The sequence below is a fragment of the Stenotrophomonas rhizophila genome (assembly GCF_003751305.1).
GTDB lineage: Bacteria > Pseudomonadota > Gammaproteobacteria > Xanthomonadales > Xanthomonadaceae > Stenotrophomonas > Stenotrophomonas rhizophila_B.
On the sequence record NZ_RJKV01000002.1, the window covers coordinates 511,749 to 569,121 of the forward strand.

The window sequence follows — 57,373 nt, forward strand, 5'->3', positions numbered from 1 at the left end:
GGTCGCATGAAGTAGCCGCCTGGCTGCGTCGGCATCCGACCTTCCTGAAGCAGTTCCCGGACCTGGCATTGACCCTGGTGGTGCCGCGCGATGACGGCCCCACCGCGTCACTGGCGAGCTACCAGCTGGACGTGCTGCGCGACAAGAACCGTGAGCTGTCGCGACGGCTGGCCGATCTGGCCGCCAATGCACAGATCAACGAGCGCTTGGCGGTCCGCACGCACCAGCTGACCCTGGCGCTGATGAAACAGGACTCGGCGGCAGACACCCTGCGGGCCATGGCCGCCTCGCTGGAAGAAGATTTCGCCGGGGATCTGGTCCGCTTGATCGTGCTGCATCCCGTCGCCGGGCTGGAACAGGCGCCGTGGCTGCAGGTGATCGAAGAAAGCAGCCCGCTGCTCGGTGTGTTCCGCGATTGCCTCAAGGATGGCGAGCCGATCTGTGGCCGCCTGCAGGTGGAGAAGAACACCGTGCTGTACGCCGGGCGCGCCGAGGAAGTGCAGTCCAGCGCGCTGCTGCCGCTGCCAGGTGTTGGCCTGATCGCGGTCGGCAGCCATGATGGCAATCGGTTCTACCCGGGCATGGGCACGCTGTTCCTGCGCATGATGGGCGAATCGCTGGTCGTCGCGCTGCAGCGCTTCTCCTCGCCATAACGTTCCTTCGAGCGGAGTCGCCGTGAGTACCGCGCAGGACTTCCTGTCGCACCTTCAAGTGGAGCGCCGCATGTCGGCGCACACGCTGGATGCCTACCGTCGCGATCTCGATGCACTCGCGGCGTGGACGGACGGTCAGGGGGCGGTGATCGATACGCTGGACAGTGCGCAGCTGCGCCAGTTCATCGCTGCCGAACACCGCCGTGGGCTGTCGCCCACCTCGCTGCAGCGCCGGCTTTCGGCGTGCCGCAGTTTCTACGCGTGGCTGCTCAAACACCACCGCATCGCCGCCAATCCGGCCACGGGCCTGAAAGCGCCCAAGGCGCCGCGCAAACTGCCGCAGGTGCTCGATGCCGACGAAGCCGTGCAGCTGGTCGAACTGCCCACCGATGCGCCGCTCGGCCTTCGCGATCGCGCGCTGCTGGAGCTGTTCTATTCCTCCGGGCTGCGCCTGAGCGAACTGTGCGCGCTGATCTGGCGCGACCTGGATTTCGATACCGGGCTGGTCAACGTACTGGGCAAGGGCAACCGCGAGCGCCGCGTGCCGTTCGGTTCGCATGCGCGCACCGCACTGCAGGGCTGGCGGGCCGACAGCGGCGGCGCGGCAACCGCACCGGTATTTCCCGGGCGCAAGGGCGGGCCCATCACCCAGCGCGCCGTGCAGATCCGCATCCGCCAGCTGGCCCAGCGCCAGGGCCTGTTCAAACACGTGCACCCGCACATGCTGCGGCACAGCTTCGCCAGCCACATCCTGGAGTCCTCCGGTGACCTGCGCGGTGTGCAGGAGCTGCTCGGCCATGCCGATATCGCCACCACGCAGATCTATACCCACCTGGATTTCCAGCATCTGGCCAAGGTCTACGATGCCGCGCACCCGCGTGCCAAGCGCCGCAAGAGCGGCAACGAAAGCTGAATCGATCCGCTGCGGCATCCGGGCGCAGGGCAGGGCGGGTTGAAGCGTCGGGCAGAGACCCCACCTCAGTCTTTGTCACCCCGGAGGCTCCATGGACCCCAGTCAGAACCCCAACGTATTTCATGCCACCACCATCATCTCGGTGCGGCGCAACGGGCATGTCGCCGTCGCCGGCGATGGCCAGGTCACGCTCGGCCACACGGTGATGAAGGGCAACGCCCGCAAGGTGCGCCGTCTGGGTCGCGAGGGCCAGGTGCTGGCCGGTTTCGCCGGCGCTGCCGCCGATGCCTTCACCCTGTTCGAGCTGTTCGAGGCCAAGCTGGAAAAGCACGGCCAGCTGCAGCGTGCTGCAGTGGAACTGGCCAAGGATTGGCGCACCGAGCGCCGCCTGGGCAAGCTCGAAGCGCTGCTCGCCGTCGCCGACAAGGACACCTCGCTGATCATCAGCGGCACCGGTGATGTGATCGAACCGGAAGACGGGATCATCGCGATCGGTTCCGGTGGCTCCTACGCCCTGTCGGCCGCCCGCGCGCTGATGGCGCATACCGAACTGGACGCCCGCACGATTGCCACCGAGTCGATCAACATCGCCGGCGACATCTGCATCTACACCAATCGCAACGTGGTGGTCGAGGAGCTTTGACCCGAAGGGTCAACGCTCGGTAGCGCCACGCCATGCGTGGCTCCACATCAGCGTTACGTCGCTGCCAGGCAGGCCGGTGATACGACATTCCACCCCATATCCTCGTGAGCACACCCATGCCGCACAAGATTGAAGTTTCGTCCGCCACCATGACCCCGCGCGAGATCGTGCAGGAACTGGACCGGCACATCGTCGGCCAGCACGACGCCAAGCGCGCGGTCGCCATCGCGCTGCGCAACCGCTGGCGCCGCATGCAGCTGCCGGCCGAGCTGCGCAACGAAGTCATGCCCAAGAACATCCTGATGATCGGCCCGACCGGCGTCGGCAAGACCGAGATCGCGCGTCGCCTGGCCACGCTGGCCAATGCGCCGTTCGTCAAGGTGGAAGCCACCCGTTTCACCGAGGTCGGCTATGTCGGCAAGGACGTGGAGCAGATCATCCGCGACCTGGCCGACACCGCGGTCAAGCTGTATCGCGAGCAGGCCAAGGTCCGCGTGCGCACCCAGGCCGAAGAGCGCGCCGAAGACCGCATCCTGGATGCATTGCTGCCGCGCCGCAGCACCGGTATCGGCTTTGATGCCGAGGCCGCGCGCAACGAGCCGTCCGCGCAGGACAACGAGACCCGCATCAAGTTCCGCCGCATGCTGCGCAACGGTGAGCTGGACGAGCGCGAGATCGAATTGGAAGTGTCGGCCAACGTCAGCATGGACATCATGACCCCGCCGGGCATGGAGGAAATGGGGCAGCAGCTGCGCCAGATGTTCTCCAGCATGGGCGGTGCGAAGGCACAGAAGCGCACGCTGTCGATCAAGGCCGCGCGTCCGCTGTTGATCGAGGAAGAGGCCGGCAAGCTGGTCAACGAAGACGATATCCGCAGCGCGGCGATCGAGGCCTGCGAGCAGCATGGCATCGTGTTCATCGATGAGATCGACAAGGTCGCCAAGCGCGGTGACAACGTCGGTGGCGGCGATGTGTCGCGCGAGGGCGTTCAGCGCGATCTGCTGCCGCTGGTGGAAGGCTCCAACGTGTCCACCAAGTACGGCACGATCAAGACCGACCACATCCTGTTCATCGCCTCCGGTGCGTTCCACCTGGCCAAGCCCAGCGATCTGATCCCGGAGCTGCAGGGGCGTTTCCCGATCCGCGTGGAACTGGGCGCGCTGAGCAAGCAGGACTTCGTGCGCATCCTGACCGAGCCGAAGGCCGCGCTGACCAAACAGTACGAAGCGCTGCTGCAGACCGAAGGTGTCTCGATGAAGTTCACCGTCGATGCGGTGGACCGCCTGGCCGAGATCGCCTTCCAGGTGAACGAGCGTCAGGAAAACATCGGCGCGCGCCGCCTGCACACGGTGCTGGAGCGCCTGCTGGATACGCTGAGCTATGAAGCCCCGGACCGCGATGGTGAGACCATCAGCATCGATCAGGCCTACGTCGACGCGCACCTGGGTGAGCTGGTGCAGGATCCGGACTTGAGCCGCTACATCCTGTAACGGCACGCAACGATCGGGTGGTAGGAAGAGCGGCGGCACTTCGGTGTCGCCGTTTTTTTTGCTTCTTCTGTCAAAGGCTGTCTCCGTTTGGGACTGCCGCGAGCGTGAGGGCCCCGCAGCGACTGGCAGGCCCCTCGGCAAATGTCCCCCGGCCGCCGCCGTCAGGCGACGGCCTCCTCCTTGATTTTGCCCAGGGACCTGCCGGCCGCTACGGGGCTAAGCGTGCTGTCCGCGTGCGACAAAGCAGACCTTCCGGTGGACGCCAGAGCGCTGGACACGTGGGTCGCGACGCCCTTGTGGGCGAAATAAAGGAGGAGGCGGCGGCCGAAGGCCGACGCCGGGGGACATTCGCCGACAAGGGCGTCGTGGCCCAGCGCCCGACCAGCTCACCGAGCTTGCCCGCAAAGATTCAGGCGCGCCTGGCGCATGCCGCGACGGTGTCGCCGTTTTCTACCTCAGGCGTCGTCGTCGGTTGGCAGGGCGGTTGGCGGGGCGCCCGGGGTGAATACACCCGGCTGCACGAATGCGCTGAGGATCGCATCCAGCGTCTGCGCGCCATCGCGCTGGATCTCGAACAGCTCCGGTTCCAGCATCGCGCTATACAGCACTCCGGTCAGGCTGGTGCTCACGATGCGCGCCACCGTGTCCACGTCCACCCCCTCGCGCAGCTGCCCCAACTCCCGCGCGCGCTGGAACGCGGCCGCGAAGATGCCCAGCTCTTCGCGCGATGCCTCCAGCTGCAGCGCCTGCATTGCCTGGCTTTCCACAGACAGGTCGTTACGCAGCATGATCTCCATCATGTTGCGCAGACGCTCGTCCTCGGACAACTCCTGGAATGACACCAGCAGTGCCGAGCGCAGGTCCAGGATCGGTGTGGTGCGCTTGGCCGAGGTGGTGCGTCGCAGCCGCTCGATGAACGGCACGCGCTCGCGATCGATCATCGCGGTCAGCACTTCGGTCTTGTTCTTGAAGTGCCAGTACACCGCGCCGCGGGTGAATCCGGCGCGCGCGCCGATCATCGCCAGGCTGGTGCCGGCGACCCCGTATTCATGGAAACAGAGCTGAGCCGCGTCGAGGATGCCCTCGCGGGTGGCCTGCGCCTCTTCTTTGGTTTTTCTGGCCATTGCGCTGTGCAGTTGCTGGATGAAACCGGCCTGAATTGTACCGCTTTACAAACAAACATGCATGTATGTATATTTGCGCCCCACTGATCCTCAGCGAGGACTGCCTGTGAAAGCCGGCGGGTCTCGTTTCGGATATTTGTCGTCATTTGCTGCCTGTTTGTCGTCATTCTTCGCTTTTATCGGAAGTTGGGCTGCAGGCGCGCCCTTTTCCGTCTGCGAGCCCCTACCGCCATGTCCAGAACCCCGTACCGTCTTCTCGCGCTGTCCCTCGCGATCGCCCTGACCGTGTCCGCCTGTGGCGGCGGTGAGCAGGAGGGTCCGCAGGGCGGACCCGGCCAAGTGACCGTGGCCACCCTCAAGGCCGAGCAGGTCGGGCTGACCCGCGAGCTGCCGGGCCGCACCAATGCCTTCCTGGTCGCCGAAGTGCGCCCGCAGGTCAACGGCATCGTGGCCAAGCGGCTGTTCACCGAAGGCGGCCTGGTCACGGCCGGGCAGCCGCTGTATCAGCTTGATGACGCCAGCTATCGCGCCCAGGCCAACAGCGCCCGTGCCCAGCTGGCCCGCGCCGAAGCCACCGCCAATGCCGCCCGCCTGAGCGCCAAGCGCATCGGCGAGCTGGCCAAGGTCGAGGCGGTCAGCACCCAGGACAACGAAAACGCGATCGCTGCGCTGAAGCAGGCCGAAGCCGATGTCGGCGCCGCGCGTGCCTCGCTGGACGCCGCCAATGTGACGCTGGGTTATGCACGCATCACCGCGCCGATCAGCGGCCGCATCGGCAAGTCCTCGGTGACCCAGGGCGCGCTGGTCAGCGCCGGCCAGGCCGAAGCGCTGGCCACCGTGCAGCAGTTGAATCCGATCTATGTCGACCTGACCCAGTCCGCCAGTGAGCTGCTGCAGCTGCGCCGCGAACTGGCCAGCGGCCGCCTGCAGGACAACCAGACCCTGCCGGTGACGATCCTGCTCGATGACGGCACCGAGTTCGATCACAAGGGCACCCTGGAATTCTCCGAAGTCAGCGTGGATCCGACCACCGGCAGCTACGCGCTGCGGGTCAAGGTCGAGAACCCGGACCAGGTGCTGATGCCGGGCATGTACGTGCGCGCCCAGGTCGGCAGCGGTGTGCGCGACAACGCGATCCTGGTGCCGATGCAGGGCATCGCCCGCGATCCCAAGGGCGATACCAGCGCCATGGTGGTCGGCAAGGACGACAAGGTCGAAGTGCGGCAGGTCAAGGTCAGCCGTTCGCTCGGCGACAAGTGGCTGGTCGAAGACGGGCTGAAGGCGGGTGACAAGGTCATCGTCGAAGGCCTGCAGAAGATCCAGCCGGGCATGCCCGTGCAGGCCACCGAAATGGGCGCGGCCCCGGCCAAGCCGGCCGCCGCGCCGGCGGCTCCCGCCGCCCAGCAGTAACCGGAGAATTCCATGGCACGTTTCTTCATTGATCGCCCCATCTTCGCGTGGGTGATTGCGATCATCATCATGCTCGCCGGCGGCCTGGCGGTGCTCAAGCTGCCGGTGTCGATGTACCCGGAAGTGGCACCGCCGGCCGTCGAGATCAGCGCCAGCTACCCGGGTGCATCGGCCAAGGTGGTCGAGGACTCGGTGACGCAGATCATCGAGCAGAACATGAAAGGCCTGGATGGCCTGATCTACTTCTCGTCCAACAGCTCGGCCAACGGCCAGGCGACCATCACCCTCACCTTCGAGAGCGGGACCAACCCGGATATCGCGCAGGTGCAGGTGCAGAACAAGCTGCAGCTGGCCATGCCGCTGCTGCCGCAGGAAGTGCAGCGCCAGGGCATCAACGTCGCGAAGTCGAGCAGCGGCTTCCTGCAGGTGCTCGGCTTCGTCTCTGAAGACGGCAGCATGGATGCCAACGACATCTCCGATTACGTCGGCTCCAACATCGTCGATCCGCTGAGCCGCGTGCCAGGCGTGGGCAACATCCAGGTGTTCGGTGGCAAGTACGCCATGCGCATCTGGCTGGACCCCAACAAGCTGCACACCTACAAGCTGTCCACTGCCGAAGTGATCGCCGCGATCACCGCGCAGAACGCGCAGGTCGCCATCGGTCAGCTCGGCGGCGCGCCGTCGATCAAAGGCCAGCAGCTCAACGCGACCATCAACGCGCAGGACCGCCTGCAGACGCCGGAGCAGTTCCGCAACATCATCGTGCGCAGCGCGCAGGACGGTGCCGAACTGCGCCTCTCAGATGTTGCCCGCGTCGAGTTGGGTGCTGAGTCGTACGACTTCGTGACCCGTTACAACGGCAAGCCGTCGTCGGGTATCGCGATCACACTGGCGACCGGCGCCAATGCGCTGGACACCGCCAACGGCGTGCGTGCGGCGCTGGATGAGATGGAGCCGAACTTCCCGGCCGGCCTGAAGGCCGTGGTGCCGTATGACACCACGCCGTTCGTGCAGGTCTCGATCAAGGGCGTCATCAAGACCCTGATCGAAGCCATCGTGCTGGTGTTCCTGGTGATGTACCTGTTCCTGCAGAACTTCCGCGCGACCCTGATCCCCACGATCGCGGTGCCGGTGGTGCTGCTGGGCACGTTCGGCATCCTGGCCGCGCTGGGCTTCTCGGTGAACATGTTGACCATGTTCGCGATGGTGCTGGCGATCGGCCTGCTGGTCGATGACGCGATCGTGGTGGTGGAGAACGTCGAGCGGATCATGTCCGAAGAGGGCCTGTCACCGCTGGAAGCGACACGCAAATCGATGACCCAGATCACCGGCGCACTGGTCGGCATCGGCCTGGTGCTGTCGGCGGTGTTCGTGCCGATGGCCTTCATGAGCGGCGCCACCGGCGTCATCTACCGCCAGTTCTCGGCCACGATCGTCTCGGCGATGGCGCTGTCGGTGCTGGTCGCGATCGTACTGACCCCGGCGCTGTGCGCCACGATGCTCAAGCCGCTCAAGAAGGGCGAGCACCACGTGGCCCACAAGGGCTGGTCGGGGCGTTTCTTCAACGCGTTCAACCGCGGTTTCGACCGTTCCAGCAATGGCTATCAGCGTGGCGTGCGCGGCATTCTCGGCCGTCCGTGGCGTTTCATGGGCGTGTTCGCCGCGCTGGCGCTGGTGATGGGCCTGCTGTTCATGCGCCTGCCCAGCTCGTTCCTGCCCAATGAAGACCAGGGCATCCTGATGGCGCTGGTGCAGACCCCGGTCGGTGCCACCCAGGAACGCACCCTGGAATCGATCGACAAGCTTGAAAAGCACTTCATGGAGAACGAGGCCGACGCGATCGAGTCGATCTTCTCGGTGCAGGGCTTCAGCTTCGCCGGCATGGGCCAGAACGCGGGCATGGCCTTCGTCAAGCTCAAGGACTGGAAGGACCGCGATGCCGATCAGGGCGCAATGCCGGTCACCGGTCGCGCGATGGCGGCGCTGGGCGGAATCAAGGATGCCTTCATCTTTGCCTTCCCGCCGCCGGCGATGCCGGAGCTGGGCATCGGCTCGGGGTACACGTTCTTCCTGAAAGACACCAGTGGTGCCGGTCACCAGGCGCTGCTGGATGCACGCAACCAGCTGCTCGGCATGGCCGGGCAGAGCAAGCTGCTGGCCAACGTGCGTCCCAACGGCCAGGAAGACACCCCGCAGCTGCGCATCGATATCGACGTCGGCAAGGCCAGTGCGCTCGGCCTGTCGCTGGAGGCGGTCAACACCACGCTCGCCGCGGCCTGGGGCAGCAGCTACATCGATGACTTCATCGACCGTGGCCGGGTCAAGCGCGTGTATGTGCAGTCCGATGCGCCGTTCCGCATGAATCCGGAAGACTTCAACCTGTGGTCGGTGAAGAACACGGCCGGTGAGATGGTGCCGTTCTCGGCCTTCGCCAGCCAGCGCTGGGACTACGGTTCGCCGCGTCTGGAGCGCTACAACGGCGTGTCCGCGATGGAAATCCAGGGCGAGCCGGCGCAGGGCGTGGCCTCGGGCGATGCGATGAACGAAGTGGAGAAACTGGCCAAGCAGTTGCCGGCCGGTTTCGATATCGAGTGGACCGCGCTGTCCTACCAGGAACGCCAGGCGGGCTCGCAGACGCCGCTGCTGTACACCCTGTCGCTGCTGATCGTGTTCCTGTGCCTGGCCGCGCTGTATGAAAGCTGGAGCGTGCCGACCTCGGTGCTGCTGGTGGCGCCGCTGGGCATCCTCGGTGCGGTGCTGGCCAACACCATGCGTGGCATGGAGCGCGACATCTACTTCCAGGTGGCGATGCTGACCACGGTGGGTCTGACCAGTAAAAACGCGATCCTGATCGTGGAGTTCGCCAAGGAAAACCTGGAGAAGGGCGCCGGCCTGATCGAGGCGACGATGCACGCTGTGCGTGACCGTCTGCGCCCGATCATCATGACCTCGCTGGCCTTCGGCCTGGGCGTGCTGCCGCTGGCGATCGCCTCCGGTGCCGGTTCCGGCGCACAGCAGGCCATCGGTACCGGTGTGCTCGGCGGCATGCTGGTTGGCACGGTGCTGGGTGTGTTCTTCATCCCGCTGTTCTTCGTGGTGGTGCAGCGCGTGTTCAATCGCAAGAAGTACGGCAAGAACGCCGGAGGTTCCGATGCGTAAGCCCATGATGGCCAGCCTGGCGCTGGCGGTGAGCCTGGTGCTGTCCGGCTGCTCGACGCTGGAGCCGCGCAGCACCGAAGTCGCCCCGGCGATTCCCTCGCAGTGGCCGGTGGCGGCCACCGCAGGCGCGCAGGGCGCTGCACCGGCGGATGTCGCCGACATCGGCTGGCGCGATTTCTTCGTCGACCCGCGCCTGCAGGCGGTGATCACCCAGTCGCTGGAGAACAACCGCGACCTGCGCGTGGCCGTGCTCAATGTCGAGCGTGCCCGCGCGCAGTACCGGATCCAGCGCGCTGACCGCGTGCCGGCGATCGGTGTGCAGGGGCAGATGACCCGCAGTGGCGGCGATGCCCCGGTGACCGAGCAGTTCAGTGCCAACCTCGGCGTGGTCGAGTTCGAACTGGATCTGTTCGGCCGCGTGCGCAATCTCAGCCAGGCGGCCCTGCAGCAGTACTTCGCCGAAGCGGCCAATCGCCGCAGTGCGCAGCTGTCGCTGGTGGCCGAGGTCGCCAACGCGTGGCTGACCCTCGGCGCGGACAGCGAGCAGCTGCGGATCGCCCAAGCGACGCTGGCCACCTATGAAGATTCGCTGCGCCTGACCGAGGCCCGCCGTCAGCTCGGTGGCGCCTCCGCGCTGGAACTGAGCCAGACCCGCACCCTGGTGGAAACCGCGCGTACCGACGTGGCGCGCTTTGCCGGGCAGGTCGCGCAGGACCGCAATGCACTGGTGCTGCTGGCCGGTGGGCCGGTCGATGCCGCGCTGCTGCCGCAGGCCGAGGTGACCGACGTCGCCAGCGTTCGGCCGCTGCCGGCCGGCGTACCGGGCGATGTACTGCTGCGGCGGCCGGACGTGATGGCCGCCGAGCACGTGCTGCTCTCGGCCAACGCCAACATCGGCGCCGCGCGCGCGGCATTCTTCCCGTCGATCAGCCTGACCGGCAACATCGGGTCGGCTTCGTCGGAGCTGTCGGGTCTGTTTGACAGTGGCACGCGCGTGTGGAGTTTCATTCCCAAGCTCAATCTGCCGATCTTCCAGGGGGGCAAGCTGCGCGCCAATCTGGGCATGGCCACCGCCGATCGCGACATCGCGCTGGCGCAGTATGAGAGGGCGATCCAGTCCGGCTTCCGTGAGGCGGCCGATGCGCTGGCCCTCAACGAGAGCCTGGATGCGCAGCTGTCGTCGCAGCAGGCGTTGGTGGCGGCGGCGGAGCAGGCGCAGCGGTTGTCGCAGGCCCGTTATGACGCCGGCCTGGACAGCTTCCTGACCCTGCTGGATGCGCGACGCACGGCGTACACCGCACGGCAGTCGCTGGTCAGCACGCAGCTGGCCCAGCAGTCCAATCAGGTGGCGTTGTACAAGGTGCTCGGCGGCGGTTGGCACGAGCGCGGGTGAGGGATCACAGGTGCGGCCACGCGGCCGCACCTGTGCCCGTCATTGCGCAAGGGTCGCCGTCTTGGCGACACGATGTGTGAGGCTGTGCGGTTTCATCAGGCACGACCGGCGGGGGCTAGGGTGCCTGCATCATGGACAGGGCGCCGAGCAGGCGCTGTCCAGCGGGTGCGCGTCAGGCGCGTGCGTGCAGCCGCGGGCGCGATGCCTGGTCCTGGCGACCGGCGAGGTAGACGTGTTCCCAGCATTGATCGACGAACTGGCGTGCCTGGTCTTCGGACAGGCGCGGCATGATCTGCAGCGCGTAATGGGTCTGGAACATTTCATCGCGCTCCTCATCACTGGCGCGCGGTTGCGTGATCAGTGAATCGCAGGCGAATTTGATCCACGGCACGTAGTGGCCGAAGGAGCCCGTCCCGAGGTTGCCGTCGGCATGACGCTGGCGCCAGTGGCTCACTTCGGCGTCGACATCGATGACGGCAGGGATGGAGATCTGGGCGGAAGACATGGTCACTTCAATATGGGAAGAAGGGAATCTGGATGATGGCGTAGGGCGCGGTGCAAGCGGTGTCATGGCGATGTGGAGCCGGTGTGGCGACGTTCGCCACGGCTTTCGCCCAGCAGTTGCGCGTGGTGGACAACGCCGAGGCGTTCGGCCAGCGTTGCCAGCCGGTTGCAGACCACAACGCGATGGTCGGGATGGGACCGCGTCAACTCATCCTGGATGGCCTGGTAGGCATCCCAGAAAGGCGCGGCGTTGCGGTGGCGTGCGTAGTGCACCTGCAGTCTCTCCCACGCATCAATCAACGCAGGTTCGACGGAGGAGGTGCGGCGGGTTTGGGCATGCATGACGTCTCCTCGACGATGGTGCCCCCTGTGCAACCACCTTAAGACGTTCATGCAGCGCGGTTGTTAGTACCGCGTGTTCGCGGCGTCCGGCACCGGTCGACGACGCGTGACGGCACGTCGTGCAGATACCCACGGCACAGGGTGTTCAGGCCAGGATGACTCACTGAAGCATTCAGAACGCTGCCGCGCACGCGCAGGGTGTGTGGCGACTGCGCGGGCACCCGGAGGGGGCATCCGCGCGGAATCGTCGGCTGTTACTCGCCGATGTCTTCGTTCCAGACCTCGGGATGGGCGCTGATGAAGCCGCCGAGCAGATCGATGCATGCCTGACTCTGCATGTCGATCACCTTGACGCCGTTCTCGCGCAGCCACTCGATGCCGCCCTGGAAGGTGACCGACTCGCCCACCACCACCGTGCCGATGTTGAACTGGCGCACCAGCCCGCTGCAGTACCAGCACGGGGCCAGGGTGGTCACCATGATGGTGTCCTGGTAGCGGCGCTGGCGGCCGGCCTTGCGGAAGGCATCGGTCTCGCCGTGCACCGACGGATCGCCCTCCTGCACGCGACGATTGTGGCCGCAGCCGAGCAGGCGGCCGTCGTTGTGGTACAGCGCCGCGCCGATCGGGATGCCGCCCTCGGCCAGGCCCTGGCGGGCTTCGGCGATGGCGGTTTCGAGCAGGGCGGCGTAGTCGGGGGTGGTGATCATGCGCAATCCAGGAACGTGAAGGCCTCCATGATAGTAGGCAGCCTGCCGCAACGGCGCCGGCGGTGCGATAATCGTCCCATGAGCGAATCCCCCTACAAGACTGGCACCACCCATTTCGGCTTCCGCGATGTCGCTGCGAAGGACAAGCAGAAGCTGGTGGGCGAAGTGTTCACCTCGGTCGCGCGCAGCTACGACCTGATGAACGATCTGATGAGCCTGGGCATCCACCGGGCGTGGAAGCGCTACTACGTCGCCACGGCGCAGGTGAAGCCGGGCGACCGCGTGCTGGATCTGGCCGGCGGCACCGGCGATATCGCCGCGCTGATCAAGGAGCGGGTGGGTGACGAGGGTGAAGTGGTGCTGGGCGACATCAACGCCGGCATGCTCTCGGTCGGCCGTGACCGGCTGACCAACCGCGGCCTGGTCGCGGGCCTGAACTACGTGCAGTGCAACGCCGAGGCGCTGCCGTTCCCGGACGCGAGCTTCGATCTGGTCACGATCGCCTTCGGCCTGCGCAACGTCACCGATAAGGAGGCCGGCCTGCGCGAGATGCACCGCGTGCTCAAGGTGGGTGGGCAGGCGCGCGTGCTGGAGTTCTCCGAAGTCACCGCCGACTGGTTCAAGCCGATCTACGATTTCCACTCGTTCAAGATCCTGCCCAAGCTGGGTCAGCTGTTCGCACGTGATGGCGACAGCTACCAGTACCTGGCCGAGAGCATCCGCAAGCATCCGCCGCAGGAGCAGCTCAAGACCATGATGGCCGAGGCCGGCTTCGAGCGTTGCCACTACAAGAACCTGACCGGCGGCATCGTCTCGATCCACTCCGGCTATAAGCTCTGAGTGAGCGGCCCGGGGTCTGCGGGGACGCGGGCCCGCGGCCGGTCGGCGCACCGCGCGGGCCTGCCACGCGCGGCCGACTGAATGCGCAAACCGCCACACACGGCCTGCGCGGGGTCCGGGACAGGGGGTAAACTGGTCGTTTCACCCTGATCGGTCCCGTTCATGCGATCTCCGTTCCTGTTGATTCCCCTGGCCGTCGCCCTGGCGTCCGGCTGCTCCAAAGAACCGGCGGCTCCGACCGTCGATCCCACTGCCAACGCGCCGGCGAGCACTGCCATGAAAGCGGACAGCCGCAGCCACGATGAAAGCTCGTACGCCGAGCCGGACAAGGTGGTCGTCAAGGATCTCGCGCTGGATCTGAAGCTGGATTTCGACAGCAAGCAGATCGGTGGCACGGCGACCTACACCCTGGAGTGGAAGGACAAGGCCGCCAGGCAGCTGGTGCTGGACACCCGCGAGCTGACCGTGGAGAAGGTCGAGGCGATCGCCGCCGACGGCAAGACCGCGCCGCTGCCCTTCGTGCTGGCCCCGGCCGACAAGGTGTTCGGCAGCAAGCTGAGCATCGAGACGCCCGACCAGCCGGCCAAGGTCGTGATCACGTATCACACCGCACCGACCGCCTCGGGCCTGCAGTGGCTGGAGCCGTCGATGACGGAGGGCAAGCAGCTGCCCTTCATGTTCAGCCAGTCGCAGGCGATCCACGCCCGTTCCTGGGTGCCGCTGCAGGACACCCCGAGCGTGCGCTTCACCTACAGCGCGCACGTGGTCTCGCGCCCGGACGTGATGGTGCTGATGAGCGCCGACAACGATCCCAAGGCCGCGCGTGATGGTGATTACACCTTCAAGATGCCGCAGCCGATCCCGTCCTACCTGCTGGCCATCGCCGCTGGCGACCTGGTGTTCGAACCGATTTCCGGCCGCTCCGGCGTCTGGGCCGAACCGACCATGGTCGGCAAGGCCGCCAAGGAATTCGAAGACACCGAGAAGATGATCGGCACCGCCGAGAAGCTCTTCGGCGAATACCGCTGGGGCCGCTACGACATGCTGGTGCTGCCGCCGTCGTTCCCGTTCGGTGGCATGGAAAACCCGCGTCTGACGTTCGCCACCCCGACCGTGATCGTCGGCGACAAGTCGCTGGTCTCGCTGGTCGCCCACGAACTGGCGCACAGCTGGTCGGGCAACCTGGTGACCAACGCCAGCTGGAAGGACATCTGGCTCAACGAAGGCTTCACCACCTACGTGCAGGGCCGCATCACCGAGGCGCTGTACGGCCAGGAGATGGCCGAGATGGAGCGCGAGATCGACCAGAACGATCTGCTCGCCGAAGTGAAGGACATGAGCGCGGCCGACCAGGCCCTCGCCCTGCCGCCGCTGAGCGAGCGTGACCCGGACGAGGCACTGAGCCAGGTCGCCTACGTCAAGGGCGCATGGTTCCTGCAGTTCCTGGAACAGCGCTTCGGCCGCGAGACCTTCGATCCGTTCCTGCGCGGCTGGTTCGATGACCACGCCTTCCAGAGCGCGAACACCGACCAGTTCGTCGAATACCTGAAGAAGAATCTGCTGTCCAAGAAGCCGGGCGCCGTCAGCGACGCCGAGCTGAAGGCGTGGCTGGATGAGCCGGGTATTCCGGCCTTCGCGACGAAGGCCCGTTCGCGCAACTTCTCCATCGTCGATACCGCCCGCATCGCCTGGCAGGGCAGCAACACGCTGCCGACGGCGCAGATCACCGGCGAGTGGGGCACCCAGGAGTGGGTGCACTTCATCGACGGCTTGGGCAAGACCCTGCCGGTCGAGAAGCTGGCTGCGCTGGACAAGGCTTACCACTTCACCGGTACGGCCAACGGCGAGATCGCGATGCGCTGGTACCCTCTGACGATCCGCAGCGGCTACAGCGAAGCCAACGAAGCCGCCGGTGCGTTCATCGAGCGCGTCGGTCGCCGCAAGCTGATCATGCCGATCTACGCCGAACTGGTGAAGACGCCGGAAGGCCTGGCGTTCGCCAAGGCGGCCTTCGCCAAGGCCAAGCCGGGCTACCACCCGATCACCACCGGCTCGGTCCAGGACATGCTGGACAAGGCCGAGGCGGGCACGGCCAAGCCGTAATCGCCAGACGTATCGGTTGAACGAAAAACGGCGGGGAAACCCGCCGTTTTTTTTTATGCCCGCCTTTGTACCGCGAGCCGAGCACCCTAGGGGCCGACCAACGAGCCGCGGCGACTGGATAAGGCCTGCTTCTTTACATGGAAGCCTATGTCACACCGCGCGTACCGCCAGGAACATGTCCACGCAGTCGTGCATCACCTGCTGCTGCTGTGCCGGCGTGAGCGGTGGCTGGCCGAAGGTGATCTGCGGCCAGAACGCGAAGGCCTTGAGCATTGCCTGCAACTGGTGGGCCGCCTCGGCCGGCGGCATGTCCAGGCGCAGCCGGCCGTCGGCCTGGGCGGCGCGGATCCAGCCGGTCAGGCCTTCTTCCTTCTCGGCCAGCTTGTCCATCATCGCGCGAGCCCGTTCGGGCGCGTGCACCAGCTCGGCCATCGCCACCCGGGACAGATCGATGAAGCCGGGGTCCTCCAGCAGGTGCATCTTGCGCGCCGCGAACAGCAACAGTTGATCGCGCAGCGGCCGTGCCGGGTCGTAGGGCACGACAGCCAGCGCCTGGCTGGCCTCGAACAGTTGCCACAGGATGGCGGTGAACAGCTCGTCCTTGCTGGCGAAGTGGTTGTACACGGTGCGCTTGGAGACCTCGGCCGTGGCCGCGATGCGGTCCATGCTGGTGCCCGCGAAACCGAATTCCCGGAACTCGGCCACCGCCGCTTGGAGGATGGCCGCGCGCTTGCGGTCGGTCAGGCGGGTGGGGCGGTCGGAAGTGTTCATGGCATTATTTTACACCGTTCAGTTTACTTTTCAGAAAAGACAAGTACACTCGCCGGTGTACTTTATAGGGCAAGCCCCGATGACGCGTCGCCTGCCTCGATTCCTCCTCCTTCTGACGGTGTTGATCGCCATGTCCATTGGACTGTTGACCTGCGGTGCCCGCCCGGCTGCCGCCTATGACCAGTCGCCGCAGTTCGGCGACGGGCGCTTCCACAATCCCGTCGGCAAGAGCGCGCTGGGCTTCGTCGGCACGCTGGGCGTGATGTGGAAAATGCTGTTTGAAAAGCCCGCCGACGCCACTCCGCTGGCCCCGATTCCGGTACAGGCGCTGAGCCGCCAGGCCCTGCTCGACGCGCCCGACGACAGCCTGTGGCGATTGGGTCACTCGACGATGCTGATGAAGCTGGACGGCCATTTCTGGCTGACCGACCCGGTCTTCGCCGAACGTGCCTCGCCGATGTCGTTCATGGGGCCCAAGCGGTTCCACGCACCGCCGTTGAGCATCGACGAACTGCCGCCGATCACCGGCGTGATCATCTCCCATGACCACTACGATCACCTCGACCACGCTGCCATCCTCGCGCTCGCGCCCAAGGTGCAGCACTTCGTCACCGCGCTGGGCGTGGGCGACCGCTTGATCGGGTGGGGCGTGCCCGCCGCGAAGGTCGTGCAGCTGGACTGGTGGCAGGACACCCGCGTGGAGGGCGTGAAGATCGTCGCGACCCCGGCCCAGCACTTCTCCGGCCGCACCCTGGCCGACGGCAACCGCACGTTGTGGGCGTCGTGGGTGATCGACACCGGAAACACCCGGATCTTCTTCAGCGGCGACACCGGCTACTTCGACGGCTTTGCCCGCATCGGCGAGCGCTACGGCCCGTTCGACCTGACCATGATCGAGACCGGTGCCTACGATGCGCAGTGGCCGGATGTGCACATGCAGCCCGAACAGAGCCTGCAGGCACATCTGGACGTGCGTGGCACGGTAATGATGCCGATCCACAACGGCACCTTCGACCTCGCGTTGCATCCGTGGACAGAACCGTTCGAACGCATCACCGCGCTGGCGCAGGAACAGGGCGTGGCGCTGACTGCGCCGCATATGGGCGAACGTCTGGATATCCGGGCACCGGCACCGTCCACGCAGTGGTGGCGTGAGGTGCGCTGAGCCAGGGCGCAGCGATGGCGCAGTTGATCACGCCCGGCCTTGGCCGGGCGTTTTCGTTGCAGGGCAGACGGTCTGCCTGGGGGCTGAATCAACTGCCGTGGAAAAACCGTTTTCGTATTAGTTGCATGGCAATCGCGTGCGCGGTCACGACAATGGCGAGGACGCAGGACACCGGCTTCCGGCGCTCCGTCCACGAAGGCGGGCGCCGTGGTTCCTGCCGTGCCGCGTGAACGATCCAGCGGCCTGCCTGCCATGTCGCGGCGTTGGCGACACCTTACAAAGGACTCCCATGGATTCTCTCCGTGTCCGTCGTCACGTGCTTGGCGTGGCGATCCATCTTGCTCTCGGTGCCAGCGTGCTGTCTGGGCCGGTCTCTGCCAAGACCATCGTCATCCGCGATGAAGTGCTTGAAACCGTCCCGACCTACACCGGCGACAGTCTAGAAGTGTATGACTCGCGCATCGTCAGCAGCAGCGACACGCTGTTCAACGACACCGTTGTCGCGGTGGACGGCGGGGCGTTGCACATCGAACGCTCCACACTTGGGTCGCATGCCGATGGCATCTCGGCGCTGAATTTTCATGGTGGGGCAAACACCGGCCTCATCGTCGGCTCGGAGATCTTTACCCAAGGCACTGCGGCCGTGGCGGTGAATGTGGCCGGAACCCGCTTCCTGCCTTCCGGCGATGTGGCACCGACCGGCGCGCTGCGCCTGGTTGACACGCGGATCCGCACCGCAGGCATTGACGCGCACGGCGCGGCGATCGGGCCGAAGATGCAGCTGGGGCTCAATGCGTCCTCCATCGTGACCGGTGGCGCAGGTGCGGCGGGGGTCTGGATGTTCGGCGGCACGCTGCTGCTGGAGCGCGGCAGCACCATCGTCACCACCGGCGACAACGCCACCGGCATCCATGCGCAGGCGCAGAAATGGCGCGTCCCCCCGGGTGGGTTCTTTCCGCACGTGGCGCGTGTTGCGTTGGACGGATCGGATGTGCGGGTCACCGGCGAAGGCAGTGTCGGCATCCGCGCCGGGTACACGGGCCTGTACCCGGATGGCATCGGCAGCACGATCACGTTGACCGACAGCCGCATCCTGGCCGAGCGCGGGCATGGCGTGCAGTTTCTGGGCGGCGACGGCAATCTGCTGGACGTCACCGCGGGCAGCCAGGTGCAGGGCAGGGAGAGTGCCGTGCACGCGGCGACGGCGGGCAGCATCAACCGCGTGGTCGTTGATGACGGCACGCTGGTCGGTGAGCAGTCCGCCCTGTGGGTGCAGAACGGTGCATCGATGGAGGTGGAGGCGCGTGATGCGGTGATCGAGGGGCGCGCGTTCGCCGATGATCGTTCCCGGCTGGACATGCGCCTGAGCGGCACCGACTGGAACGCGCGCGGCGCATCGCAGGTGGATGATCTCACGCTGCACCGGGGCAGCCGTCTGTGGCTGGGCCGCGGCGCGGTCGGCGATCAGATGGTGGTGCGGGGCGATCTGGACATCGATGCCAGCACGTTCTTCTTCGACGCCGTGCTCGGTGATGACGGCACCCGTGCGGATCATCTGCACGTACAGGGCGACACGCACGGCAGCGGCGCAATCGTGGTCAACAATCTCGGGGGACGCGGCGCTTCCACGGTCGAAGGCATCGAGCTGATCCACGTAACGGGTCGGTCGGACGCCACGTTCCAGCTTCAGGGGCGTGCCGTGGCCGGCGCGTACGACTACTTCCTGTTCCAGGGCAGTGTGAGCGATTCTGGCGATGGCCACTGGTACCTGCGGTCGGACCTTGCGCCGGTGGTCGTGGATCCCTGTCAGACAGACCCGGCGCTGCCCGGCTGCGTCGAACCGGAGTTGCCCGGCGTGCCTGAATTGCCTGAGCCGCCTGAGCCGCCTGAGCCGCCTGAGCCGCCTGAGCCGCCTGAGCGTCCCCGCCCGCTACCGGAGGGAGAAACGGGAGGGGTGCTGGTACCTCCAAGCCCGCCCCCCGTGCTGCGCCCGGAGCCCGGCGCCTACCTGGGCAACCAGCGGGCGGCGATCGGCATGTTCGCGCTGCGCCGGGATGACCGTACCGCCGCGCAGGCAGAGGGCGGGGCGTGGGTCCGCGTCTCCGGCCGGCGCGCCGCGTTCGGCACCGCGGGCCTGCGCATCGATACGGCAGGGCACTCGCTGCTGCAGCTGGAGGCTCACGGCAACAGCTCCGTACTGCAGTTGGGTACGCAGGTGTTGGCGTGGGAAGGCATGGGCCATGCATCGCTCGGGGTGACGCTCGGCCAGGGGCGCGCCGATACCACGGTGGTGTCCACGCGGACCGGCTACAGCGCGCGCGGCGACGTGGCAGGCACGGCGATCGGGGTGTACGGCGGCTGGCAGCAGCAGGCCGACGATGCCGCCGGCGCCTATCTGGCCGGCGTCGTGCAGGCCGGGCGCTACCGCAACACCGTGCAGGGCGCGGGCCTGGAGAAGGAGCGCCATGACGCGGCCACCCGCACGGCGGCGCTGGAGATCGGCTACGCCTGGCGGCTGCGGATCGGCTCGAGCGCGCTGTACGTTCAACCGCAGGCGGAGGTGGTCTGGACCGGCTATCGCAGTGATGCGCTGGTCGAGCACAACGGTACCGTGATCGACAAGGTCGACCAGGGGCAGGTGGAGCGCCGGCTCGGGCTGCGTGTCTTCGGGCACGCGATCGGCACCGCGCAGGTCGTGCAGCCGTTTATCGAGGCCAACTGGCGGCGTGGCGGCACTCGCACGGCGCTGGTCTTCGATGGCCAGATGCTGCGAAGCGAGCTGCCGCGCGACCGGCACGAGCTGCGTTTGGGTGCCCAGGTGGGTTTTTCCGGGGGGTGGTCGGGCAGTGCCTCGCTGGGAGTGGAGCAGGGGCAGGGCGCCTATCGCACCGTCCAGGGTCAGCTCGCCCTTCGCCGCGGCTGGTGAACGGTGGCGGACCGGGGCCGGGCATTCCGGGCCTGTCCCGCGCAGGGAGGACGGCGTCGCGTGCTTGGCGATACAGTATCAGGCGCGCCTTCGGGCGCACCTGATCCCACTGGAGCACGCAATGAAACGACTGATCCTGGTAGCGGCCTGCGCCTTCGCGCTGGCGGCCTGCAGCAATCCCGAGGCCGAACGCCAGGCGCAGGAAGCCGCCGCGGCCGCCGCCAAGGCGCAGCAGGAAGAGAAGGCCGAAGGCGTGGCCAAGCAGTACGACATGGCCGTCGCCTCGCAGGATTGGGAGCGCGCGCGCATCCACGGGGGTTCGCTGCTGGATCAGTACAAAGACACCGACGTCGCTGCGCGGATCGAACCGGGCTACGCCGAGGTCAAGACCAAGGCCGAGGCCGCGCGCGAAACGCGGCGCCTGCAGGCACTGTGGCAATACAACAAGATTCCGATCGGCACCAAGGGCATCCAGGCCTCCGCGCAGATCTACAGCAAGGAGCGCGTGGATGTGGACGGCAGTGGCGCCAAGCCGGTGCAGCTGGTGTTCCGCGACCATCCCGAGTGGAAGCGCCACGCCTATCTGGTGCTGCAGGCCGGGGATTTCCGCTGCCCGAAGTGCCAGGTCAAGGTGACCGTCGACGATGGCAAGCCGGTCTCGATGGCCGCCTGGCGTCCGGATACCGATGAAGCCATCGCGATGTTCATCACCGACCAGAAGGCGCTGTGGAACCTGGCGCGCAAGGCCAAGGTGATCAGCATCGAGTTCCCGGTCAAGGCGGGCGGAACACGTACCGCAGTGTTCGAGACCGGTGGCGTGGACGCCAGCCAGATGCCGCAGTGGTGGCAGTGAGCGACCTGCCGGCGATCCGTCACTGGGTGTTCGACATGGACGGCACGCTGACCGTGGCCGTGCATGATTTCCAGCGCATCAAACGCGAACTTGCGATACCGCCTGATGACGACATCCTCAGCCACCTCGCCGCGTTGCCAGCCGAGGTGGCGGCGGCCAAGCACGACTGGCTGCTCGCGCACGAACGCGCACTCGCCGAGCAGGCGCAGGCCGCCCCCGGCGCAGTGGCCCTGGTACGCACCCTTCACGCCGCGGGCTGCCGGCTGGGCATCCTCACCCGCAATGCGCGCGAACTCGCCCAGGTGACGCTGCAGGCAATCGGTGTGGGGGACATGTTCGCCCCCGATGACATCATCGGCCGCGGCGAAGCCGAGCCCAAGCCATCACCGGCCGGGCTGGAGTACTTCGTTGCGCGCTGGCAGGCCGTCCCCGCCCAGATGGTGATGGTCGGCGACCATCGCTTCGACCTGGAATGCGGCCGTGCCGCCGGCACCCGCACCGTGCTGGTCAACACCCCGGACAACCCCTGGCCCGGCATGGCCTGCTGGCACCTGGCCAACTGCGGCGAGGTGCAGGCGGCATGGGAAGGCAAGCAGATGTCGGCCTGACCGCGCCGAACCTGAAAAGCAGCCAGGCATGGCCTGGCTCTACCCTTATCACCCCCGATTCCCCTCTGGTGGAAAGCCCCCTTGGTGTTCAAGGGGGCGCGCCGAAGGCGCGGGGATCAGGCGGAATGCGCGGGACGGTTGCGCCGGAGGCGCAGTCGTCTCAAGGGGGCGCGCCGAAGGCGCGTGGATCAGGTGGCATGCAATTGGGACCCGCGATTCGCTATGGCGAATCGTGGGCCGCGTTTGATCGCATTGCGATCAAACGGTCAGCGCGTAGCCGAATTGCTGCTTGAACTGCTCATTGAACTCATCGAACGTGAAGCGCTGGTTCTGGGTGCCCGGGTGCTCGACCTTCAGCGCGCCCATCAGGTTGCCCATGCGACCGATGGTCAGCCAGTCGTAGCCCTTCTCGATGCCGTAGATCAGGCCGGCGCGGAACGCATCGCCACAGCCGGTCGGATCGACCACGCGGCGCTCGTGCGCCGGCGGGATGTCATAGGTCTTTTCCGGCGTGTGGATGACCGCGCCCTTGGGGCCACGGGTGGTGATGTAGGCCTTGACCCGGCTCACGATCGCCTTTTCATCCCAGCCGGTGCGCTCCTGCAGCAGGTTGGACTCGTAGTCGTTGACGACGACGTAGTCGGCCTGCTCGATGAAGGTGCGCAGCTCCGGGCCGTTGAACAGCGGCATGGCCTGGCCCGGGTCGAAGATGAACGGCACGCCGGCGTCGAAGAATTCCTGCGAGTTCTGGATCATGCCTTCGCGCCCGTCCGGGCCGACCAGGCCCAGGGTCACGCCCGGCACGTCTTTCACGTGGTTCTCGTAGGACCGCATCATCGCGCCCGGGTGGAAGGCGGTGATCTGGTTGTTGTCATGATCGGTGGTGATGAACGCCTGCGGGGTGAACAGCTCATCGATCACCTTGACCCGGCTCAGGTCGATGCCCAGGCCCTGGAAGTACTCGCGGTACGGGCCGAAATCCGAACCCACCGTGCCCATCGGGATCGGTTCGCCACCCAGCAGGTACAGGTTGTAGGCGATGTTGCCGGCGCAACCGCCGAATTCACGACGCATCCGCGGCACCAGGAACGACACATTCAGGATGTGCACCTTGTCCGGCAGGATGTGATTCTTGAACTGGTCCGGGAACACCATGATGGTGTCGAAGGCAAGAGAACCACAGATCAAAGCGGACATCGAGTAAGGCCTATGCGGAAGGGGGTTTGAGGCCCGTTGGGCGGGCAACGAAACGGCGCCCTGCGGCGCCCTGCGGCGCAAAGGTTAACGGGTAGGGCGGCTTTGGGCCAGAACCCGGGCTGTCCGGATTGGCCTGAATGGCCGTGAAGGCTGGCTTTCGGCCAGATTTGTCCTTGCTCGCGCACAGGGGGATTGCTAGGCTTGTCGACCTCGAATTCTGCCCATTTTTTCGCCATCCCGCGTTGGGCGCGACACCCCTCAGGATCAACTCCCAGATGTTCAAGAAACTGCGTGGCATGTTCTCCAATGACCTGTCCATCGACCTGGGCACGGCCAACACCCTCATCTACGTGCGTGGGCAGGGGATCGTGCTGAACGAGCCGTCGGTCGTGGCCGTGCGCCAGGACCGTGCCATCGGTGGCACCCGTTCCGTGGCTGCCGTGGGCGCCGAGGCCAAGCAGATGCTCGGCCGTACCCCGGGCCATATCACCACCATCCGCCCGATGAAGGACGGCGTCATCGCCGACTTCACCTACACCGAGGCGATGCTCAAGCACTTCATCAAGAAGGTCCACAAGTCGCGCTTCCTGCGCCCGAGCCCGCGCGTGCTGGTCTGCGTGCCGGCCGGTTCGACCCAGGTCGAGCGCCGTGCGATCAAGGAATCGGCCGAGGAGGCCGGTGCGCGTGATGTGTTCCTGATCGAAGAGCCCATGGCCGCTGCGATCGGCGCCGGCATGCCGGTCACCGAGGCGCGCGGCTCGATGGTCATCGACATCGGCGGTGGCACCACCGAAGTGGCCGTGATCTCGCTCAACGGCATCGTCTACTCGGCCTCCGTGCGTATCGGCGGCGACCGCTTCGACGAATCGATCACCAACTACGTGCGCCGCAACCACGGCATGCTGATCGGTGAAGCGACCGCCGAGCGGATCAAGGTCGAGCTGGGCTGCGCCTACCCGCAGGCGGAAGTGATCGAGATGGAAATCTCCGGCCGCAACCTCGCCGAGGGCGTGCCGAAGATGATCAAGATCAACTCCAACGAAGTGCTTGAAGCCCTGCACGAGCCGCTGTCGGGCATCGTCAGCGCGGTCAAGCTGGCGCTGGAGCAGACCCCGCCGGAATTGTGCGCCGACGTCGCCGAGCGCGGCATCGTGCTGACCGGTGGCGGCGCCCTGCTGCGTGACATGGACCGCCTGATCTCCGAGGAAACCGGCCTGCACGTGCAGGTGGCCGATGACCCGCTGACCTGTGTGGCCCGCGGTGGTGGTCGTGCGCTGGAGCTGGTGGACATGCACGGCAACGAGTTCTTTGCGCCGGAGTGAGCCGTACCGGCCGTGTATCGTAGACGCGCCTCTGCGGCGTGATGCCTCCGGCAAGCTTCGCTTGCCGGGCGTCACCTCGCCGGGGCGTTGTCGCATGCTGTTCCCGCTGCGCTCTTGTTCCGCGCGCTTCATCCACACCTTTTCCAGTCGACGCCTGTGCCGCCTTACGCCGGTCCTCCCGTAGCCTCCCGTCAGGGCGATGCCGCCAGTCCGCTGCGCCTGCTCGCTTACCTGGCGTTGGCCATCACCCTGATCGTGCTCGATGATCAGGCTGGCTGGCTGTCGCGCCTGCGCGCGCAGGCCAACGTGCTGGTGCAGCCGGTATGGGCGCTGGCCGGCCTGCCCGGGCGCCTGGGCACGCAGGTCAAGGACAACGCCGCCAGCCACGGTCAGCTCGTCACCGAGAACCGTGAACTGCGCAACCAGTTGCTCATCGCCAATGCGCGGTTGACGCGCCTGCAGACCGCCGCGCTGGACAACGCCCAGCTGCGCGAGCTGCTCAACGTGGCCGAACGCAGCGGACTGGACGTACAGCTCGCCCCGATCCTGGATATCGACCTGGACCCGGTGCGCCAGCGCCTGGTACTGGCCGCCGGCACCCGCGATGGCGTGCATGTCGGCCAGGCGGTGATCGATGCCGGTGGCCTGATGGGCCAGGTGATCGCCACCACCGGCAACAGCGCGACCGTGCTGCTGCTCACCGATCCCGATCATGCCGTGCCCGTCACCGTGGCCCGTAATGGCGTGCGCCTGATTGTCTATGGTCGCGGCGACACCCTGGAGCTGCGCGACATCCCGCTCAGCGCCGGGGTGGAAGTGGGCGACGAGATCGTGACCTCCGGCCTGGGCGGGCGCTTCCCGGCCGGGTTCCCGGTGGGCAGCATCACCGCGCTGCGGCCGGATGACACCCATGCCTTCCTGGTCGGCGAGCTGAAGCCGGCCGCCCAGCTGGACCGCGGCCGCGATGTGTTGCTGCTGCGCCCGGGCGAGGCGATCCGCATTCCGCCGAACCTGCGTCGGGATACCAGCGAAGCCGGTGGACCGGCCGCTGCGCCGCTGCAGGAGGGCACGCCGGCCGGCACCGCAGCGCCGGCCAGTACCACCCCGGCGGGTTCATCCCCGGTCACGACGGCACCTGCGGCGGCGCCCGCCAATGCACCACAGGCCAACCGGCCCGGTCCGGCCGCACCGGTACCGGTGACCGCTCCGCGCCGTGCCGCAGCCGAATCCACGGTAGTGCCGAGCCATGCTCGGCAGGCCGAACCCGTGGAGAACCGGCCATGAGCCGCCTGCGCGACAAACCCTGGGTGCTGCCGGTGAGTCTGGTAGTGGCGCTGCTGCTCGGCCTGCTGCCCCTGCCGGCGCTGCTGCAGCCGCTGCGTCCGTACTGGCTGGCACTGGTGCTGGCCTACTGGGTGATCGAGACACCGGACCGGGTCGGGCTGGGCATCGCCTTCGCCAGCGGCGTCATCGCCGATCTACTCTATGGCGGCGTGCTGGGCGAGCAGGCGCTGCGGCTGGTGATCCTGACCTTCATCCTGCAGCGCTTCCGCGCGCGGATCCGCTTCTTCCCGATGTCCCAGCAGATCCTGGCGATCGGCGGCCTGCTGTTCAACGACCGCATCGTCAGCGCGGTGGTGCACATCGTGGTCGGCGAGCCGACCCTGCCGTGGTCGTACTGGTGGGCGCCGCTGCTGGGCATGGCGCTGTGGCCGCTGGTGTTCGTACTGCTGGACGCGCTGCGCTTCGGGCGACGCGGGCGCTGACATGTACATGCGCCGCCAGGCCAAGAATCCGCATGCCGAGGCAGAACAGTTCCGGCGCCGTGCCGCGCTTGGCTTCCTCGGCGTGCTGGTGTGCCTGTTCGGCCTGGGCGGCTGGTACTTCAAGCTGCAGGTGATGGACCACGACATCTACGCCACGCGCTCGGAGGCCAACCGGATCAAGCCGCGGCCGGTGGTGCCGGGGCGCGGGATGATCTACGACCGCAACGGCCGGCTGCTGGCCGAGAACGTGCCGGCGTTCCGCCTGGACATCACCCCGGACAAGGTCAAGGACATGGACGCCACCCTGGCGGGCCTGTCGAAGATCCTCGCGCTCAGCCCGGAAGACATCGAGACCTTCAACAAGTCGCGCAAGGCGCGTCGCAGCTTCCTGCCGGTCACGCTCAAGCTGCGTGTCACCGATGAAGAGATGGCGCGTTTCGCGGTGGACCGCTGGCGCTTCCCGGGCGTGGAGCTGGAGCCGTACCTGACCCGTCGTTACCCGTACGGCGATCTGTTCGCGCACATCATCGGCTACGTCGGCCGGGTCGATGACAAGGACCTGGAGATGCTGGGCGAGGGCAATGCCGCGTTGACCCACATCGGCAAGTCCGGGCTGGAGCGCTATTACGAGCAGCAGCTGCGCGGCAAGGTTGGCTACGAGCAGGTCGAGACCAACGTGCAGGGCCGCGCGATCCGCACCATCGGCCGGGTCGCGGCGCAGTCGGGCAGCGATCTGCGGCTGTCCATCGATGCCGATCTGCAGCGCGCGATGGTCGCCGCCTTCGGCGAGTTCGAAGGCGCAGCGGTGGCGATGGACCCGCGCACCGGCGAAGTGCTGGCGATGGTGAGCCTGCCGTCCTACGACCCCAACCTGTTCGTCAACGGCATCTCGCATGCCGATTTCAAGGCGCTCAACGACAACCCCTCGCGGCCGCAGTTCAACCGCCTGGTGCTGGGCGGCGTCGCGCCGGGTTCGACGATCAAGCCGCTGATCGGCCTGGCCGGTCTGGACAGCGGCGTGCGCAGGCCCGAAGACAAGATCCTGTCCACCGGCATGTTCTATCTGCCGGGCACCTCGCGCGGCTGGGGCGATGCCAACCGTGGCGGCCATGGCTGGACCGATCTGCGCAAGTCGATCACCCAGTCGGTGAATACGTATTACTACAAGCTCGCGCTGGATCTGGGCATCGATCGCTTCGACCATTACATGGGCTATTACGGGTTCGGTGCGCCTACCGGGATCGACCTGACCGGCGAGATCGGCGGCATCCTGCCCTCGCCGGCAGCGAAGTACAAATCGCGCAAGGAACGCTGGTACCCCGGCGATACGGTCAACGTCAGCATCGGGCAGGGTGACTGGAAGGTCACTCCGCTGCAGCTGGTGCATGGGGTGGCCGGCATCGCAGATGGTCAGCTGCGCCAGCCGCACCTGGTGATGCAGCAGCGCGCGGGATTCGATGCGGACTGGACCGCGACGCCGGCGGGCGAGAGCAAGCCGATCAGCCCCACGCCGAGCAATCTGCAGGCAGTGCGCGAGGGCATGATGGGCACCATGCAGCCCGGCGGCAGTGGCGCCCGGGCGGCTGCGGGTGCGCCTTACGTCATGGCCGGCAAGACCGGTACCGCGCAGGTGATCAGCCGCCGTGGTACCGCGGCGGTGAACCCGCGCAGCCTGCCGATGCACCTGCGCCACCGCGCGCTGTTCGTCGGCTTCGCGCCGGCTGACAATCCGGTCATCGCCGTGGCCATCGCGGTGGAAGGCGGTGGTTACGGTGGCTCGGCCGCCGCACCGATCGCACGCAAGATTTTCGATGCCTGGCTGCTGGGCAAGATGCCCGACGGCCTGGAACCGCTGGACAGCGAGCGCGGCACCACCGCGATCGGCATCACCGCGTTCGACGGCGGCGGTGCCACCGCGCGCGACGCGGGCGATGCCGCAGTGGCGGCACTGGAACTGTTGCCGGTGGTGGTGGGTGTGCCTGCCGCGCCGGCGCCGGCGCCTGCGCCTGCTCCGGCACCCGGTGCACCCGTGCCCAGTGCCACCCCGCCCCCGACCGCACCGGAGCGGCCACGATGAAGGTCTTCCTGCGCTGGTCGGTCGACATGGCCGTCCGCTTCAGCAGCTCGCTGGACTGGGTACTGTGCCTGGCGCTGGGCGCGCTGATGCTGATCGGCCTGGCGGTGCTCAAGAGTGCCGGCGGCGATGGGCTGGTGTTCGCCCAGGGTGCGCGTTTCGCGGTCGGCCTGGCCGCGATGTGGGCGATCTCGCGCGTGTCGATTCTGCGCATCCGCTCGGCCACGCCGTTGATCTACGCGATCTCGATGATTCCGCTGCTGGCCGTGTTCGTGCTCGGCACCGGCAAGTACGGCCGGCAATGGCTGGATCTGAAGCTGTTCTACCTGCAGCCGGCCGAGCTGCTCAAAGTCAGCCTGCCGATGATGGTGGCCTGGTACCTGCATCGCATGCCGTTGCCGCCACGCTTCTCCACGGTGCTGACCAGCGCGGTGATCATCGGTGTGCCAACCGGGCTGGTGATGCTGCAGCCGGACTTCGGCACCGGCGTGCTGATCGCCGCCAGCGGTGCGTTCGTGCTGCTGCTGGCCGGCCTGCCGTGGTGGTGGGTCGGCGTGGCGGTCGGTGGTGTCGCCGCGGCCGCACCCGTGGCTTGGTTCTGGCTGCTGCGGCCATACCAGAAGGACCGCATCATGATGTTCATGGACCCGGAGAGCGACGCGCTCGGCGCGGGCTGGAACATCATCCAGTCCAAGATCGCGATCGGCTCGGGTGGCCTGGATGGCAAGGGCTGGGGGCAGGGCTCGCAGTCGCACCTGAACTTCATTCCCGAGCAGACCACCGACTTCGCGTTCTCCGTGCTCAGCGAGGAGTTCGGGTGGATCGGTGTGGCCATCGTGCTGGCGCTGTACCTGGTGGTGATCGGGCGCTGCCTGTGGATCGCCTCGCAGTCGCGCGACTCTTATTCGCGCCTGCTCGCTGGCGCGACGGGGCTGGCGTTCTTCGTCTATGTGCTGGTCAACGGCGGCATGATCTCCGGCCTGCTGCCGGTGGTCGGCGTGCCGATGCCGCTGATCAGTTATGGCGGTACGTCTGCGGTGTCGCTGTTGGCCGGTTTCGGTCTGGTGATGGCGGTGCGTCGCCACAATCCGGTGCACGGCGGCTACGGCTGAGCGTGCGTGCCGCCTGTGCCGTGGCGTTGCGGTACGGGTCGGCTAAGGTTTGCGGTGTCCACGCGTGTTACGGTCCTGCGCTCGCGCCGGCCCGCGCAGCGGGTCCGCTTTCTGTTCGCGTGTCGCCTCCTGCTGTGCGTCGCGTCATCCACAGGAGTCGTCCGCATGGTCGAACTACTGCAGCGCGCACGCGCCGTGTTCCATTTCTTTTTCCGCACGCTGGATCTGCCCCTGCTGGGCGCGCTGTGCCTGCTGATGGTGGCCGGGCTGGCCGTGCTGCACAGCGTGGACGGGCCCGTGCATGCGCAGGCGATGCGCTACGGCGCCGGGCTCGCCGCGCTGTGGGGGCTGTCGCGGCTGCCGGTGATGACGCTGCGCGCGTGGTCGCCCTGGATCTACACGCTGTCCTTGCTGCCCCTGCTGGCCGTGTATGTGGTCGGCACCGGCAAGTACGGCCAGCGCTGGTTGAACCTGGGCGTGTTCTATCTGCAGCCTTCCGAGCTGCTCAAGCTCAGCCTGCCGATGATGATGGCCTGGTACCTGCACAAGCAGCCCTTGCCACCACGGCCGCGCGCGGTGCTGACCGCCGCGTTGCTGATCGGTGGCCCGGCGGTGCTGATCCTGCTGCAGCCCAACCTGGGCACGGCCACGCTGGTGACCGCCAGCGGGGTATTCGCGCTGCTGCTGGCCGGCCTGCGCTGGTGGTGGATGGCCGTCGCGCTGGGGGGAGTGTCGGTGGCCGCACCGCTGGCGTGGTTCGGGCTGCTGCGGCAGTACCAGAAGGATCGCGTGCTGACCTTCCTGTATCCGGAGAACGATCCGCTGGGCACCGGCTGGAACATCATCCAGTCCAAGATCGCGATCGGCTCGGGCGGCATGCACGGCAAAGGCTGGGGGCAGGGCACCCAGGCCACGCTGGATTTCCTGCCCGAGTACACCACCGATTTCGCCTTCTCGGTGCTGGCCGAGGAATTCGGCTGGGTCGGCGTGACGGTGGTGCTCAGCCTGTTCCTGTTCGTGACCGCGCGCTGCCTGTGGATCGCCAGCCACTCGCGCTGCGGCTACTCGCGTCTGCTGGTGGGCACCACTGGCCTGGTGTTCTTCGTCTATGTGCTGGTCAACGGCGGCATGATTTCCGGCGTGCTGCCGGTCGTGGGCGTCCCGATGCCGCTGATCAGCTATGGCGGTACCTCGGCGGTATCGCTGCTCGCCAGTTTCGGGCTGGTGATGGCGGCGCGGCAGCATCAGCCGGTGCATCCCACGTAAGCGATGGCGGTGGCGATTTGCGCGGGCTTGCGACGCGGAAACGCTTTCAGGTGCAGGCACGGTCAAGGTGCTGCGGCAAAAGTGAGAAGTGGCGCACAGATATGAAGTGACTTGATCTCGATCAATGGACATGTCGCAAACGGCCTGCACAATGGCGGCCCGCCAACAACGACGCGCTGAGCCAAGCATCGCGAAGGGGGAGTCTGGCGGGGAGTAGTTGACCTCACAGGTAGAGAGGGCGAGGCGCGCGCTGGGGAGATGCGCGCCGCGCCGCTGCCGATCGGGTCCGGTTTGGCCGGTTGCGTCCGCGGGGATGGGGACGCAGCCGGCGGACCTCTTGACACGCCGGCGCCACCCGGAAAAGTGAGACCTGCGTTGCCACCCCGCCCATCGTGCATCGATCACGGCGGGACCGTTCTCCGCGCTGCGATGATCTGTCGCGATCCTCCGATCCGCGCTGGCCATCGGCGGAACATGAATGGGGAACGCCCGCGTGCCTGTCTACACGCGGCCTTAACGGCCTCTGGCAAACTTGCGCAATCCGTTGAGATTCATGGTCTTAGGGGTTTTAATTCATCCATGACCTGCTAACCTGCCGCGATGATCCGACGCTCCCTGGCCTGCATGCTCACGCTCGGTTTGGTCGCTTGTGCGACCCAGCCGCAGACTCCTTCACCGTCGCCGCAGGCCTCGGGTGTTCCCGTTTCCCCGCCTCCCGGCAGCAAGGGCCCAGCCGAAGCGGCCCCGGAGGCGGCGGCCGCCACTGCGGCCCCGGTCGATCTGACCCCGGTCCCGTTCGAGGTGGCCCGCGCCAACTTCGTCCGTGATACCGCCGCCCGCTACGGCATTCCTGCCGGCCAGATCGAGGCAACCCTGGCCCAGGCGCAGATCCGCGACCCGATCATCGCGGCGATGTCGCGCCCGGCCGAGCGGGTCAAACCGTGGAACGAATACCGGCCGATGTTCATCAGCCAGGCGCGGATCGAGGGCGGCAAGAAGTTCCTCGCCCAGCATCGCGATGAACTGATGCGGGTGCAGCAGCGCACCGGTGTGCCGGCCGAGGTGATCGTGGCGATCATCGGCGTGGAAACCAGCTACGGCGGCAACACCGGCAGCTACCGGGTGCTCGATGCGCTGTACACGCTGGCCTTCAAGTACCCGCGCAGTGGCGATCCGGCCAAGCTCGAACGCGAAGTGCGCCGCGAGCTGTTCTTCCGCGACGAACTGGCGCGCCTGTTCGCACTGACCCGCGACGAGAAGCTGGACATCACCGCGATCAAGGGCAGCTACGCCGGCGCGATGGGCATGGGCCAGTTCATGCCTTCCAGCTATCTGGACTATGCGGTGGACGGCAACGGCGATGGCCGTCGCGACCTGTTCAACAGCTATGACGACGTCTTCTCCTCGATCGCCAATTACTTCGTCAAGAAGGGCGGTTGGGTCCGCGGTGGCCCGGTCGCCGTGCCGGCCACGCTGCAGGCCGGTCGTGAAGAGTTCAATCCGACCGAATGGGCGCCGACCTGGACCCTGTCCGAGCTGGCCCAGCGCGGTTACCAGCCCAGCGTCGCGGTCGCGGCCGGCCTGACCGCCACGCCGATCACGCTGGAAGGCAGTACCGGCAAGCAGTACTGGCTGGGCTTCCAGAACTACTACGCCATTACCCGCTACAACCTCTCGAAAATGTATGCGATGGCTGTGTACCAGTTGTCCCAGGCCATCGCCGGACAGGAGTTGCCGCCGGCATGATCACGATCGCACGCTCCAGATGGCTGATCCCGGGTTGTTTGATACTGGCACTGGCCGCCTGCAGCAGTGCGCCGAAGAAGCCCGCTGGCAGCACCGCCGGCAGCAGCAAGCCGTCCGGCGCGGTGGTGCAGGGCAAAGGCGGGCGTCCGGCGCATTGCCCTGAAGGCTCGCCTTACAAGGCCGCGTCGGAAGACCCGAGCACGCGCGGCGACTATCGCGCTGGCGGGCTGTACAAGCCCGGCGTGAATGACAGCACCCCGACCTACATTCCCAATGTGGCCTGCATCCCGGAGCCGGAGGTCGTGGACCTGCCGCGTTCGCCGGTCGGCAACAAATCGCCGTACGTGGTGCTGGGCAAGCAGTACCAGGTGATGGACAAGACCCGCGGGTATGCCGAAAAGGGCACCGCTTCATACTACGGCGCCAAGTTCCATGGCCGCCTGACGTCCAACCGTGAGGTGTACGACATGTACGCCTTCACCGCCGCACACAAGACCCTGCCGTTGCCGAGCTTCGCCCGGGTGACCAACCTGGACAACGGCGAATCGGTGATCGTGCGGGTGAACGATCGTGGCCCATTCCACGATGGCCGCGTGGTCGATCTCAGCTACGCCGCCGCGGTACGCCTGGGCATCACCCAGCGCGGCACCGGCAACGTCGAAGTCCGCGCGCTGGCCCCGGGCGATGACAACCTGCTGGCCGACAAACCCAGTCGCCGCGAGCGCCGCGAGGTCGCTGCCGCTGCGGCGGCCGCGAGCACCCCGGCCGCGGGCGCACGCAGCGCCAGCGAGTTGGACGCCCTGGTCGGCAAGCTGCCGGCTGCCACGGCGACCGCTGCCGCCAAGCCGGCCGGCGAGCAGTACCGTTACCGCGTCGCCGACTCGGCCAAGCCGGGCAACGCCGACAACTTCGATCACTGGATGCGCGACAACGGCGTGCGCGTGGCCACCGGCAAGCCGGCCACCACCCAGGCCGCCAGCATCAACACCGCCCCGGTGGCGGTGGCCGCATTGCCCGCCGCCGCCCCTGCGGCGCGCCCGGCACCGCCCTCCGGCGCAACGCTCTCCCAGCAGGTCCTGGGCAGCGTGCTGCTGCAGGTCGCCAGCTTTGCCAGCCGCGACAACGCCACCCGCGCGCTCGGGCAGTTGTCCTCGGCCGGTATCGCCGGGGCCAGCATCAGCGACATCGTCAGTGGCGGGCGTACCCTGTGGCGCCTGCGCGTCCCGGCGCCCGACCATGCCAGTGCCTCGGAACTTGCCGGCCGGATCGCCGGTCTGGGCTTCGGGGCGCCGCAGATCGTGAAGGACTGAGCCTTCCATCGCACGCGGCACGCCAGCGCGTGCCGCTGCTCCATGGGCCTACAATGCCCGTTATCCCTCATCCCCCCCTTGGCGCCCTCCAGGAGCTTGCTGTCCGATGAAATTCCGCTTTGCCGCCGCTGCCATGGCCACGACCCTGTTCGTGGGCATGGTTTCCGCCCAGACCCCCCTGCCGACCCCGGCACCGGCGCCTGCTCCCGCCGCCGCCGCCCCAGCCACCGTCGCGACCCCGCCGGCGCCCAAGCCCAGCATCTCCAAGGCCTGGATCCTGATGGATTACGCCACCGGGCAGGTCCTGGCCGGTGAAAACGTGCACGAACAACTGGCCCCGGCCAGCATCACCAAGGTGATGACCTCGTACGTCGTGGCCGCCGAGGTCAAGAACGGCAAGGTCCGTACCGACGACCAGGTGATGATGAGCGAGCGCGCCTGGCGCGAGGGCGGCGCCGGCACTGATGGCAGCTACAGTGGCTTCCCGGTCAACCAGACCGCGCGTCTGGAAGACATGGAAAAGGGCATGGCGATCCAGTCCGGCAACGATGCCGCGATCGCTCTGGCCGAGCACGTCGCCGGCAGCGAAGAAGCCTTCGCCTCGCTGATGAACAGCTACGCCGCCAAGATCGGCATGAAGGACTCCCACTTCGTCAACGCACACGGTCTGAGCGCGCCGGGCCACCACACCACCGCCTACGATCTGGCCCTGCTCGGCCGTGCGATGGTGCGCGACTACCCGGAAACCTACGCCTACAACAAGGTGAAGGAATTCACCGTGGGCAGCATCACCCAGCCCAACCGCAACCTGCTGCTGTGGCGCGACCAGAGCGTGGACGGTATCAAGACCGGTCACACCTCCGAAGCCGGCTACTGCCTGATGAGTTCGGCCCAGCGCGGCGACCAGCGTCTCGTGGCCGTGGTCCTCGGTGGTGGCTCGGAAAAGCAGCGCGCCGATGACAGCCTGGCCCTGCTCAACTGGGGCTTCCGCTTCTTCGAAACCCACCGCATGTATGAGCCGGGCAAGGTCGTGGCCGAGCACAAGGTGTGGAAGGGCAAGACCGCCACGCTGCAGCTGGGCGTCGCCCAGCCGATGCTGGTCAGCGTCCCGCGCGGCCGTTACAACGATCTCAAGCCGAGCATCGATGTGCCCAAGACCCTCGAAGCCCCGTTCACCGCCGGCCAGCAGGTCGGCACCCTGAAGGTGATGCTGGACAACCAGGTCGTCGCCCAGGCGCCGCTGGTGGCTGTGGCCGCCGTGGAAGAAGCCGGCTTCTTCAAGCGCCTGTGGGACAGCTTCTGGATGTGGTGGGAATCGGAATAATCCGGTTCTACCGCACTGAAAAAAGACCGGCGAAAGCCGGTCTTTTTTTGCGCGTCCCTTCCGGCTGCCCGGTAGTGCCGGCTGCTGGCCGGCTTCTGGTCCGGGCGCCGTTACAGCGAGCGGCTGATGGTAAAGCTGCCGAACACCGGCGCCTCGCGCTGCCCATCGAACTCCCGCGTGCTGTGGTAACGGGCCAACGCGAACTTCCAGCGCCCGCGCATCACCGCCAGCCCGTAGCCGGCCTGGGCCACCACAGGGCGCTTGTCCACACTGTGGCTGTTGCGGAACGTATTGCCGTCCAGCGTGATATCCCGGATCACCCACGCCGCATCCGTGGTGCCGAACAGATGCCACGACCACCCGCTCGGCTTGCCACCGCGCGTCGGCGCCGTGTTCTCACCGGCGGGGCGCAGCGGCGTACTGCCGAAATCGTCCGGCAGCTTCCAGCCGAAGCGCACCTCGCCACCGGCATTGACGTGCGTGGCCAGGTTGCCCACCGCGCCGCCGTAATGGCTGATCGCATCCCAGCCCCAGCCGCCCAGGTTCTCACTGGCATCGGCCGGCCAACGGCGCATCCGCTCATGCGTCAGCATGAACACCGGTTCGTTGTGCAGCTGGTTGTCCCAGCCCTGGAACTTCTCGTCGCCCAGCAGCTCGTGCACCGCGTTCTGCACCTCCTCGCCAAGCGCCCACGGCCCCACCACGCCCACCGCCAGCTGCGTCGTCTGCAGGCGGTCGCCGCGGCGCGCGTTGTAGCCGAAGCTGGCGATCAGCACGCCCGCATACGGGCGATCGTCCTCGATCAGATCCTTCCGGGTGAAATCGGTCGGGGTGAAAATGCCCTGGGCCAGGCTGAAGATCATGTTCTGCTGCTCGAACTCGCCCGGGTGCAACCGCTCCAGATGGCTGTTGACCCAGCGCGCCAGGCGCGGCAGGCAGGGATCGTCGGTGTAATCGACCAGGTTTGGCGAGACCAGGGTGATCTGGGCACCATTGGTATAGCCCTGATCCTGATCCTTGCCGCCGAACAGATCGTTGTCGACGCGGAAGTTGACCTGGGGCGGATGCTCGCGCATCGCATCGGGCCCGCATTGAGACGCGGCATGGGCGGCAGGGGCAGCCAAGGCCAGGAGACCGGCAAGGGCGGCCGGCAGCGCGAAGGGCTTCAGGGACATGGGATACCAGACGGGGATTTATGCTTTCTTAAGCCGATACAGCGTAGTCAGAGCGTGATGTCGTGAACAGCGCTGCGCACGCACTGCTGCGTTTTAAACACGATGCAGGTGTTTTCACGGACCGTTGGGCGCCAGTGTGCGCACGATCAAGCAGCGCTTGGGTTCGGGCGCAGGCATCCCCATAATCCCGGTCATGGAGATCAAGTCTGACAACCCCGACCACGGCTTCCAGTTCCCCGGCCAGTTCGAACTCAGCGCCATGGGCGCGGCCGGCAAGGACCTGGAACGCGAACTGCCGCGCCTGCTCGAACTGGCCGGCGTCGACGTGCTGAGCGAACGCATCAGCTGGAAACACTCGTCCAACGGCAAGTATGTGTCGGTGCGACTGGTGTTCAAGGCTGACAACCGCGACCAGTACGATGCCGCGCACACCGCGCTGCGTGACCACCCGGAAGTGAAGTGGACGCTGTAACCAGCTGCGCCACCGCGGCGGCCCCGGGCGACCGGGCCCCGCAGCCTGCCATTGTCCGCGACCTCGGCCGCCAGCCGTATGCCCCGGTGTGGCACGCCATGCAGCGCTTCACCGATGCCCGGACCGAACACACCCCGGACGAGCTGTGGGTGGTCGAGCACGATCCGGTGTTCACCCTGGGCCAGGCCGGCAAGGACGAGCACGTGCTCGCCCCGGGCGATATTCCCGTGCTGCATGTGGACCGTGGCGGCCAGGTGACGTATCACGGCCCCGGCCAGATCGTGATCTACCCGCTGCTGCAGCTGCGGCGGCTGGGGATCGGCGTGCGCGACTACGTCTGCCGGATCGAGCAGGCCCTCATCGATACCCTGGACGAGTGGAACATCGGCGCCGAGCGCCTTGATGGCGCCCCGGGCGTCTATGTGGGCGGTGCCAAGATCGCTGCGCTGGGCATCCGCGTCCGCCGCGGCTGCACCTTCCATGGCCTGGCCTTCAATGTGGCCATGGACCTGGAACCGTTCCGCCGGATCAACCCCTGTGGCTATCAAGGGCTGCAGGTGACCTCGGTGGTAGACTTGGGGGGACCGTCCGGCATGGCGGCCGTCACGCCGGTGCTGCTGGGCCATCTGGCCCGCCAGTTCGGCCTGGCCCTCGAGCCGGCCGCTGAATTACCCGATTTGACTGACGCGGCATGAACGCCGCCGACCAAGGCCATGACTGAAACCACCGCTCGCCTCATTCCCCTGCAGGTCGTGCAGGGCGACACGCCGTCCGCCGCCCCGTTGCAGACGGGCGTCAAACAGATCGGCGGTGACAAGATCGGCCGCTCGCCGGTGCAGTTCGCCGACGTGCCGGTGCTGCGCAAGCCGTCGTGGATCCGCGTGCGGATTCCCTCCGGCAACGCCGTGCAGAACCTCAAGGCCAAGCTTCGCGAGAACCGCCTGGTCACGGTCTGCGAGGAAGCCAGCTGCCCCAATATCCACGAGTGCTTCAGCCACGGCACCGCGACCTTCATGATCCTCGGCGAGGTCTGCACCCGCCGTTGCTCGTTCTGCGACGTCGCCCACGGCCGGCCCAAGCCGCCGGACGCCAACGAGCCGGCCAGCCTGTCCCAGACCGTGGCCGACATGGGCCTGAAGTATGTGGTGGTGACCAGCGTGGATCGCGATGACCTGCGCGACGGCGGTGCCCAGCACTTCGCCGACTGCATCGGTGCCATCCGTGCCAAGTCGCCCAGGACCAAGATCGAAGTGCTGACCCCGGATTTCCGTGGCAAGGGCCGCATGGAGCGCGCGCTGGAGATCCTGGCGACCAACCCGCCGGATGTGTTCAACCACAACATCGAAACCGTGCCGGACCTGTACCGCAATGTGCGCCCGGGCGCGGACTACCAGTGGTCGCTGACCCTGCTCAAGAAGTTCAAGGCCCAGCACCCGGAGATCGCCACCAAGTCCGGCATCATGCTCGGCCTCGGCGAGACCCTGGAGCAGGTCCAGGCCACGCTGCGTGACCTGCGCGAGCATGACGTGGACATGATCACGATCGGCCAGTACCTGCAGCCGACCGCGCATCACCATCCGGTGCTGCGTTACTGGACCCCCGAGGAATACAAGGCACTGGAGGAGTACGGCAATGCGCTGGGCTTCAGCCACGTTGCCTCCGGTCCAATGGTGCGCTCGTCCTACCACGCCGACCGCCAGGCGGCCGACGCCGGCGTCGCCGGTTGATCCCACGGGCCCTTCGGGGCCCGTTCTGCCAATCCCACACGTCTTTACCCGGCCGCGGCCCTGAACCGCGGATGGCCGCAGGCCTGTGCCTGCCTGCTGATCCCGCCGGTATTCACAAATTTCTCCAACGGCCTCGGTAGGCTGAAGGCCCCGGTGACAAACGCGGCAACTTTCGGCACTGTCGTGGTGTCTGTAATGCACGCAGTCTCTCCCTTGGCAAGGTGCCACGAGCTAGTCCATGAAATTCAAAGCCCCCGCATTCCTGATGGCCCTGGCGCTCACCGCGCCGATGGCACTGGCCGCCTACGCCGATTCGCCCGCGCTGCCTTCGGCTGCCACGGCCGACCAGGTGACCACCTCCAAGCTGGTCTACGGACTGCTCTCGGACAGCCGATACGCCTACCGGCCGCGCGCACTGGATGCGGCGACCTCCAAGGACGTCTTCAAGCGCTACTTGGAGTCGCTCGACAGCAGCAAACAGTTCTTCACCCAGGCCGACATCACCCGTTTCGCCCCGTTCGAAGCCAACATCGCCACGGCCATCCGCGGCGGTGAGCTGGAGCCGGCGTTCCAGGTGTTCGCGGTCTACAAGCAGCGCGTGGGTGAGCGTGTCGGCTATGCGCGCAAGCTGCTCAAGACCGATTTCGATTTCAGTACCGATGAAAAGTTCGAGTACGACCGCAAGGACGTGCCGTGGGCCGCGAGCAGCGCCGAACTGGACGATCTGTGGCGCAAGTCGGTCAAGAACGATTGGCTGCGCCTGAAGCTGGCCGGCAAGCAGCCGGCCGAGATCCGCAAGACACTGGACAAGCGTTACGCCACGCTGGAAAAGTCGGTCAATGAGCTCAAGGGCGAGGACGTGTTCCAGTTCTTCCTCAACGCCTACACCAGCGCCGTGGATCCGCACACCGATTACTTCACCCCGCGCACCGCCGAGAACTTCAACCAGGCGATGTCGCTGTCGCTGGAAGGCATCGGCGCGCAGCTGCAGCGGCAGGACGACATGGTGGTGATCCGCGAGGTCATCGCCGGTGGTCCGGCGGCCGTCAACGGCACGCTGAAGCCGGGCGACCGCATCGTCGGCGTGGGCCAGGGCAAGTCCGGTCCGCTGGAAGACGTGATCGGCTGGCGCATCGATGATGTGGTGGCCAAGATCCGCGGCAAGAGCGATACCCAGGTCCGTCTGGAGTTCATTCCGGCCGAAGAAGGCGTCGACGGCAAGCACCACACCCTGGTGCTGACCCGCCAGAAGGTGCGTCTGGCCGAACAGGCCGCCAAGGGCGAGACCCTGACCATCCCGGCCAAGGACGGGGAGCCGGCCCGCAAGGTCGGCGTGATCAAACTGCCGACCTTCTACCAGGATTTCGAAGGCCGCCGCCGCAACGCCGCCGACTACGCGTCTGCGACCCGCGACGTGGCCAAACTGCTGGCCGGCTTCAAGGCCGACAAGCTCGATGGCGTGGTGCTGGATCTGCGCAACAACGGCGGTGGTTCGCTGGATGAAGCCATTGAGCTGACCGGTCTGTTCATCGAGCAGGGCCCGGTGGTCCAGGTGCGTGAGTCCGGTGGCCGCGTCACCGTCAACAGTGACCGCAGCGAAGTGGTGGCGTGGGACGGCCCGCTGGCCGTGCTGATCAACCGTGGCTCGGCCTCGGCGTCGGAAATCTTCGCCGGCGCCATCCAGGATTACGGCCGTGGCCTGGTGATCGGTGAGACCACCTTCGGCAAGGGGACCGTGCAGAACATCGTCGACCTCGACCGTTGGCCGAGTGGCGAGACCCAGCGCTTCGGCCAGGTCAAGCTGACCATCGCCCAGTTCTTCCGCGTCAGCGGCAGCAGCACCCAGCACAAGGGTGTGGTCCCGGATCTGGCCTTCCCGGCCAGCGTGGACGCCAGCGAGTACGGTGAAAGCACCTACGACAACGCCCTGCCGTGGACCCGCATCGCCGCCGTGCCGCACACCCAGTACGGCAACTTCGGCCCGCTGCTGCCCAAGCTGGAAAGCCGCCACGACACGCGTATTGCTGCCGACAAGGAGTTCCAGTGGTGGAACGAGGACGTCGAGCAGTTCCGCGCCGAGAAGGCCAAGAAGTACATCTCGCTCAACGAGGCCGAGCGCCGCGCCGAGCGTGAGAAGCAGGACAAGCAGCGCACCGACCGCCAGGCCATCCGCAAGGAACTGGGTCTGGATCTGGATCCGCTGGCCGATGACAGCAATGACGACGGCCTGACCGGCAACGAGCGCGACATCGTCAAGGATGCCGCCCGCGAGAAGGCCGCCGAGAAGCGTCCGGATCCGCTGCTGCGTGAATCGGCTGCGATCCTCGCCGATGCGGTGAACCTGCTGGAAACCGACCGCCCGCTGTCGGCCCAGGTGCTGCCGCAGTCGACGGCGGTGGGCCGCTGGGCGGACTGACCGCCCCGCAGCCGCCAGCTGAACCGATGACAACTCCACAGGCCGCCCTTCGGGGCGGCCTGTGCGTATCCACCTCCCGCCAACGCACACAGGTCTATCCTTGGAGGCTGGATTTCCGCAGGAGCGGCCATGCGCTTTCGTCGTGTACGTTCGATCCCGCTGCTGGCGGTGGTCGCCGCCTTGACTGCCTGTGGCGGTCGCGCCGCTGACAGCACCCTGATCCGCGAGTCGTTCGACTCGGGGGATACCTACTCGCGTACCGTGCCCGGCGCACCGGGCCAGGCCTGCGAGGCCGCGCGCCGGACGCTGCTCAGCCAGGGCTACGCGATTGCCCGTGCCGGCGATGATGCGGTGGAAGGCAACAAGAATTTCCAGCCCAAGGACGACGAGCACGAGCAACTGGTGCTGCGCATCTCCTGCGCGCCGCGCGGGGACCAGGCACTGGTGTTCGTCAGCGCGGTGCAGGACCGTTACGCCCTCAAGAAGAGCCCGACCTCGGCCAGTGTCGGCGTGGGGGCGCTCGGCTCGGTGTCGCTGCCGTTTGGCAGCAATGACGATTCGCTGGTGAAGGTGGCCAGCAGCACGGTGCAGGATGCGAGCTTCTACCGTCGCTTCTTCGAACGCCTGCAGCAGTATCTGCCGGCCGCTGCAGTGCCCGAGCCTGCACCAGCGGCGGCACCGGCGCCTGCCGCCGCGGTCGAGGCGACGCCTGCTACGGTGGTGAGCGATACCCCGGCCTCCCTGCACTGAGCGGGCTGCGGTGCGGCAGGTCATGGCAGCAGGATCGCGGCGCTGGCGTCGCTGTGCGCTCGCGGCGCTGCTGGGGCTGATCCCGGCGGGCAGCGCGTGGAGCGCAGCGTCCTGCGCGCAGGGCGTGCTCACGGACCTGGGATGGCAGATCGAAGCCGCTGATATCGCCGCGCCGGTCGTGCACGGTGGTCCGGTCTGCGAACGCGCCGATCTGCGCCAGGCGCACCGCGCCGGCGACCTGCGCGTGCAGCTGCCGCGCCAGTGGTCGGCGGACCAGCGGCAGGCGTGGCTGCCCACGTTGTTCGATGACCCGGCCACGGTCTGTGCGTATGCCTTCACGCTCGGCGCTGCCACCCGCCGCGCTACCACCGCGCTGCAGGACAACGACGGCTTCCGCTTCTCCGCGCTGCAGCTGGGCTGGATCGGCTTCGGTGCCGGCGGCGCGCAGGCCAAGGGCTGGGAGCGGTTTCGCAGCTTCGGCCGCGGCTATCAGCCGGCCGGTGCAAACAGTGCGGCACTGCAGACCTTCTACGAGGGGCGTGTGCGGGCCGAATGCGGAGTTGGCCGCCAGGTCGCGCAACTGGCGACCCAGCGCGAGCTCTACGGCGATGCCGCGTTTGATCGCGAGTTCTCCGCCGATGAGCTCTCCATCGGCACCTTTCTGACCCTGCACGAGACCGACAGCATCCTGCTCGGCCGACACGCCGGTGAGTTCCTGGCCGATGGCAAGGCGAAGAAGACCGCCCTGCGCGGGCGGCAGGCCTTCGTCGGCACGCCCGGCTTCATCGAGCACGTGTTCGAGCGCAAGTACCTGGATGACATCAACAACCAGGCCGAGAACTTCGTGGTGGTGGATGTCAGCGATGCGGCGGCACGCGCGCTGCGCGAGCACGAGGGATTCGCCTATTACGACCAGATCAACCGGCGCATCTGGGCGTTGGCCCAACGCATGCCGGGCCCGGGGCCGCGCCGGTTCGAGCGGCTGTTGATCGAGCGCGATCCGATCTGGCGGCGCGAGGTTCCGGCCGAGCAGCAACCGCTGCTGAAGGAACTGGATGCGTTGCTGGACGATCCGTTCTACCAGGGGTTCCTGATTTACGTGCATCCTCGGGGTATACGTCCTATCGGGTATCACATCGCCCGCCTGCTCGATCGCAATCCGCGGACACCGTTCGCGATCGAGCTGGGGCTGCACAACCTGCATACCACGCTGTATCGGCGCTGGATCGACGCACGCCTTCGCCAGTGCGATTCCCCGCCGACAGCCTTCCTGCAAGACAACACGACAACGGAGTAGAGGTGATTGATGGATATCGCAATGATCGGGCTGGGCCGCATGGGCGCCAACATGGCCGAGCGCCTGCATCGCGGCGGGCACCACGTGATCGGTGTCGATCCCGGTGAAGCGGCACGTATCGCGGCGGCCGAACGCGGTTTCGAGGTCAGCGCCTCGATCGCCGAGACGCTCGCCGCGCTGCCGGTCCCGCGCGTGGTGTGGCTGATGGTGCCGGCCGGTGTGGTCGACCAGACCCTGGCCTTCCTCTCGCCGCATCTGTCCGAGGGCGATGTGGTGATCGACGGCGGCAATTCGTACTACAAGGACTCCATGCGCCGCAGCGAACAGCTGCAGGGCGAGGACGTCACCTACATCGACTGTGGCACCAGCGGTGGCGTGTGGGGCCTGCAGGAGGGCTACAGCCTGATGATCGGCGGTGACCAGGCGGCGGTCGAACGGGTCGGGGCGATCTTCCGCACGCTGGCGCCGGCAGAGGACCGTGGCTGGGCGCATGTGGGGCCGAGCGGGGCAGGGCACTTCTGCAAGATGGTCCACAACGGCATCGAGTACGGGATGATGCAGGCCTACGCGGAAGGCTTCGCGTTGATGCAGCACAAGACCGATTTCAATCTCGATCTGGCGCAGGTGGCCAAGGCCTGGCAGCACGGCAGCGTGGTGCGTTCGTGGCTGCTCGATCTCAGTGCCGATGCACTGGCCCGCAACCCGCAGCTGGATGGCATCGCGCCGTACGTCGAAGACTCCGGCGAGGGCCGTTGGACCGTCGCCGAGGCGATCGACCTGGACGTGCCGGCCCCGGTGATCACGCTGTCCCTGCTCGAACGCCTGCGCTCGCGCGAGAAGAACTCCTTCAGCGACCGCCTGCTGGCCGCGATGCGCAACGAGTTCGGTGGTCACGCGATCAAGACGACCTGACCGCGTCAGAGCGCGACACGCCGCCCGCTGCGTGCACTCTCTGCCCCGGCCTCGAGCAGGCGCATCAGCTGCAGCGCCTGCGCGGTGCTGACGGGGGCCGCGCCCACGCCGAGCACCGCATCGCGGAAGGCCGCATAGAACGCCCGGTAATCGCCGGGCACGTTGTCCACGGTGCTGCGTTGGGTGTGTCCGTCGGCATCGATCCGCACCAAGTGACCGTGCTGCGGATCCAGTCCCCAGCCCGGCGCGCCCGGGGCAATGCCGCGGCGCAGCTGATCTTCCTGCACGTCCAGCCCGTCCTTGAGGTAGCTGCCGGCGTCGCCATGCACGATGAATCGCGGACCGGACGCGGCGACCAGCGAGCCGGCATGCAGCATCGCGCGATGGCGCGGGTAGTGCAGCACCGCATGGAAATAGTCAGTGCCGAGCGCATGCTCGCGCTGCGCCATCAGATCTGCGCTGATGGCATCGGGCCAACCAAACAACTGCAGCATCTGGTCGAGCAGGTGCGGCCCCAGATCCATCCACAACCCGCTGCCAGGCGCATCGCTTTCGCGCCAACGGTCGCGAACCTGCGGGCGGAACCGGTCGAAATGGGAATGGCATTCGGCGACGCGGCCGATGCTGCCCTCCTCGATCACCTGCTTGAGGGTGAGGAAGTCGGCGTCATGGCGACGGTTCTGGAACACGGTGACGACCCGTTCGGCCTCCTGCGCGGCCCGCACCACGGATTCGGCTTCGGCTACGCTCAGGGCGAACGGTTTATCCACCAGTACGTGCTTGCCGGCGGCCAGCGCGGCGCGTGCCAACGGGGCATGCGCGTCGTTGGGCGTGGCGATCACCACCGCATCGAGCGCCGGATCGTCGAACAGCAACTGCGGGTCGTCGCAGATGCGCACATCGGTGAAGCTGCGCAGCAGCCGATCACGCTGCGAGCTGACGATGCTGTGCAGCGCAAGGCCCGGCGTATGCATGATCAGTGGTGCGTGGAAAACGCTGCCGGCCAAGCCATAGCCGATCAGTCCCACCTGCAGTTCAGCGGCCATGGTGCGCTCCAACATATCGAGGCTGGACAGCGTAACGGTTGTGCCTGCGGGGCGGAAATCTGAACCATTCCGCATCAACCTGAGTGGTTCACGGCAGCGTTATGTGGCGCCCACGTCCTGTCCACGGCCCTGCACCGACACTGGCCCCACTCTCCGCAAAGGAATTCGAACATGACCAACACGACCCGTAATCTGCTTGCTGCTTCGCTGGCCCTGGGCATGGTGCTGGGCACCTCGACTGCCATGGCCAAGGATCCGCCGAAGACCACCGATCATGCCGCGATGACCCATGCCGACAAGCACGACTCGGCCGAGCCGGTCACCGACAGCTGGATCACCACCAAGGTCAAGACCGACCTGCTGACCAGCAAGAACGTCCCGGGTACCGAAGTGAAGGTGGAGACCGTCAATGGCGTGGTCACCCTCACTGGCACCGTGGCCAGCCAGGCCGAGCACGACAAGGCCGTGCGCGTGACCCAGCAGATCAAGGGTGTGAAGCGCGTCGATGCTGCCAACCTCAAGGTTGCTGCGACCGCTGCACGCTGAGCCCACACTCTGCATCGCTGAACAAAGCGCGCCTTCGGGCGCGCTTTTTTTGTTCTGCCCCGTATTCACAAACGGGTGGAGTATATTCACCGCTTCGCCATCGCCGGTGGGCAGCGCACTGCCGGACCTCCCGGGTGCGTCGGGTCGTCGATGGCACCGAGCTGAAGAGGGACTATGGCGCTGGTGTTCAGTGATCAAATCTGGGACCGCTGGCGATTGCCGGCATTGGCCCTGGCGGCCGTGGCCATCATCGTGGTGCCTTGGCTGACCCTGCGCAAATTGGCCGACGACAACGTCGATGCCATGAATTGGGTCACCCACACCCAGGAGGTCGGTGTGGCGGTGTACCAGCTCCAGGCCGATGTGCTGGATGTGGAGTCGGCGGCGTTGACGATGTCCAAGGGCATCGATTCGCCAGGGCTGCGCGAGCGCGTCGCCCGTGGCGACCAGCTGCCTGCCCGGCTTGAACGGCTTGCCGAACTCACCCGCGACAATCCTGAGCAGCTGCTCAGGATCGGCCGCATCCAGTCCATGCTGGAGCGCCGGATTGAACTGGCCAAGCAACTTGCACGTTCGTCGCCGACGGAAGATCAGCGCCAGCTGGTGGCCGATCTGACCTCCCGCTACCCGATCCGCAACCTGGTGGAAGACCTCCAGGCCAGCGAAGAGCGCCTGCTCAAGAAGCGCTCGGCGTTGTTCGCCGCACAGCAGCGGCAGGGCGAACTGGTGTCCTGGTCGGCGCTGGTGGTGCAGCTGCTGCTGCTGGGCCTGGTGCTGTGGCTGCTGCACCGTCAGATCGGCCATCGCGAGACGGCCGAACGTGCCTCCCTGCGCTCGGCCGGCCGCGCCGCCTCGGTGCTGCATACCGTGCGCGAGCCGATCGTACTGCTCGATCGCAGCCTGCGCGTGCAGATGCACAACCCGGCGTTCGCCGAACTGTACGGCCTGGACGAAGACGCCTCGGCTGAAGGCCTGGCGCTGGACAGCATCGGCGAGGGTGCCTGGGCCGATGCAGTGGTCCGCCAGCGCCTGACCGATGTGCTGCTGCGCGGCCGCGAACTGTGGGATTACGAACACGAACAGCGCACCGCCGATGATGTCGTGCGGATCATGCTGATCAATGCGCGGCGCATGCCGCTGCCGGACAAGGACGACGAGGTCGTGCTGATGACGGTCAGCGACGTCACCGTGCAGCGCGCCGTGCAGCTGCGGGTGGAAGAGCTGAACCGTCAGCTGGAAGGCAAGGTCGAGCAGGTCTCCGAGGTCAACCGCGAACTGGAAGCCTTCAGCTACTCGGTCTCGCACGACCTGCGCGCGCCGCTGCGCCATGTGGCGGGTTTCTCGGACAAGCTGACCCGTCACCTGGGCGAGGATGCGGACGAAAAATCCCTGCATTACCTGGGGGTCATCTCCAATTCCGCCCGGCGCATGGCCGCCCTGATCGACGACCTGCTGGTCTATTCGCGGCTTGGCCGGGCCGCCATGCGGCTGCAGGCGGTGGACATGCAGTCGCTGGTGGCCGATACCCGCGCCATGCTCGATGCCAACCAGCAGAGCGAGTCCGAGGGCAGCGGCGTGCCGCACCACGTGGACTGGAAGATCGCGCCGCTGCCGATCATCGTCTCCGACGAAAACATGATGCGCCAGGTCTGGCTGAATCTGCTCGGCAACGCGATCAAGTATTCTTCCAACCGCGAGCCGGCCCGGATCGAGGTGGACTACAAACTGCAGCCCGACGGCAGCCACCTGTTCACCGTCCGCGACAACGGCGCAGGCTTCGACATGGCCTACGCCGGCAAGTTGTTCGGGGTGTTCCAGCGGCTGCACAAAGCCAGCGATTACCCGGGAACGGGCATCGGCCTGGCCAGTGTCCGCCGCGTGTTGACCCGCCACGGCGGCCGTATCTGGGCCGAGTCGGCGGTCGACCAGGGCGCCACGTTCCACTTCGTACTTCCCCCCGCGCTCGACGCAATCAACAAGGGCTCCGCCGCATGACCGCTCTCCGTACCATCCTCCTCGCCGAGGACAGCCCTGCCGACGCCGAGATGGCGATCGACGCCCTGAAGGAAGCCCGCCTGGCCAATCCGATCGTGCACGTTGAAGATGGCGTGGAAGCGATGGATTACCTGCTGCGTCGTGGCGCGTTCGCCAACCGCGATGAAGGCCTGCCGGCCGTGTTGCTGCTGGACATCAAGATGCCGCGCATGGACGGCCTGGAAGTGCTCAAGGAAATCCGCAACACCGAAGAGCTCAAGCGGCTGCCGGTGGTGATCCTGTCCTCCTCGCGCGAGGAGAGCGATCTGGCGCGCAGCTGGGACATGGGCGTCAACGCCTATGTCGTCAAGCCGGTGGACGTGGACCAGTTCTTCGGTGCGGTGCAGACCCTGGGCAAGTTCTGGGGTCTGATCAACCAGGCACCGGAGGTCGAGTAAGCCCATGCCGCTCACCGGCCCTGCGTTGGGTGCCCTGCGGATCCTGCTGATCGAGGATTCGCCGGAAGACGCCGAACTGATGTGCGAGCAGATGCTCGACGCTGGTCTTGAGGCCAGCTTCGAGCGGGTCGAGAGCGCGCAGGAACTGCGGGAGGCGTTGGAGCGCGCCGCGCCGGACATCGTGCTGTCGGACCTGAGCATGCCCGGCTTCTCCGGCAATGAGGCGCTGCAGATCGTGCGCGCGGCGTTGCCGGAGGTGCCCTTCATCTTCGTGTCCGGCACGATGGGTGAGGAAAACGCCGTGGCCGCCCTGCACCAGGGCGCCAACGATTACATCATCAAGCACCAGCCGGCGCGCCTGCCCTCGGCGGTGGCGCGTGCGGTGCGCGAAGCGCGCAGCGCGATCGACCGCCAGCGGGTGGAAGCCGAGCTGATGCGCGCGCAGCGCCTGGAAAGCCTATCGCTGCTGGCGGCCGGCCTGAGCCACGACCTGCGCAACATCCTGCAACCGCTGCTGATCATGCCGGACCTGCTCAAGGCCCGGACCGACGATCCGCAGCTGCACCATCTGGCCGACATCATCGCCGAGTGCGGTCGACGCGGCCATGAGATGGCCGAGTCGATGCTGTCCTTCGTGCGCGGCTCGCGCAATACGAGCGAACACATCTGCCTGGTCCATCTGTTCGAAGGCGTGGAGCTGCTCCTGCGCAGCAACCTGCCGGCCAAGGTCACTCTTCACCTGGAGGTGGCCGAAGGCCTGGCGGTAGATGCCAACTACACCGAACTGCAGCAGGTCCTGCTCAATCTGTCCTTGAACGGCATCCAGGCGATGCCCGATGGTGGCCGGCTGACGCTGCGCGCGGCGGCTGCCGCCGATACCCAGGGCGAGGACTGGCTGCAGATCACGGTGTCCGACGAAGGCATCGGCATGGATGCGCAGACGCTCTCCAATCTCTTCAATCCGTTCTTCACCACCAAGGCGACCGGCACCGGGCTCGGCCTGATTTCCTGCAAGCGCATCGTCGAAGGTGCGCACGGCACCATCCAGGTGGACAGTACGCCAGGGGTGGGCACGCGCTTCGAGGTGCTGCTGCCGATGCAGGCGGCGGCCGATGCAGCCGACACCGTGGACGCGCCGACCATCGCCGGTGCCGGGCAGTCGATCCTGGTGGTGGATGGCGAAGCCACGCGGCTGTCGCTGCTGGGCAATGCGCTGTCCAGCCAGGGCTATCACCTGCAGCTGGCCTCCGATGGCGCCGCGGCGCTGCGCTGGATGCAGCAGGAGAGCATGCCGGCACTGGTGATCGCCGATGCCGGCTCCAAGCTGCTCTCGGCCAGCCATCTGCTGGGTGAGATGGCCACGCTTGGCTACCGGGGCCCGGCCCTGGTGCTGGAAGAAGCCGACGTCACCGTGCCGCTGGCGGTGTTTCCGCCCGGCATCAACGTGCATGTGCTGCGCAAGCCGCTGGAGATGCAGCAGGTGTTCCGTTCGGTCGCCGAAGCGCTGCAGACCGCCTGATCAGGCTTCCCACGGGAACGGCGGCAGGCTGGCGACAGCCTGTTCGAGCTTGTGCGACCAGCTGCCGTGGATCTCGGCGTACAACGGGCTGTCACCGGCCAGGCGCATGCGCTGGGTGATCCGCAGGTCATCCTTGCGGATCAGTACCAGATCCACCGGCAGCCCCACCGACAGGTTGGAGCGGATGGTGGAATCCAGGGACACGATGGCGGTGCGCGCCGCGTCTTCCAGTCGGGTCTGCGGGCGCAGGATGCGGTCCAGGATCGGCTTGCCGTACTTGGACTCGCCGATCTGCAGGAACGGGGTCTCCGGCGAGGCCGCGATCGCATTGCCGAGCGGATAGATCATGTACATCCCGGGGTGCTCGCCGCCGATCTGACCGCCCAGGATCAACGTGGCCTGGGTCACGATGCCATCCTGGCCCGCCTCATGCGTGCTGGATTTGACCTGGCTGTCGAGCAGCACCCGGCCCACGTACTCGGCCACCTCGAACAGATGCCGGTAGGCGCGGAGGTTTTCCGGGCGGTGTTCCTCCACATCGCGGCGCAGGCGCGAGATCAGCAGCTGGGTGGTCGCAAGATTGCCCGCGGCCATGATGACGAAGGCGGCTTCACCGGGAAATTCGAACTCGTGCAGCTTGCGGTGCACGCGGACATCGTCCAGCGAGGCGTTGGTGCGGGTGTCGGCGGCGAAGACCAGGCCTTCGTCCACCTCGATGCCGACGCAATAGGTCATGTCGGTGTCCTATGATGTGCACCCCGATTCTATGCGCTGGCCCTGTTGGCCCCGTGTGGATTCGCCCCACGTACGCTGAATACCATGACCACTGCGCTCCTGAGCCTGGGCAGCAACCTGCAGCCGCAACAGCACCTTCACGCCGCGGTGGAGGCGCTGCGCGCGCGCTTCGGCACGATCGCGGTCTCGCCGGCCTACCGCACTGCTGCGGTCGGCTTCGACGGCCCGGATTTCCTCAACAACGCCGTGGCGATCGAGACCGATCTGCCGCTGCAGACGCTGGATGACTGGCTGCACGCGCTGGAGGATGCCCACGGGCGTGACCGCAGCGGCCCGCGCTTCAGCGACCGCACCCTGGATATCGATGTGGTGTTCTACGGCGACCTGATCGTGGAAGGCCCCGGCCATCTGCGCATCCCGCGCCCGGAGCTCAAGCACGCGTTCGTGCTCAAGCCGCTGGCCGATATCGCGCCGGACTTCCGCGACCCCGTCAGCGGGCTGACCCTGGAGGCGCTGTGGCGCGCCCATCGGCAGTTCGGCGAGCCATTCGACACGATGGAGCTGGGGCCCGGGTAATCAGGCACCGGGTAGTGCCGGCCGCTGGCCGGCGATGCGACAACACCCGAATCTGCGTTTACGACAACGTCCGCCCACCATCCACGCGCAGCGTGTGCCCGGTGACGAACGCGGCCTCGGTGGCCAGCCAGTACACCGCCTCGGCGATCTCCTCCACCGTGCCGGTGCGGGCCAGCGGCGTGCGCGCCAGCAGCGCCTGCCGGGCGAAATCGTCCTTGCCCTGTTCCGGCCACAGGATGGCCCCGGGGGCGACCGCGTTGACCCGCACCTTTGGCGCCAGCTCCAGCGCCAGTGAGCGGGTGACCATTTCCAGGGCTGCCTTGGCGGCCGCGTACACCGGGTGGTCGCGCATCGGCTCGGTGCCGTGCAGATCGGTCAGGTTGACGATGCTGCCCTGCTGGCGGCGCAGGTGCGGCGCGGCGGCCTGGGCCAGCAGCAGCGGCGCGCGCGCGTTGACCGCGAACAGGTCGTCCCACTGCGCGGCGGTGATCTGGCCGAGCAGGGTGGGGTAGAAGTTGGAGGCGTTGTTGACCAGCGTGTCCAGCCGGCCGAACTGGGCCACGGTCTGGTCGATCAGATCGGGCAGGGCATCGGCATCGCGCAGGTCGGCCTGCAGGGCCAGCACGCTGCCCGGCCGCAGCATGTCCATGTCGAAGGCCATCTGCTGCAGCTCGGTGGTGGAGGTGTGGGCGTGCAGCACCACCGACCAGCCACAGGCGTGGAACTGGCGGGCGATGGCCGCACCGATCCGGCGCGCGCTACCGGTGATCAGCGCCACGGGGGCGGTATCGGTCATCGGGGGTACTCCCTGCTCAGGCTATGCTGTGCATTGTCACCGCAATCGCCCGCGCCATGCATTCCCCACTGCCCACCCCCGAATCCGACGCCCTGGCCCACAGCGACGAGCTGGCTGCGGCGCTGCGTGCTGAAATCCTCGCCAACGGCGGCGCGATGCCGTTCTCCCGCTTCATGGAGCTGAGCCTGTACGCGCCCGGTTGGGGCTATTACAGCGCCGGTGCCAGCAAGTTCGGTGCCGCCGGCGATTTCACCACCTCGCCGGAAATCGGCGCGCTGTTCGCCGCGACCCTGGCCAACGCGATCGCCCCGGTGATGCAGCAGCTCGGCCCGGAAGCGCGGTTCATGGAGGTCGGCGGCGGCAGCGGCGCGTTCGCCGAAGTGCTGCTCAAGCGCATGCTGGAACTGGACGCGCTGCCCGAGCGCTACGCGATCCTGGAGCCCAGCGCGGACCTGCGCGAGCGCCAGCGCGAGCGCCTGGAAAAGGCGCTGATCCCGCCGGTGTTCGCCCTGGTGGAGTGGCTGGACCGCCCGTTCGACGACGACTGGGATGGCATGGTTTTCGCCAATGAAGTGATCGATGCCTTGCCGACGCCGCGCTTCCTCGCCCGTGACGGCATGGTCTATGAAGAAACCGTCGAGCTGGATGCGCAGGGCGCGTTCGTGCGTGGCGCGCAGCCGGCCGATGCGATGCTCACGGCGGCGGTGCGGCACGTCGAGCGCTACCGTGAAAAGCCCTTCGCCGATGGCTACCGCTCCGAACTGCTGCCGCAGTTGCCGTACTGGATCCAGGCGATCGCCGGCGGCCTGAAGCGCGGCGCGATGCTGTTCGTCGATTACGGCTACCCGCGCAACGAGTATTACCAGGACGACCGCGACGACGGCACGGTGCGCGCGTTCTACCGCCACCACGTGCACAACGATCTGTACCGCTGGCCGGGCCTGCAGGACCTGACCGCCTCGGTGGACTTCACCGCGTTGGCCGAGTCGGGCACCGGTGCCGGATTCGAACTGGCCGGTTACTGCACGCAGGCCAGCTTCCTGCTCGGCAACGGACTGGATGCGCTGCTGGAAAAAGTCGATGCGCGCACCGACGAGATCGGCCGCGTGCGCCTGCGCGATCAGGTGAAAAAGCTGACGCTGCCGACCGAGATGGGCGAGCGCTTCCAGGTGATGGGCTTCCAGCGCGATGTCGATTTCGAAGCCGCCTTCGAACTCGGCGATCTGACCTGGCGTCTGTAAGGTGGCGGCGACACCCGTGTTGAAGCCGCTGCGCTGGCCGCGGTTCTGGCTGGCGTTGTGGTGGCTGGCGGTGCTGGGGACCATCGTGGTCTGCCTGATCCCGCCGCCGTCGATCCCGTTGCCGGAGAACAGCGACAAGGTCGAGCATTTCCTCGCGTATTTCCTGCTGGCCTCAGCCGCCGTGCAGATCTACCAGCGGCGTGCGGCGCTGATCTGGGCCGCAGTCGGCCTGGTCGCGCTGGGCATCGGCATCGAATTCGCGCAGGGCGCCTTGACCGTCAACCGCATGGCCGACCCCATGGATGCGCTGGCCAACAGCATGGGCGTGCTGGCCGGCATGGCGATCGTGTTCACCCCCCTGCGTGATCTACTGGTACGCCTGCGCGGTTGATGTGTGTGACGCCGGCCACGCATGACGGGTAGTGCCGGCCGCTGGCCGGCACCCCGCTGCCCGAACTACCGCGGCAACAGTGTGATCTCATCCAGCACCCACATGGTCGGCCGGGTATCGCCGGTGAAGCGCACGCAGAGATTCTGGGTGCCCTTGAACGAGCGCGGCAGCGCCGCCTCCAGGGTGATGAAGCCATCGGCGCCCGGCGCGGCCGGCAGTGGCACGCTGGCCAGCGGCTTGCCATCGCACTGGCCGCCGAGGATGTCCATTTCTCCGTGTGCGCTGCGCTTGGGCGCGAAGCGCCGGTTCGGCTCGTCGTGGGCCAACTGGAAGTAGTACGGGATCTGCCCGGCCCGCACGCGCAGTGTGGCGATGCCATCCACATCCGCGTCCTTCCACAACCAGCACGGGTTGAAGATGTCCACGTTGAAGATCGCGCGCTCGCCATCGGCGGGGCCGTCATCTTCCAGGCGCAGCAGCAGCTGGCCTTCGCCCGGGCATTGCGCGAGATGTTCGTCGCTCCGCGACAGCAGCGATGCGGCGGTGATGTCGAAGCGGCTGGCCGCCTTGGCCAACGCCTGGCCGTTGAAAAACGTTGCCGCCTGCAGCGCCACCGGCAGCGGCTGCTGCAGCGGGGCGGTGTAGCGTGGCGACTGTGCGGTGACCGCGCTGCCATCCACGCTGTAGTGGATGTCGTAGCCGAGCGGGGTGCGCAGGGCCAGCGTCGCGGTGCCGGCGGCACGGTCGTCCGCGCTGTCCAGTTCCACCTGGAATGGCGTCTGCGCATACGCGATGCCCATCGCCTGGTAGCGCTGCAGCTGCGCCGGCAGGCGCGCCAGAAAATCCGCATAGTCGCGGCGCTCGCGCGGCGACCAGCCGGTCTCGGCCACGGCGGCCAGGCGCGGGAACAGGTTGTGCTGCAGGCGTGCGTAGCTGCGCGTGTGCTCGGTGAACATGTTGGCCTGCAGGCCGAGGATGTGATGCTGCTTGTCCCTGGCCAGTGCGTCCGGCACCGGCTCGAAGCCGTACACGCGCGCCAGCGGAATCGTCGCCGGGCGGCCCGGCGGTTCGTTCGGCGAGTTGGTCTGCAGGTAGTCCATGTACATGTCGGTCACCGGCGACATGACCACGTCGTGGCCTTCGCTGGCGGCCTTGAGGCCACCCTCGGTACCGCGCCAGGACATCACCGTGGCTTCCGGCGGAAGCCCGCCCTCGAGGATTTCATCCCAGCCGATCAGGCGCCGGTCGTGCTTTTCCAGGAAGGTCTCCAGGCGCTTGATGATGTGGCTCTGCATCTCCATCTCATCGCCGGCACCCAGCTCGCGCATGCGCGCCTGCACCCGTGCGGAGGCTTCCCACTGGTCCTTGACCGCTTCATCGCCGCCGACGTGCACGTACTTGGCGGGGAACAACGCGATGACTTCCTCCAGCACGTTCTCGAGGAACGTGAAGGTGCTGTCTTCCGTGTTGAACAGGTTCGGGAACACCCCCCATTCGCTCAGCGGCTTGAGCGGTGTCTCGATGGTGCCGAGTTCCGGGTAGGCCGCGATCGCTGCGGTAGCGTGGCCGGGCACGTCGATTTCGGGAATGACCTGGATATGGCGCGCGGCGGCATACGCGATCACCTCACGGATCTGGTCCTGCGTATAGAAGCCGCAGTACGGGCGCTCGGCGCCGGTGACCGGGTCGCGGCCGCCATCGCCGGCCGGAATGCGGCAGCTGCCGATACCGGTCAGCTTCGGGTAGCGCTTGATCTCCATGCGCCAGCCCTGGTCATCGGTGAGATGCCAATGGAAGGTGTTGAGCTTCTGCTCGGCCATCGCATCCAGGACCTGCTTGATCTCATCCAGGCTCTGGAAGTGGCGGGCCGAATCGAGCATCAGGCCACGCCAGCTGAAACGGGGTGCGTCGTCGATGCGCAGCGCCGGGAGCTTGCCATCGCTGCCGCCGGTAAGCAGCTGCGAGAGCGTGGCCGCACCGTAGAACAGGCCGGCCTCGGTAGCGGCCTGTACGGTCACGCCACGCGCGTCGGAACGCAGCTGGTAGCCCTCGGCACCGGTCTTGAGCGTGGCGTCGAGCACGAAGCCGATGCCGTCCTTGCTGCGACCTCCGGCGACCGTCACCGCCGGGCCGCCGCTGTCACGCAGCAGCGTGGCGAACTGTGTGGCCACGCGTCGCGCGGCATCGCCCTGCGCGCGCACCGGTGTGCCGGCAGTGACCGTGTACCCGGCGCCGTCGATGCGATCGACCTTGGCGGGCGCGGGAATCAGCATCAGCGAGCCGGGCAGGGCACGCGGGCCCTCCTGTGCCTGTGCATCGGTGGCCTGGGCCGACGGCGCGAGGGAGAGTGCCAGTGCGAAGGACAGCAGCGACAGCGAGGTACGACGGGTGCGGGTGTGCATCGGGTCATTCCTTTGTAGCGATTCGGGTTCCACCTGTGAAAACGGGCCCGGAGATCCGGGCCCGTATCAGGCATTCAGCATAGTGCCAAGGCAATCAGAACTTGAAGTGCAGGGTCGCCATGTAGCGGCGGCCGCTCTTGTAACGCGAGGCCAGGTGATCCTTGTCGCCCAGGTACTGGAAATACTCTTCATCGAGCAGGTTCTGGGCGTCGACGGTGACCGACCAGTTTTCGTTGAAGGTGTAGCCGAAGCTGGCGCCCAGCTCGGCGTAGTCGTCCACGCTGGCCGGTGCCGAGCCTGCGACGTAGCCGCCGGCCAGGTAGCTGTCACGCCAGTTGTAGGTCAGGCGGGCGTTGATCGGACCCTTCTCGTAGTACGGGCTGAACGCGACCGAGTTGCGCGACTGGTAAGGCAGCGCATCACCGGAGTTGTTCTCACCGTTGGCGTAGGTGTAGTTGGCGGTCAGGCCGAAGCCGCTCTCGCCGAAGGGCTGCTGGTAGCTGAGGTTGAAGCCCTTGACGTGGCCGCTGCCGGCATTGCGCGGACGCTGGATGCTGTAGTCGCAGTAGCCGTCGGCCGCACAGCCGTTGGTGCCCACGATGTTGGCCCAGGTGGCCGGCGAGGTATCGCGGATCGAGTTGTACTGGCGCTCGGTGACGGCGCTGGTATCGATGTAGTTGTCGATCTTCTTGTAGAACAACGACCAGGCGACCACCGACTGCGGCGCGAAGTAATACTCGGCCGACAGGTTGTAGTTCCAGGACTCATACGGCGACAGGGCTGCGTTGCCGCCGCTGCCGGTGAGCGTGGTGTCGTTGAGGAAGGTGTTGTTCACCATCTGGTTGTACGGCGCCCAGGCGATGACCTTGCTGGCGCCGAAGCGGAACACCCAGTCGCTGGAGGTGTCATAGACCAGATTGACCGAGGGCAGCAGGAAGTCTTCCTTCTTGGTCTGGGTCTGCCACTTGCTGTCCAGGTCGGTCAGGGTGGGGGTGCCGCCGTAGACGAAGCCGCTGCCGGCGGTCTTGGAATCCACGTAGCGCACGCCGACGTTGCCGCGCACCGGGCCGTTGGAGAAGTTCAACTGCGCGTAGGCGGCGTTGTTGGTCTGCTCCAGCGCCCAGCTGTTGTTGAGGTAGCTGGCCGGATCCGGGTTGGCGAAGTCCAGCGGGCTGCCCTTGACCCAGTTCAGCACGTTGTCGCGGCCGACCTGGACATGACGGCCCTGGCCATCGGCGAAGCCCTGGATATCGGTCAGCCCGATGGTGCCGACGTCGGCCAGGGTGCCCGGACGCACGCCGCCATACACGTTCAGATCGAAGCTCTCTTCATGCTTGCCGTGGCGCACGCCGAACTGCAGCTGGTTGAAGATGCTGTCGAACTGCACATTGAAGTCCAGCTGCGCGTAGGTGTCCTTGCTGTCGGTGGAGAAGATGCCATTGTTGCCGAACCAGCCACCGGCCGAGCCCCAGTTGGCCGGGTTGCGGGCCGCATCGGGGTTGTCGAAGGTGATGCCGTTGTCCAGGTTCCAGCTGAAACCACCGTTGTAGAACGGTTCGATGAAGTACTGGGCCAATTCCTTGTTCTCGGACTTGCTCTGCCCGGCCTGGCCGCTGATGCCCCAGCTCTCGCCCTTCCAGGCCCCGCGCAGATCCAGGCCCTTGGTGGTGACTTCGGATTCGCGCACGTTGTTGTCGTAGATCACCGTGCCGCTGTTGGCGGTGGCGCTGGCATTGGAGTGGCCGCTGTTGACCACGCCATTGCGCACATCGCCGAGCTGGTTCACTGCACCGATGGTGCCGGGATTCCAGGTCAGGAAGGAGTACATCGACTGGTTGTAGTTGTCGAAGTTCTCCTTGATGTACAGGCCGCTCAGATTGAACTCGAGCTCGTCGGTCGGCTTGAACTGCAGATTGACCACGGCGCTGTCGCGCTTGCGGTCCTGTTGGAACCAGGCCGCATTGACCGAGTTGGGCACGTCCGCGTTCGGGTCCACCCCGGGTGCGTTGGTGAAGGTGGACGCTTTGGCGTAGCCGAACACTTCCATGCCCTGGCGGTCCACGCGCTCTTCATAGTGCTGCGCGGCCACGTTGATGCCGAAGGTTTCCTCGTCGTTCTTCCAGCTGTAGATCGCCGAGGCGTTCGGCTTGCCCTTGCTGGCCTGGTCGCTGTAGCTGTAGCCGATCGAGGCGGCCACTTCATTGGCGCGCATGTCCAGC

At 66.8% G+C, this 57,373-nt stretch carries 48 protein-coding genes (2 of these 48 only partly in view); 36 read left to right on the top strand and 12 right to left on the bottom strand.

Annotated elements, in window-relative coordinates:
• The 4 genes from EDF74_RS10870 to hslU form a co-directional block, all read left to right on the top strand.
• On the top strand, positions 1-653 hold the 3' portion of the coding sequence (locus EDF74_RS10870) for a DUF484 family protein (RefSeq protein WP_123730145.1). The gene continues 25 nt to the left of window position 1, outside the view; the window shows 653 of its 678 coding nt (coding positions 26-678); its start codon lies off the left edge, out of view; it ends in the stop codon at positions 651-653.
• 22 nt (positions 654-675) lie between these two features.
• On the top strand, positions 676-1,566 hold the full coding sequence (gene xerC, locus EDF74_RS10875; protein ID WP_123730146.1) for a tyrosine recombinase XerC: 891 nt from the start codon (positions 676-678) through the stop codon (positions 1,564-1,566).
• A gap of 91 nt (positions 1,567-1,657) precedes the next feature.
• A complete protein-coding gene (hslV, locus tag EDF74_RS10880) occupies positions 1,658-2,209 on the top strand; it encodes an ATP-dependent protease subunit HslV (protein ID WP_019183676.1) in 552 nt (183 codons plus the stop codon).
• A gap of 116 nt (positions 2,210-2,325) precedes the next feature.
• Complete coding sequence (hslU, locus tag EDF74_RS10885) at positions 2,326-3,699, top strand: ATP-dependent protease ATPase subunit HslU (RefSeq protein WP_121039962.1); 1,374 nt, start codon at positions 2,326-2,328, stop codon at positions 3,697-3,699.
• A 455-nt stretch (positions 3,700-4,154) separates the two neighbouring features.
• Here hslU and EDF74_RS10890 read toward each other — a convergent pair whose 3' ends face one another.
• Positions 4,155-4,823, bottom strand: a complete 669-nt coding sequence (locus EDF74_RS10890) for a TetR family transcriptional regulator (RefSeq protein ID WP_123730147.1) — start codon at positions 4,821-4,823, stop codon at positions 4,155-4,157.
• Positions 4,824-5,054: 231 nt separating this feature from the next.
• On the opposite strand from EDF74_RS10890, the gene smeD reads away from it, so the two are divergent.
• The 3 genes from smeD to EDF74_RS10905 are packed head-to-tail and all read left to right on the top strand — an operon-like array spanning position 5,055 to position 10,785.
• A complete protein-coding gene (gene smeD, locus EDF74_RS10895; RefSeq protein WP_123730148.1) occupies positions 5,055-6,233 on the top strand; it encodes a multidrug efflux RND transporter periplasmic adaptor subunit SmeD in 1,179 nt (392 codons plus the stop codon).
• A 12-nt stretch (positions 6,234-6,245) separates the two neighbouring features.
• Positions 6,246-9,392: a multidrug efflux RND transporter permease subunit SmeE gene (smeE, locus tag EDF74_RS10900; RefSeq protein WP_123730149.1), complete on the top strand. Its 3,147-nt coding sequence runs from the start codon at positions 6,246-6,248 to the stop codon at positions 9,390-9,392.
• Positions 9,385-10,785 (top strand): efflux transporter outer membrane subunit, encoded by a 1,401-nt coding sequence (locus EDF74_RS10905; protein ID WP_184997208.1) that lies wholly within the window; start codon positions 9,385-9,387, stop codon positions 10,783-10,785. Before smeE ends, EDF74_RS10905 begins: the two co-directional genes overlap by 8 nt.
• A 172-nt stretch (positions 10,786-10,957) precedes the next feature.
• Here the strand turns inward: EDF74_RS10905 and EDF74_RS10910 are convergent, their stop codons facing one another.
• From EDF74_RS10910 to EDF74_RS10920, 3 genes are all read right to left on the bottom strand, one after another.
• Complete coding sequence (locus EDF74_RS10910; protein WP_123730151.1) at positions 10,958-11,290, bottom strand: hypothetical protein; 333 nt, start codon at positions 11,288-11,290, stop codon at positions 10,958-10,960.
• A gap of 62 nt (positions 11,291-11,352) precedes the next feature.
• Entirely contained in the window at positions 11,353-11,631 is a 279-nt protein-coding gene (locus EDF74_RS10915; protein WP_123730152.1) for a hypothetical protein, read from the bottom strand.
• Between the two features lie 254 nt (positions 11,632-11,885).
• The gene (locus EDF74_RS10920) at positions 11,886-12,338 is read right to left on the bottom strand and encodes a nucleoside deaminase (RefSeq protein WP_019186053.1); all 453 of its coding nucleotides are present in this window, start codon (positions 12,336-12,338) and stop codon (positions 11,886-11,888) included.
• 78 nt (positions 12,339-12,416) lie between these two features.
• Between EDF74_RS10920 and ubiE the strand changes: the two genes are divergently transcribed.
• The gene (gene ubiE / locus EDF74_RS10925; protein ID WP_070471930.1) at positions 12,417-13,178 is read left to right on the top strand and encodes a bifunctional demethylmenaquinone methyltransferase/2-methoxy-6-polyprenyl-1,4-benzoquinol methylase UbiE; all 762 of its coding nucleotides are present in this window, start codon (positions 12,417-12,419) and stop codon (positions 13,176-13,178) included.
• 162 nt (positions 13,179-13,340) lie between these two features.
• Complete coding sequence (locus tag EDF74_RS10930) at positions 13,341-15,281, top strand: M1 family metallopeptidase (protein ID WP_123730153.1); 1,941 nt, start codon at positions 13,341-13,343, stop codon at positions 15,279-15,281.
• Positions 15,282-15,431: 150 nt separating this feature from the next.
• Here EDF74_RS10930 and EDF74_RS10935 read toward each other — a convergent pair whose 3' ends face one another.
• Positions 15,432-16,052: a TetR/AcrR family transcriptional regulator gene (locus EDF74_RS10935; protein ID WP_123730154.1), complete on the bottom strand. Its 621-nt coding sequence runs from the start codon at positions 16,050-16,052 to the stop codon at positions 15,432-15,434.
• 91 nt (positions 16,053-16,143) lie between these two features.
• On the opposite strand from EDF74_RS10935, the gene EDF74_RS10940 reads away from it, so the two are divergent.
• The 4 genes from EDF74_RS10940 to EDF74_RS10955 all read left to right on the top strand — a co-directional run bounded on the left by EDF74_RS10940 (position 16,144) and on the right by EDF74_RS10955 (position 21,604).
• Positions 16,144-17,217 (top strand): MBL fold metallo-hydrolase, encoded by a 1,074-nt coding sequence (locus EDF74_RS10940; RefSeq protein ID WP_428999171.1) that lies wholly within the window; start codon positions 16,144-16,146, stop codon positions 17,215-17,217.
• Positions 17,218-17,506: 289 nt separating this feature from the next.
• Positions 17,507-20,143, top strand: a complete 2,637-nt coding sequence (locus EDF74_RS10945; RefSeq protein ID WP_148045945.1) for an autotransporter outer membrane beta-barrel domain-containing protein — start codon at positions 17,507-17,509, stop codon at positions 20,141-20,143.
• Between the two features lie 121 nt (positions 20,144-20,264).
• Entirely contained in the window at positions 20,265-20,996 is a 732-nt protein-coding gene (locus tag EDF74_RS10950) for a hypothetical protein (RefSeq protein ID WP_123730157.1), read from the top strand.
• A gap of 5 nt (positions 20,997-21,001) precedes the next feature.
• Positions 21,002-21,604 (top strand): HAD family hydrolase, encoded by a 603-nt coding sequence (locus EDF74_RS10955; RefSeq protein WP_343202913.1) that lies wholly within the window; start codon positions 21,002-21,004, stop codon positions 21,602-21,604.
• Positions 21,605-21,862: 258 nt separating this feature from the next.
• Here EDF74_RS10955 and EDF74_RS10960 read toward each other — a convergent pair whose 3' ends face one another.
• Positions 21,863-22,801, bottom strand: coding sequence for a carbohydrate kinase family protein (locus EDF74_RS10960; protein ID WP_123730158.1), 939 nt, complete (start codon positions 22,799-22,801; stop codon positions 21,863-21,865).
• Positions 22,802-23,076: 275 nt separating this feature from the next.
• Here EDF74_RS10960 and EDF74_RS10965 point away from each other — a divergent pair, with 275 nt between their 5' ends.
• The 9 genes from EDF74_RS10965 (at position 23,077) to EDF74_RS11005 (ending at position 34,721) form a co-directional block, all read left to right on the top strand.
• Positions 23,077-24,123 (top strand): rod shape-determining protein, encoded by a 1,047-nt coding sequence (locus tag EDF74_RS10965; RefSeq protein ID WP_019186044.1) that lies wholly within the window; start codon positions 23,077-23,079, stop codon positions 24,121-24,123.
• Between the two features lie 156 nt (positions 24,124-24,279).
• Positions 24,280-25,407: a rod shape-determining protein MreC gene (gene mreC, locus EDF74_RS10970; protein WP_123730159.1), complete on the top strand. Its 1,128-nt coding sequence runs from the start codon at positions 24,280-24,282 to the stop codon at positions 25,405-25,407.
• Positions 25,404-25,889 carry a rod shape-determining protein MreD gene (mreD, locus tag EDF74_RS10975; RefSeq protein ID WP_019186042.1) on the top strand — a complete coding sequence of 162 codons (486 nt, stop codon included), beginning with the start codon at positions 25,404-25,406 and terminating at the stop codon, positions 25,887-25,889. Before mreC ends, mreD begins: the two co-directional genes overlap by 4 nt.
• A gap of 1 nt (position 25,890) precedes the next feature.
• Entirely contained in the window at positions 25,891-27,966 is a 2,076-nt protein-coding gene (gene mrdA / locus EDF74_RS10980) for a penicillin-binding protein 2 (RefSeq protein WP_123730160.1), read from the top strand.
• Positions 27,963-29,075, top strand: a complete 1,113-nt coding sequence (gene rodA / locus EDF74_RS10985) for a rod shape-determining protein RodA (RefSeq protein WP_123730161.1) — start codon at positions 27,963-27,965, stop codon at positions 29,073-29,075. Before mrdA ends, rodA (EDF74_RS10985) begins: the two co-directional genes overlap by 4 nt.
• Positions 29,076-29,240: 165 nt before the next feature.
• Positions 29,241-30,341 carry a rod shape-determining protein RodA gene (gene rodA, locus EDF74_RS10990; protein ID WP_123730162.1) on the top strand — a complete coding sequence of 367 codons (1,101 nt, stop codon included), beginning with the start codon at positions 29,241-29,243 and terminating at the stop codon, positions 30,339-30,341.
• Between the two features lie 600 nt (positions 30,342-30,941).
• Complete coding sequence (mltB, locus tag EDF74_RS10995; protein ID WP_123730163.1) at positions 30,942-32,087, top strand: lytic murein transglycosylase B; 1,146 nt, start codon at positions 30,942-30,944, stop codon at positions 32,085-32,087.
• Positions 32,084-33,397, top strand: coding sequence for a septal ring lytic transglycosylase RlpA family protein (locus EDF74_RS11000; protein ID WP_123730164.1), 1,314 nt, complete (start codon positions 32,084-32,086; stop codon positions 33,395-33,397). Before mltB ends, EDF74_RS11000 begins: the two co-directional genes overlap by 4 nt.
• Before the next feature lie 106 nt (positions 33,398-33,503).
• Positions 33,504-34,721 carry a D-alanyl-D-alanine carboxypeptidase family protein gene (locus EDF74_RS11005; RefSeq protein WP_123730165.1) on the top strand — a complete coding sequence of 406 codons (1,218 nt, stop codon included), beginning with the start codon at positions 33,504-33,506 and terminating at the stop codon, positions 34,719-34,721.
• A gap of 110 nt (positions 34,722-34,831) precedes the next feature.
• Here the strand turns inward: EDF74_RS11005 and EDF74_RS11010 are convergent, their stop codons facing one another.
• Positions 34,832-35,896 (bottom strand): lipid A deacylase LpxR family protein, encoded by a 1,065-nt coding sequence (locus EDF74_RS11010; protein ID WP_123730166.1) that lies wholly within the window; start codon positions 35,894-35,896, stop codon positions 34,832-34,834.
• 193 nt (positions 35,897-36,089) lie between these two features.
• Here EDF74_RS11010 and EDF74_RS11015 point away from each other — a divergent pair, with 193 nt between their 5' ends.
• The 7 genes from EDF74_RS11015 (at position 36,090) to gnd (ending at position 43,470) form a co-directional block, all read left to right on the top strand.
• Positions 36,090-36,368 carry a DUF493 family protein gene (locus tag EDF74_RS11015; RefSeq protein WP_123730167.1) on the top strand — a complete coding sequence of 93 codons (279 nt, stop codon included), beginning with the start codon at positions 36,090-36,092 and terminating at the stop codon, positions 36,366-36,368.
• A complete protein-coding gene (lipB, locus tag EDF74_RS11020; protein ID WP_123730168.1) occupies positions 36,356-37,063 on the top strand; it encodes a lipoyl(octanoyl) transferase LipB in 708 nt (235 codons plus the stop codon). The genes EDF74_RS11015 and lipB overlap by 13 nt, the downstream gene beginning before the upstream one ends.
• A gap of 18 nt (positions 37,064-37,081) precedes the next feature.
• On the top strand, positions 37,082-38,095 hold the full coding sequence (lipA, locus tag EDF74_RS11025) for a lipoyl synthase (protein ID WP_123730169.1): 1,014 nt from the start codon (positions 37,082-37,084) through the stop codon (positions 38,093-38,095).
• Between the two features lie 238 nt (positions 38,096-38,333).
• Positions 38,334-40,511: a carboxy terminal-processing peptidase gene (locus EDF74_RS11030; protein WP_123730170.1), complete on the top strand. Its 2,178-nt coding sequence runs from the start codon at positions 38,334-38,336 to the stop codon at positions 40,509-40,511.
• Between the two features lie 129 nt (positions 40,512-40,640).
• Positions 40,641-41,261: a DUF2242 domain-containing protein gene (locus EDF74_RS11035; protein WP_123730171.1), complete on the top strand. Its 621-nt coding sequence runs from the start codon at positions 40,641-40,643 to the stop codon at positions 41,259-41,261.
• Between the two features lie 22 nt (positions 41,262-41,283).
• The gene (locus EDF74_RS11040) at positions 41,284-42,558 is read left to right on the top strand and encodes a hypothetical protein (protein ID WP_123730172.1); all 1,275 of its coding nucleotides are present in this window, start codon (positions 41,284-41,286) and stop codon (positions 42,556-42,558) included.
• A 9-nt stretch (positions 42,559-42,567) separates the two neighbouring features.
• Positions 42,568-43,470, top strand: coding sequence for a phosphogluconate dehydrogenase (NAD(+)-dependent, decarboxylating) (gnd, locus tag EDF74_RS11045; protein WP_123730173.1), 903 nt, complete (start codon positions 42,568-42,570; stop codon positions 43,468-43,470).
• Between the two features lie 5 nt (positions 43,471-43,475).
• Here the strand turns inward: gnd and EDF74_RS11050 are convergent, their stop codons facing one another.
• Complete coding sequence (locus EDF74_RS11050) at positions 43,476-44,516, bottom strand: oxidoreductase (RefSeq protein WP_123730855.1); 1,041 nt, start codon at positions 44,514-44,516, stop codon at positions 43,476-43,478.
• A 171-nt stretch (positions 44,517-44,687) separates the two neighbouring features.
• Between EDF74_RS11050 and EDF74_RS11055 the strand changes: the two genes are divergently transcribed.
• The 4 genes from EDF74_RS11055 to EDF74_RS11070 all read left to right on the top strand — a co-directional run bounded on the left by EDF74_RS11055 (position 44,688) and on the right by EDF74_RS11070 (position 49,013).
• Positions 44,688-45,062: a BON domain-containing protein gene (locus tag EDF74_RS11055; RefSeq protein ID WP_121039870.1), complete on the top strand. Its 375-nt coding sequence runs from the start codon at positions 44,688-44,690 to the stop codon at positions 45,060-45,062.
• Positions 45,063-45,236: 174 nt separating this feature from the next.
• Positions 45,237-47,057, top strand: a complete 1,821-nt coding sequence (locus tag EDF74_RS11060) for a sensor histidine kinase (protein ID WP_123730174.1) — start codon at positions 45,237-45,239, stop codon at positions 47,055-47,057.
• Positions 47,054-47,494, top strand: coding sequence for a response regulator (locus EDF74_RS11065; RefSeq protein ID WP_121039864.1), 441 nt, complete (start codon positions 47,054-47,056; stop codon positions 47,492-47,494). Before EDF74_RS11060 ends, EDF74_RS11065 begins: the two co-directional genes overlap by 4 nt.
• A gap of 4 nt (positions 47,495-47,498) precedes the next feature.
• Complete coding sequence (locus EDF74_RS11070; RefSeq protein WP_123730175.1) at positions 47,499-49,013, top strand: ATP-binding response regulator; 1,515 nt, start codon at positions 47,499-47,501, stop codon at positions 49,011-49,013.
• Here EDF74_RS11070 and EDF74_RS11075 read toward each other — a convergent pair whose 3' ends face one another.
• Positions 49,014-49,748, bottom strand: coding sequence for a 20S proteasome subunit A/B (locus EDF74_RS11075; protein WP_123730176.1), 735 nt, complete (start codon positions 49,746-49,748; stop codon positions 49,014-49,016).
• Positions 49,749-49,832: 84 nt separating this feature from the next.
• On the opposite strand from EDF74_RS11075, the gene folK reads away from it, so the two are divergent.
• The gene (gene folK, locus EDF74_RS11080) at positions 49,833-50,324 is read left to right on the top strand and encodes a 2-amino-4-hydroxy-6-hydroxymethyldihydropteridine diphosphokinase (RefSeq protein WP_123730177.1); all 492 of its coding nucleotides are present in this window, start codon (positions 49,833-49,835) and stop codon (positions 50,322-50,324) included.
• A 58-nt stretch (positions 50,325-50,382) separates the two neighbouring features.
• On the opposite strand, the gene EDF74_RS11085 is transcribed toward folK, so the two are convergent.
• Positions 50,383-51,120, bottom strand: coding sequence for a pteridine reductase (locus EDF74_RS11085; protein ID WP_123730178.1), 738 nt, complete (start codon positions 51,118-51,120; stop codon positions 50,383-50,385).
• 56 nt (positions 51,121-51,176) lie between these two features.
• Here EDF74_RS11085 and EDF74_RS11090 point away from each other — a divergent pair, with 56 nt between their 5' ends.
• A complete protein-coding gene (locus EDF74_RS11090) occupies positions 51,177-52,361 on the top strand; it encodes a class I SAM-dependent methyltransferase (RefSeq protein WP_123730856.1) in 1,185 nt (394 codons plus the stop codon).
• 1 nt (position 52,362) lies between these two features.
• A complete protein-coding gene (locus EDF74_RS11095) occupies positions 52,363-52,752 on the top strand; it encodes a VanZ family protein (RefSeq protein ID WP_123730179.1) in 390 nt (129 codons plus the stop codon).
• A gap of 65 nt (positions 52,753-52,817) precedes the next feature.
• On the opposite strand, the gene EDF74_RS11100 is transcribed toward EDF74_RS11095, so the two are convergent.
• Both EDF74_RS11100 and EDF74_RS11105 read right to left on the bottom strand, forming a co-directional pair.
• Positions 52,818-55,154 (bottom strand): family 20 glycosylhydrolase, encoded by a 2,337-nt coding sequence (locus EDF74_RS11100; protein ID WP_123730180.1) that lies wholly within the window; start codon positions 55,152-55,154, stop codon positions 52,818-52,820.
• Between the two features lie 94 nt (positions 55,155-55,248).
• Positions 55,249-57,373, bottom strand: partial view of a TonB-dependent receptor gene (locus EDF74_RS11105; RefSeq protein ID WP_123730181.1) — the 3' portion only. The gene runs 506 nt beyond the window's last position; 2,125 of the gene's 2,631 nt are visible here — the last part of the coding sequence; the start codon falls outside the window, past its right edge — the gene reads right to left on this strand; the stop codon is at positions 55,249-55,251.

What these genes read in the sequence shown, in the direction of transcription:
- rodA (WP_123730162.1), top strand. Translation starts at nt 29,241, where the DNA reads ATGGTCGAACTACTGCAGCGCGCACGCGCCGTGTTCCATTTCTTTTTC.
- EDF74_RS10945 (WP_148045945.1), top strand. Translation starts at nt 17,507, where the DNA reads ATGGATTCTCTCCGTGTCCGTCGTCACGTGCTTGGCGTGGCGATCCAT.
- EDF74_RS10935 (WP_123730154.1), bottom strand. Translation starts at nt 16,052, where the DNA reads ATGAACACTTCCGACCGCCCCACCCGCCTGACCGACCGCAAGCGCGCG.
- EDF74_RS10915 (WP_123730152.1), bottom strand. Translation starts at nt 11,631, where the DNA reads ATGCATGCCCAAACCCGCCGCACCTCCTCCGTCGAACCTGCGTTGATT.
- smeE (WP_123730149.1), top strand. Translation starts at nt 6,246, where the DNA reads ATGGCACGTTTCTTCATTGATCGCCCCATCTTCGCGTGGGTGATTGCG.
- mltB (WP_123730163.1), top strand. Translation starts at nt 30,942, where the DNA reads ATGATCCGACGCTCCCTGGCCTGCATGCTCACGCTCGGTTTGGTCGCT.
- EDF74_RS11050 (WP_123730855.1), bottom strand. Translation starts at nt 44,516, where the DNA reads ATGGCCGCTGAACTGCAGGTGGGACTGATCGGCTATGGCTTGGCCGGC.
- EDF74_RS10905 (WP_184997208.1), top strand. Translation starts at nt 9,385, where the DNA reads ATGCGTAAGCCCATGATGGCCAGCCTGGCGCTGGCGGTGAGCCTGGTG.
- EDF74_RS11100 (WP_123730180.1), bottom strand. Translation starts at nt 55,154, where the DNA reads ATGCACACCCGCACCCGTCGTACCTCGCTGTCGCTGCTGTCCTTCGCA.
- ubiE (WP_070471930.1), top strand. Translation starts at nt 12,417, where the DNA reads ATGAGCGAATCCCCCTACAAGACTGGCACCACCCATTTCGGCTTCCGC.
- EDF74_RS10950 (WP_123730157.1), top strand. Translation starts at nt 20,265, where the DNA reads ATGAAACGACTGATCCTGGTAGCGGCCTGCGCCTTCGCGCTGGCGGCC.
- EDF74_RS10965 (WP_019186044.1), top strand. Translation starts at nt 23,077, where the DNA reads ATGTTCAAGAAACTGCGTGGCATGTTCTCCAATGACCTGTCCATCGAC.
- gnd (WP_123730173.1), top strand. Translation starts at nt 42,568, where the DNA reads ATGGATATCGCAATGATCGGGCTGGGCCGCATGGGCGCCAACATGGCC.
- EDF74_RS11055 (WP_121039870.1), top strand. Translation starts at nt 44,688, where the DNA reads ATGACCAACACGACCCGTAATCTGCTTGCTGCTTCGCTGGCCCTGGGC.
- EDF74_RS11010 (WP_123730166.1), bottom strand. Translation starts at nt 35,896, where the DNA reads ATGTCCCTGAAGCCCTTCGCGCTGCCGGCCGCCCTTGCCGGTCTCCTG.
- EDF74_RS11015 (WP_123730167.1), top strand. Translation starts at nt 36,090, where the DNA reads ATGGAGATCAAGTCTGACAACCCCGACCACGGCTTCCAGTTCCCCGGC.
- smeD (WP_123730148.1), top strand. Translation starts at nt 5,055, where the DNA reads ATGTCCAGAACCCCGTACCGTCTTCTCGCGCTGTCCCTCGCGATCGCC.
- EDF74_RS11005 (WP_123730165.1), top strand. Translation starts at nt 33,504, where the DNA reads ATGAAATTCCGCTTTGCCGCCGCTGCCATGGCCACGACCCTGTTCGTG.
- EDF74_RS11090 (WP_123730856.1), top strand. Translation starts at nt 51,177, where the DNA reads ATGCATTCCCCACTGCCCACCCCCGAATCCGACGCCCTGGCCCACAGC.
- EDF74_RS11060 (WP_123730174.1), top strand. Translation starts at nt 45,237, where the DNA reads ATGGCGCTGGTGTTCAGTGATCAAATCTGGGACCGCTGGCGATTGCCG.
- EDF74_RS11065 (WP_121039864.1), top strand. Translation starts at nt 47,054, where the DNA reads ATGACCGCTCTCCGTACCATCCTCCTCGCCGAGGACAGCCCTGCCGAC.
- EDF74_RS11075 (WP_123730176.1), bottom strand. Translation starts at nt 49,748, where the DNA reads ATGACCTATTGCGTCGGCATCGAGGTGGACGAAGGCCTGGTCTTCGCC.
- EDF74_RS11030 (WP_123730170.1), top strand. Translation starts at nt 38,334, where the DNA reads ATGAAATTCAAAGCCCCCGCATTCCTGATGGCCCTGGCGCTCACCGCG.
- EDF74_RS10910 (WP_123730151.1), bottom strand. Translation starts at nt 11,290, where the DNA reads ATGTCTTCCGCCCAGATCTCCATCCCTGCCGTCATCGATGTCGACGCC.
- EDF74_RS11085 (WP_123730178.1), bottom strand. Translation starts at nt 51,120, where the DNA reads ATGACCGATACCGCCCCCGTGGCGCTGATCACCGGTAGCGCGCGCCGG.
- EDF74_RS10930 (WP_123730153.1), top strand. Translation starts at nt 13,341, where the DNA reads ATGCGATCTCCGTTCCTGTTGATTCCCCTGGCCGTCGCCCTGGCGTCC.
- rodA (WP_123730161.1), top strand. Translation starts at nt 27,963, where the DNA reads ATGAAGGTCTTCCTGCGCTGGTCGGTCGACATGGCCGTCCGCTTCAGC.
- EDF74_RS11040 (WP_123730172.1), top strand. Translation starts at nt 41,284, where the DNA reads ATGGCAGCAGGATCGCGGCGCTGGCGTCGCTGTGCGCTCGCGGCGCTG.
- EDF74_RS10890 (WP_123730147.1), bottom strand. Translation starts at nt 4,823, where the DNA reads ATGGCCAGAAAAACCAAAGAAGAGGCGCAGGCCACCCGCGAGGGCATC.
- hslU (WP_121039962.1), top strand. Translation starts at nt 2,326, where the DNA reads ATGCCGCACAAGATTGAAGTTTCGTCCGCCACCATGACCCCGCGCGAG.
- mrdA (WP_123730160.1), top strand. Translation starts at nt 25,891, where the DNA reads ATGTACATGCGCCGCCAGGCCAAGAATCCGCATGCCGAGGCAGAACAG.
- mreD (WP_019186042.1), top strand. Translation starts at nt 25,404, where the DNA reads ATGAGCCGCCTGCGCGACAAACCCTGGGTGCTGCCGGTGAGTCTGGTA.
- lipA (WP_123730169.1), top strand. Translation starts at nt 37,082, where the DNA reads ATGACTGAAACCACCGCTCGCCTCATTCCCCTGCAGGTCGTGCAGGGC.
- folK (WP_123730177.1), top strand. Translation starts at nt 49,833, where the DNA reads ATGACCACTGCGCTCCTGAGCCTGGGCAGCAACCTGCAGCCGCAACAG.
- EDF74_RS10920 (WP_019186053.1), bottom strand. Translation starts at nt 12,338, where the DNA reads ATGATCACCACCCCCGACTACGCCGCCCTGCTCGAAACCGCCATCGCC.
- hslV (WP_019183676.1), top strand. Translation starts at nt 1,658, where the DNA reads ATGGACCCCAGTCAGAACCCCAACGTATTTCATGCCACCACCATCATC.
- EDF74_RS11035 (WP_123730171.1), top strand. Translation starts at nt 40,641, where the DNA reads ATGCGCTTTCGTCGTGTACGTTCGATCCCGCTGCTGGCGGTGGTCGCC.
- EDF74_RS11070 (WP_123730175.1), top strand. Translation starts at nt 47,499, where the DNA reads ATGCCGCTCACCGGCCCTGCGTTGGGTGCCCTGCGGATCCTGCTGATC.
- EDF74_RS10960 (WP_123730158.1), bottom strand. Translation starts at nt 22,801, where the DNA reads ATGTCCGCTTTGATCTGTGGTTCTCTTGCCTTCGACACCATCATGGTG.
- EDF74_RS11000 (WP_123730164.1), top strand. Translation starts at nt 32,084, where the DNA reads ATGATCACGATCGCACGCTCCAGATGGCTGATCCCGGGTTGTTTGATA.